This is a genomic window from Brevirhabdus sp. (genome assembly GCF_052826345.1).
Map to the genome: position 1 here is coordinate 1 of NZ_JBRBUA010000016.1, position 45,329 is coordinate 45,329.

The following is a 45,329-nucleotide window of genomic DNA, read 5'->3' on the forward strand; positions in this document are numbered from 1 at the left end:
AGATCGCCGAGACGCTGGGCGCGCGCGTGCTGAAAAAGGGCTGACCCGGCCTCTATAGCTCATGCGGCACGATCAGAACCCGCGCGAAAACGCGCGCGGGCTTCCCATGTCGCGCATTGAACCGCGTCCAAAGGCGCGCGGGGTTGTCCGCCTGTCCGCCTGACCGTTGCAGCGGCCGCGCTGCCGAGGCGATTCTGCCGTCGACACGCGCGCACCCTGCCTCTTGGACGGCCCGATCTGCGGCTCGGTGGAGGAGCGCCTCCCGGATCGTCTGTTTTCCCGCGCCCGCGCCGACGCTCTGCATCGAGGCGGGCGATTTTGCGGAGGGCGGCTTATCAGCCCGACATCAGCAGGTTGGCGGCGTAGGATGTCTTGCCTTGCGAACCGCTGGCGATCGGCGAAAGTTGATCGATCAACAGTCTGGTCCGGGCTTCCCTGAGCTGCCGTTCGGCAGCGGTCCGCGCATAGGCGCGGTCGGAGCCGATCGCATCGGCCTTGCCTTCGCCCTCGCGCGGCGCCGTCGGCACCACCGGGCGCGCGCTTGCAGCGGCCGCGGCCCTGCCGTCGTCTTGGTCAACGCTGCGACCCGGCGCAGATGCGGAACCCGAAGCCGAGGCCTCCCTGCTTCCGGACGGTTCGGATACGTCCTGCGAGGACTCCGCCTGCTGCGTGTTCTCGGTCGGCTGGGACGATTGTTCCTGAGGTGCAGGCTTTGGGGGAGGGGCATAGGGATTGCTCCCAATGATCGGGGAAATCAAAGTCATGGAATCACTTTCATCAATTGCGTTTCAGGTGGCCCGGTTGCTGACCGGAAATACGGGCAGCTTCATGGTTCCAAAATGGCATTACCGGGAAAGTGGCGATTGAGCCGAAGCGGTGCGGCCCCCACGCAGGGCTTAGACGGCGCGGCCAGACGTGGTCCGTCCAAAGGCAATCCGGCCAAAGGCGATCCGGCCGAGCGCACGGGGCGACAGGTCGCGGGTCTCAAAGCGTTTCGCGCGGTCTTATGTTGCCGATGAAGAAGCCGCCCTTCGGCAAGGCGGGCAGCGCCCGCATGTCCATGTCCCGGCCGGGGTTTGTCACGTCGTAGCTGATCTGCTGCGTCAGGAAGGCGGCAAGATGTTCGAGGATGCGGATCGTCAGCCATTCCCCGGGACAGCGGTGATTGATCGCGTGGTCTCCGCCGCCTTGCGGGATCATCCCGAAGGCGTCGAGCTTCCGATCCAGAAAGCGCCGCGGCGCAAAGATGTGCGGCTTGTCCCATACGGCCGCGTCGCGGCTGGTTCCCCACAGATCCAGGGCTACCCTGCATCCTTTCGCGATGCGCCGCCCCTCCAGCGTCATGTCATGGTTGGCAATGCCGACGATCAGCGGAAAGAACGGGTAGTGTCTGCGCACCTCCTGCACGAAGGCGCGCCGGGAGGCGCCGGGCGTAGCGGCCATCCCGGCCGCCTGCGGGTGGTGGTAGAGCGCATGTGCCAGCTGCACGCCAAAGACCGAAACCGCCACGATCGGACGGAGCAGGTTCAAAAGCTCCGCCGCGGCGATGGACGCGGGCAGGGGGCGGCCGCGCTCGTCGCGCCAAAGCGCCACGGCGGCGGCGGGGCTGTCGGCCGCAATGCCGCGCGGATCGCTGAACGTCGCGCCCCCGACGTTTCCGCCCGCGCCCGTTCCGGCGCCGCTGCCGACCGCGTCGCGCCGGATCTGGCGAATCACCACGATCATGCGCCGCTGCATCTTGCGCCGCGCCAGCAGGCCGCGCCAATGCGACGGCCCGATGCTTGCGGCCTTCTCGAACAGCGCGCTCAGCGGCGGGACGATCTCGCTGAGTTGCGCGTCGCTCAGGGGGATGCCGGCCCAGGCGAAGGCGGAGCGCGTCAACATGCGGCGCAAATGCAGATAAAGGTCCACCGGGGCGGTGTTGTTCGCGTTGTACCGGGCGAAATCGGTCGTCTCGCGGTCCAGGATGGCGATGAAATCATCCAGCCCGCGCGTGTTCATCAAGGCCAGGAACTGTGCCTTGCGCGCGCGGTGCGCGGCACCGTCCAGCCCCTGCACGACACCGGCCGGACCGAAGATCACCCGCCGTATCCGCGCGGGCGCGGCCTGATGGCGGTCGAAGGCGCCGGGGGTATAGAACAGCTGCGCCGCGTCATGTCCGGTCAGGCACAGCGTCGCGCGTCCCAGAAGCCGCGTCCTGAACCCCGGCGTACCCAGCGCATGGGCCGTCAGGTAGATGTACCTATAGGGATCGCGCAGCAGGGGGAGAGTGGAGTCGATCCATCCATCGCGTGGAAACTTCATATCGGTTCCTCGCCGTCAGCCGGGTATAGGGGCCAACGAGCGAGAAGCCGGTCGCGTTCCCCCGCCGCGGCCCGATGGCGGCGGGGCGGCGGTCGCGCGCTCAGATCGCGTGAAAATCCTTGCGCTCGGGCTCATAGGCGTAAAGCTCGCCTTCGGCGATGTCGGTCCAGAGCCCGTGCATCGACAGACGCTCCGCTTCGATCGCTTCGCGCACGAAGGGAAAGGTCATCAGGTTTTCCAGCGAGATCAGGACCGCCTGATGCTCAAGCGCGCGCGGGCGCTGGTCTTCGGGCAGCTCGTTCACCCGATCGTAGCCGGGTTGCAGCAGGTCCATCCAGCGGCCGATGAAGCTCGTCTTTTCCAGAAGTTCGGGCGCCGCGCCGGAACACATTTCATAGCAGCCGCGCACGCCGCCGCATTGCGAATGGCCCAGGATGATCAGATGCGCCACCTTCAGCACCGTGACCGCATATTCCACGGCAGCCGAGGTGCCGTGCAGATCGCCATCGGGATTATAGGGCGGCACCAGATTGGCGATGTTGCGGTGAATGAAAAGCTCGCCCTGTTCGGCACCGAACATCGACGTGACCTGAACGCGGCTGTCGCAGCAGGAAATCACCATCGCGCGCGGTCTTTGGCCATCTTCGGCCAGACGGCGATACCAACCCTTGTTCTCGGCGAAGGTGGTGGCCTTCCAGCCGTGATACCGCTGGACAAGGTTGGTGGGCAGGGGCTTGGCATGATGCATGACGGACCTCGTGACGGTTAAGCGTGGCCCCTGTCTAAGCACCGGCGCCGCCAAGTTCGAGCAGATTTTTGCACCGCGGCCCTCCTGCACCGGTCGCGGTTGGCCGCCGCGCTCAGCGTGGCAGGACCGAAAGCTCGCGCCGCGAGAGGCCCGCAAGATCGTCCATCACCTTGCGCTTGGCGAAGGGAATGCGATCGAGGCCCGTCAGCATCAGGTTGCGCAGCGTCCGGCCCGCGGGCGATGTCATTGTCGCCGCGCGCGTCATGCGGTCGGCGGTACGCATCACGCTGGCGGCGGCCGGGCGGCGCAGCCTTTCGTACAGGTCGATGTGCTCCGCCGGGCGGCGCTTCTTGAGGATGTCGCCCAGCAACTCGCCCAGCACACAGGCGTCGATCAGGCCGCAGTTCATGCCCTGACCGCCCGCGGGGCTGTGCACATGGGCGGCGTCGCCCATCAGCAGGAACGGGCCTTGCCGGTGTGTCTGGGCCAGCCGGTAATGGACGCGGAACCGGGAGCTCCATTTCAGTGCGCTGACGGAAAGGTCGTCCGTGCGCGGGCCGCGCGCGCGCAACACGGCCAGGATATCATCGGCGGCGGGCGTTTCCGGCGCCTCCGCCACGGTCGCGACGATGCGCACGGCGCCGTCCGGCAAGGGCGCGACCACGACCAGCCCCTCGGGCGACAGAAACAGCAGGCCCTGCGGTTCATGCAGCGGCCAGTCCAGGTGCACATCGGCCAGGATGAACGATTCGGCGTAGCTGCCCCCCGCAAACCCGATGCCCGCGGACTGGCGGACCTGCGAATGCATCCCGTCCGCGCCCACCACATGGCGCGCGGCGATCTGCGCGGGGCCGTCGGGCGTATCTACCTGCGCCAGCACGCCCGAGCGCGTCGCGGCGATCTCGGTCGCGGTGACCCCATGATGCACCTGCCCGTCCAGGCGCGTCAGCCGCTCGGACAGCACCGATTCGGTGACGTTCTGCGGGATCATCAGAAGATAGGGATAGCGGCTGTCGATGGAGGAGAAATCCATGCGGAAAAGCGTGGTGTCGCGTTCGCGCGCCGCGAAGATCGCGTTTTTCAAGCCGCGCTGCACCAGGGTTTGCGTCACGCCGATGCGTTCCAGAACCTCCAGCGTGTGGGCGTGGATCACCGCCGCCCTGGAGGTATTGGGCCGGTCCGTCCTGCGTTCTATCAGGACATGGTCGATGCCTTGCTGTTGCAGCATCACCGCCAGCGTCAGCCCGGTCGGCCCCGCGCCCACGATCAGAACGTCCGTTTCCCGAGGCAGCATGGCATTCCCTCCCGCGTGAACATGAGGGTCAGGGTAATCCGCGCGGAATAATTGTCAACACTTGTTGATTTTTGTGATCTGGTACAGGCAGTCGAGCGACAATCGAAAGGCGGCGGCAAGATGACGGACGGACTTCCCGATCAAGACAGCGGATCTAAATCCGCCCGTACCCGGCGCGCGATCCTGGCGGCGGCGCGGTCGGCGTTCGCGCGGCAAGGATATGACGCGGCCACGATCCGGGGCATCGCGGCAGGCTGCGGCGTCGACCCGGCGCTGGTGATACGGTACTTCGGCAACACGGCGGCGCTGTTCGCCGCCGCGACCGACATCGACCTGCACCTGCCGCAGTTGGACGCGCTGCCCGCCGACAAGGTGGGCGAGGCGCTGGTCCATCATTTCCTGAGCCTCTGGGACAACGCCCCGAGCGCCGTCGCGCTGATCACCTTGTTGCGGACCTCCACCTCGAACGCCGCTGTCGCCGCCCGGATCAGAGAGGTCTTCGCCGCGCAGGTCATGCCCGCCTTGCAGCTGCTCGACGCGGGGCGCGCCGTGCCCGCCCACGCTGCCGAGGCATCCTCGGGGTCCCCGTCCGGCGATCTGGCCAGACGCAGCGGCCTGCTGGCCAGCCAGTTACTGGGTCTGGCGCTGTGCCGCTATGTGCTGGAAATACCGCCCCTGGTAGCAATGTCGCGCGACGAGATCGTTCGCGCCTATGCGCCCACGCTGCAACGCTATGCCTCGGGCGCCATAGATTGACGCGCCCGCGTCCGGTCGCGGGCGGGGGCGGTCAGAGAAAAGGGGTGCCGATGTCCGGCACCGGCACCCCCGGGATGACGCGACGGGCGCGTGGTCAGCCGAAGGCGGCCCCGTCCTCGCGCCACACCGAGATGACCGAAGAGCGCGGCTTGCCCGTGCCATCCGGCCAGGACCCGCCGGGGTGCTGGATGCCGACAAAGGCCACCTTGCGGTCGGGCGACCAGGTCAGGCCGGTGACCTCGGACCCGTTGGGCGCGGTCAGAAAGCGGGCGATTTCGCCGCTCTCGGGGTTGCCGACCAGCATCTGGTTGTTGCCGTGGCCCACGAAGGCGCCCTCGTTGCTGAAATCGCCGTCGGTCTGGATCCACAGCATCCCGTCGGAGGAAAAGGCCATCCCGTCGGGCGAGTTGAACATGTTGCCCGCCGTCACGTTGTCGGACCCGGCGTAGGCATCGTCAAAGACATCCGGGTTGCCGGCCATGACATACAGATCCCAGGTGAAATCCTTGGCGCCGTGATCTTCGCCCTTGGGCCGCCAGCGCACGATCTGGCCGAAGTTGTTGGCCTCGCGCGGGTTGGGGCCGCCGACCGGGGTTTCATCGCCGCCCGCGTTCGGCTTGACGCCGCGGTTCTTGTTGTTGGTCAGGGCGCAATAGGCCTCGGCGCGCAGCGGGTTGGCGGCGATCCACTCGGGCCGGTCCATCGTGGTGGCGCCGACCTTGGACCCGGCCATGCGGGCGAAGATCAGCATTTCCTCGATCGGCATGCCGGTCGTCTCGGGCGTCAGGGCCAGCCATTCGCCCGTCTGGTCGTCGTTGAACCGCGCGACGTAAAGCGTGCCGTCCGACAGCAACCCGTCGGTGGGCTCGCCCTTTTTCCAGCTGGCGTTCGACACATAGCGATAGATGAACTCGCCGCGCTCGTCGTCGCCCATGTAGACCACGATGCGCCCGTCGGCGGCCTGCACCATCTCGGCGTTCTCATGTTTGAACCGGCCCATCGCGCTGTGCTTGACGGGGGTGCTTTTCGGGTCCTTCGGGTCGATCTCGGTCACCCAGCCGTGGCGGTTCGGCTCCTGCGGGTTTTTCGACAGATCGAAGCGCGCGTCGAATTTCTCATAGGCATAGCGGCCCTTGTCGCCGATGCCGTAGCGCTTGAACCCGGCGGTCTCGTCATAGCTGCCGGTGGCGCCGAAGTAACCGTTGAAGTTTTCCTCGCAGGTCAGATAGGTGCCCCACAGGGTCTTGCCCGACCCGCAGTTGTTCATCGTGCCGACGGGCGATCTGCCCTCGGGGTCGGCCTCGGTGCGCACCAGCGCGTGACCGGCGACGGGGCCGTCCATCGTCATCTGGGTCCGGTGCGTGATGCGGCGGTTGAACGGGCTGTCGAGCAGCACCGACCAGCCGTCGCCCTTGTCGGCGATCTCGACCACGGTGACGCCCTGCATGTTTTGCAGCAGGCGCACCTCTTCGGCGGTCTGCGGCACGCCCTGGGATGCGGCGGGCAGGTTGATCTTGGGGTTCACATATTCGGAATTGATCGCCAGCAGGACATGGCCGTCGGCCTCGAACGTCTCCATCCCGTCGGTGTTTTCGCCGAACACCTTGTCGGACATGTCCAGCGGCACGCCGGTCTCGGCGGAAAAGGCGCCGCGGGCCTCGGCGAACAGCGGATCGCCCCAGCGCACCAGCGGTTTCCAGGCATAGCCCTCGGGCACGTTGACCTCGAACCCGGTGGCAATGTCGATCGGGCTGAAATCGAAACCGGCGCCTTGCGCGCGGGCGAAGGGGGTGGTGGCGAACAGCCCGGTGCCAAAGGCCGCGGCCCCCGACCCAAAGGCCAGCGCCCCGCCCAGAAAGCCGCGGCGGCTGACCGCGCGTTCGACCACGGCGTCGAAATCGTTTTCCGCCGGGCGCGGGTCGCGCAGCTCGTCGAAGTCGTCCCACGAAAGGTCGACGGTTTTCTTGATGTCCATGAAGCAGTCCCTCGGGTTTTGGCGGTCACGATAAATCGGCCCGAACGGGGTCGGGCATGGGCAAGCGCTTCGCATGCGCGGGTAATGCTCAGGTGGCAGTTCGATGAAAGATTTATGTCAGGCCCGCCGGACCGCACGCCTCGATCCGCTTGCAGGGATCGGCGCAAGGCGTAGTGTAGCGGCGATCTCAACATGAGGAGAAGCCCGAATATGGAATTCGCACCCCCGCACAGCGCTGCAATCCCGATCTATCTGGGCTGCGCCGACCGCAAGGACGAATGGGTTTCCGGGCTTCCCGATGCGGTGGCCGCCTGGGCCGCGAACGCGGGGTATGAACCCGCGCTCGGCAGCCATCAGATCATGCGCGACGATCAGGGCAGGGCGGTGGCGGTGCTGGCGGGACTGGGCACCGAGGCCGCCCGCAGGCGCGGCCGTTTTCATCTGGCCGCCCTGGCCGATGCCCTGCCCGAAGGCACCTACCGGCTGGAAACCGACCTGACCGGCGACGCCCTGTCGGAGGCCGCGCTGGGCTGGCTGCTGGCGTCCTACAGGTTCGACCGCTACGCCGACCAGACCACCCCGCTCGCGCGGCTCATCGCGCCCGAGGGCGTCGATGCCCGCCGGCTGGAGATTATCGCCCGGGCCGAGGCGCTGACTCGCGATCTGGTGAACACGCCCGCCAATGACATGGGGCCGGACAATCTGGAAAAGGCCTTTGTGGCACTGGCCGAGGAATTCGGCGCCCGACACAGCGTCATCCGCGGCGCCGACCTGCTAGAACGGAACTTCCCGCTGATCCACACCGTCGGGCGCGCCGCCGATCAGGCGCCGCGGCTGCTGGACATGCGCTGGGGTGCCGAGGGGCCAAAGCTGACGCTGGTGGGCAAGGGCGTGTGTTTCGACACCGGCGGGTTGAACCTGAAACCGGGCAAGTCGATGGGCTTGATGAAAAAGGACATGGGCGGCGCGGCCAATGTCCTGGGGTTGGCGCGGATGGTCATGGCGCTGAAACTGCCGGTGCAGCTGCGCGTGCTGATCCCGGCGGTGGAAAATTCGGTGGCGGGCAATGCCTTTCGCCCCGGCGATATCCTGACCTCGCGCAAAGGGCTGAGCGTCGAGATCAACAACACCGATGCCGAAGGGCGGCTGGTGCTGGCCGACGCGCTGGCGCTGGCGGATGAGGAAACGCCGGATCTGCTGGTGTCGATGGCCACGCTGACGGGCGCCGCGCGCGTGGCGCTGGGGCCGGATCTGGCGCCCTTCTACGCGACCGAGGATGCCGTCGCGCAGGCACTGGAAACGGCCGCGGGGCCGGCCGCCGACCCAGTCTGGCGCATGCCCTACTGGGATCCCTATGAGCCGATGATAGAGCCGGGCATCGCCGATCTGGACAATGCACCTTCCGGCGGGTTCGCGGGCTCGATCACCGCGGCGCTGTTCCTGCGCCGCTTTGTCGAGGCGACGCCGCGCTACTGCCATTTCGACATCTACGCCTGGCGCCCCGCGGGCCGTCCCGGCCTTTCCAGGGGCGGGGTGGGGCAGGGGCCGCGCGCGATCCTGGGGGCGCTGCCGGACATCCTGGGTCTGTGACGGGGTAGAAACGGCATGACGGACAGACGGTTTCATTTCGCCAACGCGCGCGTGGCGCATGTCTCGCTGCGCAGGGGCGCGGGGGTAGACGCGGGGACGGGCGCGGGCGCTTCCGGGCCCGCCCATGCGCAGGCCCGCCCCATGCAGGTCATCGCGCCGCTGGCCGATCTGTGCCGCGCCCCGGACGAAGGTCGCGACCGGCAGATCCCCTTCGGCGCCGAAGTCGAGGTGCTGGAAACCCGCGGCGAACATGCTTTTCTGCGGCTGATCGACGACGGCTATGTCGGCTATATGCGCGCCGCGGCGCTGGGCGGCGCGGGGCCGCCCGCGACCCACCGCGTCATGGCGCGATCCAGCCAGATCTACACCGCGCCGGAGCTCAAGGCCCCGGACAGGATGCCGCTGCCCTTCGGCGCACGGCTGCGGGTGCGCGGCCACACCGGCAGCTTTGCCGAGCTGGCCGGGGGCGGATACGTGCCGTTGCAGCATATCGCCCCGCTGAACCGCACGGGGGACGATCCGGCCGCCGTGGCGCAGATGTTCTTGGGCAGCCCCTATCTCTGGGGCGGGGACAGTGCGGCAGGCGTGGATTGCAGCGGGCTGGTCCTGGCCGCCTGCGACGCCTGCGGTATCGCCTGCCCGCGCGACAGCGATCTTCAGGCGGCACGCCTTGGACAGGCACTGCCCGAAGACGCCCCAGCTCGGCGGGGCGATCTGATCTTCTGGAAGGGCCATGTCGCGATGATGCTGGACGACACGCATCTGATCCACGCCAACGCCCATCACATGGCGGTCGCGATCGAACCGGCGGCGGAGGCAATCGCGCGGATCGCCCGCAAGGAATTCGGCGCGGTCACGGTGCGGCGCCGACTGGGCTGAACATCCGCCGGAATGCGCCCCGTCCCGTTGCGCCTCAGTCGATCGCGCGGATCAGCTTGCGTTCCAGCACGCGCAATACCGTCTTCAGATCATGCCCGCGCTTGAGGATCTGCCCATCCATGCCGATCACCGCATACTGCCCCTGTTTCTGCGCCAGACGCGGCCGCTTTTCGATCCGGTAAAGGGGGTGTTCCGCAGTGCGGCGGAATATGGCGAAGACGGCGACGTCGCGCAGGCAGGAAATCCCGTAATCGCGCCATTCGCCCGCGGCGACCATACGCCCGTAAAGCCCGAGGATCAGCCCAAGCTCGATACGGTGGAACGCCACCTGTTCGGGGACACGGCCAGCGGGAAAAGGCGTCGGTGATTGCACGGTCATCCCCTGATGGTGGCGCGCGCAGGCCCCGAAATCAAGGCCCGGCACTTCGACGCCGACCGATGCCCCCTTTTTGCCGCGCCCAAGTTTCGCCCGGAAATGACCCGCTCGGCACCACGTGCCTTCCCTGCCTTCGCCGGCATTGTCCCCGATAACATCCTCATAGCGATGAAGCGCTATTCCCGGTGCCGTGGATTAATTGCCCCCACCCAGCCTGCGGCACCGGGGACTATCATAAGCAAGACGCACGGGGCCCCTGCCAGCAGGCGGGGGCCCCGTGTTTCTTCCGGTCTTGGATATCCTCGCGGGGCTTGCCCGCAGGGCAAGCGGGCCGAGGGCCCGCTGCGCCCGACCCGCTACTGCAAACGATGCAGGATATCGAGCGATACGTACCCATCGGGCACCATGCCCTGGGCGGTCTGGAACTCCCGCACGGCCTGGATGGTGTTCGGCCCGATGATCCCGTCTATTCCGTCGGTGTCGAACCCCTTGCCGGTCAGAAGGCGCTGCAATTCCTGCTTCTCGGAAAACCGCAGCCCCCTGTCGCCGCGCGGCCACCCCGCCCGGATCGCCGGTCGGCCCTTGATGCGGTCGCTCAGGTGCCCCACCGCTATCACATAGGCGTCGGCGGTGTTGTAGGTCTCGATCACGCTGAAGTTCTTGTAGATCACGAAGGCCGCGCCCTTCGCCCCCGCAGGCAAAAGGATCGAGGAGGGGCCATGTTCCGGCACCGGCGCGCCCTGCGCCGTGCGCACGCCCATGGCGTTCCAGGCGGCGGCGGGTTTCTTGATGCGCTCTCCCGACTGGGAATAGTCGAAATCCTCGGGCAGGGTCACTTCCATTCCCCAGGGCTGACCATGGACCCAGCCGGAATTCCGCAGGTAGGCCGCCGTCGACGCCAGCGCGTCGGCGGGATCGTCCGACCAGATGTCGCGCCGCCCGTCGCCGGTGAAATCGACCGCGAACCCCAGAAAACTGGTCGGGATGAACTGCGTATGGCCCATCGCGCCGGCCCAGCTGCCGGTCATGCTGCGGGCATCCGTGTCGCCGTCCTGCACGATCTGAAGCGCGGCGACCAGTTGATCGGCGAAGAATTCGCCGCGCCTGCCGTCAAAGGCCAGGGTCGACAGGGCGTCGACGATGGGAATGTTGCCGCGAAAGGTCCCATAGGCCGATTCCAGCCCCCAGATCGCGGCGACGACCTCGGCCTCGACCTTGTAACGCGCCTCGATCCTGGCGAAAAGATCCGCGTTGGCGGCCATCGCCCTGCGCCCGTTTTCCACGCGCGTTCGGGACACGGCGGTGTCCAGATATTCCCAGATCTGCTTGGTGAATTCGGACTGGTTGCGATCGCGGGCAATGACGTCCTCGCGGTATTTCACGTCGCTCAGCGCCGCATCCAGCGTGTCCGCCCGGATGCCCCGCTTTGCGGCGTCATCCCGAAACGCCTGCAACCAGGTGGCGAACCGTTCGGGAGTGGCGGCGACCTGCACGATATTTGTTTCCTTGCGCGGGATCGGCCGCGAGGAACTGTCAACGACAGTGGCCTGCGCGGGCATGACCATCGGAAGAAAAGCTAGTCCGAAGAGCCCGCAAAGGGCAATGAGCGATCGCATGAATGACCTGCCTTCAAGCTGCGTTGTGGCAGAAGTGTAGACCCGTTGCCCCGGCGCAGAAAGCGCCCTTGCGTGACGGGGCCGCCCCATCGGCAAGGCCCCGCCTTGTCCGCCTGCATTCCGCGCCCGGCCAAGGGTCCGCGTCCGCCCCCCGGAGGGTCCGCGCCCGTCCCCCGGACGCCTCCGCGACCTACTTGCCGCGCCGGACGATCTTTTTGCGCCTGGCCTTTCGCGCGGCCGATTTGCGTCCCGCCGACGCGCCCTTGCGCCGGCCCGCCCCGGCCCTGCTGCCCGATGGGCCGCGCGGCACAGGCTGATCCTCGATCTCCAGCAGCTCCAGGATCAGGCCGCCGGTGACCGGGACGGCCTCGGTCAGGCGTGCGGTCACGCGCTGTCCCAGTGATATCACGCGCCCGCTGTCGGCGCCCATGAGCGATTGCGTTTCGGCATCATGGTGAAAGAATTCGCGCCCCAGCGAGCGGATCGGCACCAGCCCGTCCGCGCCGGTCTCATCAAGCTTGACGAAGACGCCGAACCGCGTGACGCCGGAAATGCGCCCGGTCAGCTCGGTGCCGACCCTTTCCGACAGATAGGCGGCCAGATAGCGGTCGTTGGTGTCGCGCTCGGCCAGCATCGAGCGACGTTCGGTCTGGGAAATATGCTCGGCTGTCTGCTCCAGCGTTTCGATTTCCTGCGGGCTCAGCCCGTCGTCGCCCCAGCCATGCGCGCTGACCAGCGCGCGGTGCACGATCACATCGGCATAGCGCCGGATCGGCGAGGTGAAATGCGCATAATTGCGCAGCGCCAGGCCGAAATGGCCGAAATTGTCCTGCCCGTAATAGGCCTGCGTCATCGATCGCAGGGTCGAGATGTTGATCAGCTCGTCGAAATCGGTGCCCTGTGCCGCCGCGAGCAGCCGGTTGAGATGTTCGGTGCGCAACACCTGCCCCTTGGCCAACACCAGCCCCGAGGCCTGGGCGACCTCGCGCAGCGCGTCCAGCTTTTCGGGGCTGGGCTCTTCGTGCACCCGGAACAGCAGCGGCTGGCGCTTTTTCACCAGAACCTCGGCCGCCGCGACATTGGCGAGGATCATGAACTCCTCGATCAGCCGATGCGCGTCCAGCCGGTCGCGAAACGCGACCGAGGTGACCCGGCCGTCCTCGGACAGCACGATGCGCCGTTCGGGCAGATCCAGATCCAGCGGCTGACGTTGCGAACGCGCCGTCTGCGCGGCGGCATAGGCGGCGTAAAGCGGCGCGATCACCTCGTCCAGCAGGGGGGCGGTCGCGGCATCGGGGGCGCCGTCCTGCGCGGCCTGCACCTGCTCATAGCTCAGCGAGGCCCGCGACTGCATCAGCCCGCGATGAAAGCTGTGGGCGATCTTGCGCCCCTGGGCATCCAGCACCATGCGTACCGCGATGCAGGCGCGTGGCACGCCCTCATGCAGCGAACACAGATCGCCCGACAGCCGGTCCGGCAGCATCGGCACCACCCGGTCGGGAAAATAGGTGGAGTTGCCGCGCTTGCGGGCTTCGCGGTCCAGCGCGGTGCCGGGGCGCACGTAATGCGCCACATCCGCGATCGCCACCCAGACGATATGCCCGTCCGGGTTGGCCGGATCGGGATCGGCCTGGGCAAAGCAGGCGTCATCGTGATCGCGCGCGTCGGACGGGTCGATCGTGATCAGCGGCAGGTGGCGCAGATCCTCGCGCCCGGACAGGCCCGCGGGCTTCATCGCGTCGGCGGCGGCAACCACGTCATCGGGAAAGTCGTCGGGAATGCCGTGCTGATGGATGGCGATCAGCGACACCGCACGCGGGGCGGACGGATCGCCAAGCCGCGTGACGATGCGCGCGAGCGGCAGGCCCATGCGCGCGCGGGGGCCCGATTGCTCGGCTTCTACCAGCTCGCCGTCGCGGGCGCCGTGCACGGCCCCGGGGGGCACATGCCACTCACGGTCGGACTTCTTGTCGATGGGCAGGATGCGCCCGCCTTCGGCTGCCTTGCGGAACACGCCCAGAATGCGCAGCGGGTTGGTGCCGATACGCCGGATCAGGCGCCCTTCATAGTGGTGATCCTCGCCGCTGACCGCCTGCAAGCGTGCCAGGATCCGGTCGCCCGGCCCCATCGCCGGATCATTGGCGCGCGCGATCATCAAGACCCGCGGCTCCACTCCCTCGCCCTGCCATTCCAGGGGGTGGGCGAAGAGGTCCCCGTCGGGGGACGGCTCCTGGACCTGCAACACCGACACCGGCGGCAGCTTTTGCGGATCGCGGTAGCTCTTGCCGCGCTTTTCGAGATGCCCCTCCGATTCAAGCTCCTTCAGGATGCGCTTGAGGTCGATGCGCGCAGCCCCCTTGATGCCGAACGCCTTGGCGATATCGCGCTTGGAATTCAGAGTGGGATTTTCGGAAATCCAGTCGAGGATCTCGCTGCGGGAGGGAATGCGCATGGACATGCCCCCAGCTAACATGCCGCCCTGACAAGGTCATGCGGAAAGCGCGATGCCTTCGGCGAGGATATTTTGGCGACAATGAAAAACATGTGTCGCGGTGTGCCGGGCGGGCCTCATTGTCGCGCAAATATCCGCGCCGCAGGCAAGAAGTCCTGCCTAACGCCGGGTGAGCAGCCGCGCGTGCAGGGCATCGTGAAGCGCGGCGCCCGCGGCCAGCACCCCGGGGCATTGCGGATGCGGGTTGTTGAAGCGCAGGCCCGCGCCGCGCCGGTCGGTGACGCGCACGCCCGCTTCGGTGGCGATCAGATCGCCTGCCGCGATATCCCATTCCCAGCAGTCGCGCAGCGTGATCATCGCGTCGAAACGACCCTCGGCGACCAGGCACATGCGATAGGCGAGCGAAGCGCGGAAATGGCGCGTGCAGGGCAGGAGGCCGCCCTGCCAGTGGTCGCTGTCGAAGTTGGATTTGGCAGCCAGCACCGTGGCGCCGTCCAGCCGGTCCTTGCGGACGGGCCGCAGCGGCTGCGCGTTCAGCGTGGCGCCGCCGTCGCGGGTGGCGGCGAACAGCAGGTCGCGCTCCGGCAGGTAGACGACGCCCGCCGTCACGCGGCCGCCCTCGGCCACGGCCAGCGAATGGGCGAATATCGTCTCGCCGTTGATGAAGGATCTGGTGCCGTCGATCGGATCGACGATGAACACGCGCGCGTGGTCCCGCCGGGCCGCCGTGTCGTCGGATTCCTCCGATAGCCAGCCGTAATCGGGACGCGCGGCGGTCAGCTCCGCCGACAGCATCCTGTCGATTTCCAGATCGGCCTCGGTCACGGGACCGGCGTCGCCGGGTTTGTGCCAGACGCGCGGCGCCTTGCGGAAGTGGCGCGAGGCGATGCGCCCCGCGGCGTGTGCGGCGTCGATCAGCAGCGGCAGGTCACTCGCCGGCAAGTGTCAGCCCCTCGACCAGCAGGGAGGGCACGACGCGGCTGAGGTGCCTGCGCGCGTCATTCGCGGGAATCAGCGTCATCAGCATTTGCCGCAGGTTGCCCGCGATGGTGCATTCGTTGACGGCGTGGCTGATCTGCCCGCCTTCGACCCAGAACCCGGACGCGCCGCGGGAATAATCGCCCGTGGTGGGGTTGATCGACGATCCGATCAGCGATGTGACCAGCAGCCCCGTGCCCATGTCCCGGATCAGCTCTTCGCGGCTCTGCGCGCCCTGGGTGATCGCGATGTTTCCGACCGAGGGCGAGGGCGGCGCTGACGGTCCGCGCGCGGCATTCCCTGTGGAGGACATGCCCAGCTTGCGCGCGGTCGACAGGTCCAGCGTCCAGCCTTGCAGCACGCCGTCCTTCACGATGGCGCGGTCGCGGGTCGGCAACCCCTCGCCGTCGAAGGGGCGCGAGCCCGAGGCGCGCGGCCGGTGCGGCAGTTCGGTGACCGACAGCGCCGCGGGCAGGATCTGCTGACCCAGCCCGTCCGACAGCCAGCTTGACCCGCGCACGATGGCGCTGCCGTTTATGGCTTGCAGCAGATGGCCGATCAGGCTGGCCGCGACGCGCTCGTCGAAGAGCACCGGATAAGATCCCGTGCGCGGCTTGCGGGCGCCGCGTCGTGCCAATGTGCGTTCCGCCGCCAGGCGGCCGATCTCTTCGGGTGCGGGCAGATCCGCCTGGAAGATGCGCGCCTCGCCCGCGTAGTCGCGCTCCATGCCGCGCCCCTCGCCGGTGATGGCCACGCAGCTGATCGCGCGGTCGGTGCGGGCATATCCGCCCGAAAACCCGCCCGAGGTGGCCAGATGTATGCGGCGCGCGCCATAGCCCGCCGAGGCGGCGTCGATCCTGCTGATGCCCTCGACCTCCATCGCCGCGGCCTCCGCGCGGCGGGCGTCCTCTTCCAGCGCGGCGGGGTCGGGCTCGGCGCCGGGATCGCACAGTTGCAGCGCATCGACATCCCAGTCGCGCGCCAGATCTTCCGGTGCCGCCAGCCCGATGCTGGGATCCTCGGGCGCCAGCCGCGCCATAGTCACGGCGCGATCCGCCATTTCGGCGATCGTCGCGTCGCGGATGTCGGAGGCGGAGACGCAGGCCTGCCGCTGGCCGATCAGCACGCGCAGGCCGATGTCGATGCCCTCGGCGCGTTCGGCATGTTCCAGCGCGCCGCCGCGCACATCGATGGACAGCGACCGCCCCTCGATGGCCAGGGCGTCGGCACTGTCGGCCCCCGCCCTGCGCGCGGCATCCAGCAAAGAGGCGGTCAGCCTCGAAAGATCGTTCGCCATGAGGTCTCGTCCCGTGTCAATATGCACCCGACCTAGTGCCCTAGAGCAGGGCGTACAAGGCGGTGCCCGCCCCGCTGAGCGCAAGCGCCGTCAACGTCAGCGCCATTCCCGCCTGCCGGAAGGCCAGTGGGCCGTTGCAGAAAAAAGCGTGGAAATGCAGGATGCGCCCCAGCACCAGCAGCACCCCGAGCCCGTGAATCGCCAGGACAGGCGCGCCCATCAAGGCGGCGCTGAGCATCAGGATCAGCGCGAGCGGCACCGTCTCGGCGAAGTTCGACTGCCCGCGCATCGCACGCAGCAATTCCTTTTCGCCGCCGTCGCCATAGCTGATCTGCAAGCGGATGCGGATGCGGATGACCGCGACCACGATCCAGCACAGCAACAGGCCGAGCAGCCCGGCATAGATCGAAAAGGCCGTGATCTGGGGCGTCATTGCCGCCATTTCCCCTTGCTGCGGATACCGCGCGTCCGGCTCACTGCAATCGCTGCCCGTTGGCCATCAGCGCGCCGTCCTCGGTGATCTCGATACGCGATTGCAGCGTGTCGGGTCCGTCGCCCGGCTTGGCGAAAAGGCCCATCATCATCCGCGCGCCCATCGTCTGCTGCCGCGCCAGAACACCGATCTGCGTCAGCTTGTCCATCAGCGCATAGCCCCCCGTCAGCGTCAGATCCAGCGTGCCGACGGGCTTCGGCCCGCCGCCGAGCGGCGAGGGCTTGTCGTTCTCGAACCGAAATCCGCCCTCGCCGGTCAGCTCGGCACCGCCGACGGCCAGCGTCAGCCCGTTGATGTCGAGGCTGCGCAGGTCGGCCGCGGGTCGGGACGGGTCGGGCACCGCGGCGGGGTCGAAGATGTTTATCAGCCAGCGCGCCTTGCCGCTCAGATCCACGCTCAGCCTCGCGGGATCGCGGGGGATCACCTTGGTCGGATCGATGAAGCGCCACATCGCTTCGGAAACGCTCAGCCCCAGCAGGCTGACCGACAGCGCGAAGTCCTGGGGCACGTCGCTTTGCATGACGGGAAGGGCGATGCTGTAATCGGCCTCGTCGAGGGCCGCCGTCAGCTCGGGCACGGGAATGTCGGAGCCACTCAGCCGCAGGCTCAGCCCCTTCGAGGTGCCCCCGAAGCTGAGCGATCGGGGCGAAAGGTCCATGCGCATCGAGCCCGCGCTGCTGCTGGCAGAGGCCTGCGCATTCTGGGTCGGATCGTCGAAGGACATGCGCGTGTCGCTGCCGCTGTGCGAAAACGCGACGCTCGTATCCGCGCCGGTTGCGTCGAGCGCGGCATTCGGATCGCTTAGCCGGGACAGGCCGGCCAGATCGCCCGACCATTGCGCGGTGACGCCCTCGATCGTCGAGCGCAGGTTCAACCTGCCCTGATCGTCCGGCGCGCTAGCCTCGAACGACAGGCTGACCCGATCCGCGCCTGCGGTGCTGTCGATCCGGGTTTCGGCGCTGCGGCTCACGTCATAGCTGCCCTGATAGCCGCCCAGCATGATCTGCGCCTGCACCGGCCGTGCCGTGCCGTTGACCTTCCAGCTGGCGACCGACACGCCGATTTCGGACGCGCCATAGCTCATCGTCGTCTCCTGTGGCGTGCCGCCCAGGATGACCGCCAGATCCTTCTGGCTGATCCTCATCGCGATTTCCGCCACCGATCCATCCGGCGCGACATTGTTGAGCAACATGTCGTAGCCATCGCTCATCGTCAGGCGCACGTCGCCGCCGGTTTGCTCGACCAGCTCGATGCTGGGGATGGTGCCGGTCAGGCTGCCGGTGGCATTGTCCAGCCGATAGGTCACATCCGACAGGCGCAGCCTGCCCGCGCTGCCGTCCTGACGCGCGGCGTTGATCGAGGCGCCGTAGCTGTCGGTGACCTCCTTGATCAGGGTCCAGGCCTCCTCGCTGGTCAGCGCCATTGCCGGGGACTGGATCATCGCCAGGAGAATCGCGGTTGCTGTCATCCGGGACAAACGCGGGGTCAGAAGACTGTGCACGGGGGGACCTCAGTAAAAAACACGATGGCGTGCAGCTTCATCCGAACGATCGCGGCGGGTCAAGCCGGGAATCCTGTGGTCGGCGGCGGGCGGACACGCTAGGTTTTGCGAAAAAGAAGGACCTGACATGAACGATGTTTCCGGCAAGACCGTGATGATCACCGGCGCCAGCCGCGGCATAGGTGCCAGCGCGGCGCGCGCCTTTGCGCAGCAGGGTGCGAATGTCGCCCTGCTGGCCCGCAGCGAGGACGCGATCGCGGAGCTGGCGGGCGAGCTGGGCGCCCGCGCGCTTGCCATCCCCTGCGACATCACCCGCTACTGGGAGGTGGAGGCCGCCGTGACCGCCTGCGTTGACGCTTTCGGCGGACTCGACGTGTTGGTGAACAACGCGGGCCAGATCGAACCCATCGCGCATCTGGCCGCGTCCGAGCCCGAGGCCTGGGGGCAGGTCATCGATGTGAACCTCAAGGGCGTCTATCACGGAATGCGGGCCGCCTTGCCGGTCATGATCGCGGCGGGCGGCGGATCGATCCTGACGATTTCCTCGGGCGCCGCGCATCATCCCGTCGAGGCCTGGAGCCATTATTGCGCCTCCAAGGCGGCGGTGGCGATGCTGACGCGCTGCGTGCACGATGAAAACGCGGCGCAGGGCATCCGTGCCATCGGGCTGTCGCCGGGTACGGTCGCCACCCAGATGCAAAAGGAAATCAGGGCCAGCGGCGTCAATCCGGTCAGCAGGCTGGACTGGTCCGACCACATCCCGCCCGAATGGCCCGCCCGGGCGCTGGTCTGGATGGCGGGCAGCGATGCCGATGCCTTTCTCGGTCAGGAAATTTCGCTGCGCGACGCGGGGGTGCGCGCGCGCATCGGGCTGGAGGCTTGATCGCGCTCGACAAGGGCGCCCGGCGCTGGACGGTGACGCTGCGGCGGGCCGAAAAGGCCAACTCCCTGACCCGCGACATGCTGGCGGATCTGGCGCGGGTCGCGCGCGATGCCGCCCGCGCGGAGCTGGGCGCTTTTGTGCTGACCGGGGAGGGGCGCGTGTTCAGCGCGGGCGCCGATCTGGATCAGGCGCGGGCGGGTCTCGCCCTCGATCCGCTGTGGGAAGAGGTCTCGGGTGCGATCGCGGATCTGCCGTGCCTCAGCATCGCGGCGCTGAACGGCACGCTGGCGGGGGGCGCCTTCGGCATGGCGCTGGCCTGCGATCTGCGTATCGCGGTGCCGCAGGCGCGTTTTTTCTATCCGGTGATGAAGCTGGGATTCCTGCCGCAGCCGTCGGACCCGCGACGGATGGAGGCCCTCATGGGGCCTGCGCGCAGCAAGCTGATCCTGATGGGCGGCGCCCGCCTGAGCGCCGCCGAGGCGCTGCAATACGGGTTGATCGACCGCATCGTCGACGAGGGCGCCCTGTCGCAAGGCGTCGACGCCATCCTGGCCGACGCCGAAGCCGCCGCGCCCGCGCATGTGGCGGGGATCAAGGCGATGGTGCGGTGAGCGCGCCCGCGGTGGTGATCGGGGGCGGTCCCGCGGGCCTGATGGCGGCCGAGCAGCTGTCACGGGCCGGGCTGCCGGTCCTGCTTTGCGAGGCCATGCCCTCGGTCGGGCGCAAGTTCCTGATGGCGGGCAAGTCGGGGCTCAACCTGACCAAGGATGAGCCGACCGCGCAGCTGCGCGCGGCTTATGCCGAAGCCGCCCCGTGGCTGGCGCCCATGCTGGGCGCATTCGGTCCCGATGCGGTGCAGGACTGGGCGCGGGGGCTGGGGCAGGATCTGTTCACCGGCAGTTCCGGCAGGGTGTTTCCGACGGCGATGAAGGCATCGCCGCTATTGCGCGCGTGGCTGGGGCGGCTGCGCGACCGGGGGGTCGCGTTTCGCACCCGCTGGCGATGGCGCGGCTGGGATGGCGATGCGCTGGTCTTCGACACGCCCGAGGGCCGCGTGGTGCAGCCGATGCGGGTCGCGGTTCTGGCGCTGGGCGGGGCAAGCTGGCCGCGCCTGGGATCGGATGGCGGCTGGGCGCCGCTGCTGGCCGCGCGCGGCGTGGCGCTGGCGCCGTTTCGTGCCGCCAATGTGGGGCTGCGCGTCGCCTGGTCGGAGCGGATGGCGAAATACATCGGTCACCCCGTCAAGGGCGCGGCGCTGCGGGTTGCTGGCCGCCCCGTCAACGGGGAGTTTGTCATCACCGCCCGCGGGCTGGAGGGAGGCGGCATCTATGCGGCCAGCAAACCCGTGCGCGAAGGCGCGGCGCTGACCCTGGACCTGCGGCCGGGCTGGGACGCGGCGCGCCTGTCGGACCGCCTGGCGCAGCCGCGCGGGCGTGCCAGCCTGACCAACCATCTGCGCAAGGCAGCCAGGCTGGACCCGTTGCGCCTGACGCTGTTACGCGAATTCGCCCACCCCCTGCCCGAGGAGGCGCAGGCCCTCGCCGCGCTGCTCAAAAGCCTTCCCGTGCCCCATCTCGGGCCGAACCCGTTGCCGGAGGCCATTTCCACAGCGGGCGGCGTGGTCGCGGCGGCGCTGAGCCCGGAGCTGGAGCTGCGCGCGGTCCCGGGCGTGTTCGCCGCGGGCGAGATGCTGGACTGGGAGGCCCCCACCGGCGGCTATCTGTTGACCGCCTGTCTGGCGACCGGACGGCACGCGGGGCTGGCCGCCGCCACACGCGCGGGCTGAGCGCGCAGCCGGACGCCGCGCGACGAAAGCCCGGGGGGGCTGCGCGGTCGCGCCGGATCGGTCGAACCGGCGAGCGGCACGTGTCAATCGACCGAAGCCGCCGTCGCCCGGATCTGGTCGCCGGGTCCGGTTGGGGGCGAGGGCACCCCGCGCTGCGGGACGGGCAGCTGCCCCCGCGTGATCGCCGGTTCCTTCAGCGTCCCGAGAACCGGCGGGGAGGGGGCACACAGGCGTCGCTGTCTAGCGCGCACCCATCATCGCCAGGCGGATCAGCGCGCGTTCCATCAGCGCCATCGCAGGCGCGCTTTGCCCGGCGGAGCGCAGTTGCAGATCCGTGTCGATCAGCAGCCGGACGGCGTCTTCCAGCTTGTGCAGCCCCCAGGCCTGCGCCTGCCGCGCCATGCGGTCCCGGCGCGGGCCGAAAACCGGCGGCCTGACGCGCGCCAGACCGGCGGCCGGACCGCCCGGATCGGCGGCGGCGGCGTGCAGGGTGCGGAAATGCCGGGTTGCGGCAATGCACAGGCCCACGGGCTGTATCCCCTGTCCCTGCAGCCGGTCGAGCACCGGCCCGATTTCCGCCTGCCGCGATTCCGCGACGATGTGCAGGACATCGTCCAGCGCGGCCTCCTGGCTGGCGGGGGCGCAGGCCTCGACCTGGGCCGAGGTGACGGGGCTGTCGTCGCCGAACTTGAACAGCGACAGCTTTTCCAGCGTTTGGCGGAAATCGCCGGGGTCCAGTTCGCGCGCCAGCGCGGCGATGTCGGTGGCCGCGTCGCCGTCGATACGGGTCAGCCCCGCCGCGCGCAGCAGCGCGTCGATCTCATCGCGGCCCGGCGGGTCGTCATAGATGCCGACCGCATAGGCGTTGGGGTGCGATTCGAACAGCTTGCGCAGCGTCGAACGCGCGGGCAGCGCCCCCGCCGTCACGATCAGCTGCGCGTCGCCCATCTGCCAATCCGCAAGCGCCGTGCCGACAGCTTTGGCGATGCTGTCGGCGGCATCTTCCAGAAAGGCCACCCGCGCGCCGGGAAAGAACCCCTGCGCCTTGATCGCATCGTTCAGCAGCGCCGGGTCCTTGCGCAGATCGCCCGCCGACAGGCGCGTCAGGCGCATTTCCTCTTCGCCCGCGGGGCCGATCAGCGCGGCGATGAGCTGCTGGCGCTTCAGCGCGACCCGCATCGCGTCCGCTCCGTAGATCAGCAGGCCCGTGCGCTGGCTTTCGGGCTTGGCGAAATAGCGCGCCGCGTCGCGGGGAGAGAGCTTCATTGCCTTCGAAGCGGCTTTTGGGCGGCCGTGGGGCCGACCCCCGCGGGGGTTCCCCGGGCGGGCGCCCAGCCGGGGGCCGTCGCCAGAAGGCGCGTCACCAGCAGGTCGGCCAGCGAAATCATCAGCCGCGCATAGGCGTCGCGTTCCGCGGCCCGGGTGCCCACGGGCGATGCCGTTGTCGAATAGGAGGTGAAGTTTTCCACCCGACCCGTCGCGACCGCCGCCTTGCCGCCGCGTTCGGTCACGCTGTAGTCAAGCTGGCCGATGACGTTGTAGCGCTCGATGTTGTTCGACCCGCTGATCGCCAGCGCGCTGGTGTCCAGCGCGATGCGGTATCCCAGAAGATAGCGCGGCGCGCGCGGCTGGCCCAGGCGTTCCTCAAGGCGTCCGACCAGGTTGAAGCTGTTCAGATCGTCCGGTGCCTGAAATTCGAACTGGTTGCGCAACGCGCCGGCAGACCCGTCGGGGCCGTAGACCGGGCGAAACCCGCATCCCGCCAGCGGCAGCGCCACCAGCAGCGAAAGCATTTTCCGTCGATCAGATAACGACATTGACGATCCGCCCCGGCACGACGATCAACTTGCGGGGCTGCCCGCCGTCGAGCGCCCTGATCACAGCATCATTCGCGAGCGCCAGCTTTTCAACCTCTTCCTTCGGCAGATCCTTGGCGACCTGGATTTCCGACCGCCGCTTGCCGTTGATCTGGATCGGCAGCGTCACCTTGTCATCGACCAGCAGCGCGGGGTCGGGCTGCGGCCAGGGCGCTTGCGCCACCAGCCCCTCGCCGCCCAGCGTGTGCCAGATTTCTTCTGCCAGATGCGGGGTCATCGGCGACATCAGCTGCGCCATCACCCGCATCGCCCTCCGTTTGGCGGCGGCGGGAGCCGAGGATTTGGCGATCGCATTGGCAAAGCCGTAAAGCTTGGCCACGGAGACGTTGAAGGCGAACCCCTCGATTCCCTGGGTGACGTCGTGGATCGCGCGGTGCGTGATCTTTTCGAGATCCAGGTCCTGGGGCCCCTCGTCGGGCGCATCGGCCAGATCTGCGGTCATGCGCCACAGGCGGCTGAGGTGCTTGAACGCCGCGTCGGCGCCCGCGGCGGTCCATTCCACGTCACGCTCGGGCGGGCTGTCGGACATCACGAACCAGCGCGCGGTATCGGCGCCATAGGCCTCGATGATGCTGACCGGATCGACGACGTTCTTCTTGGATTTCGACATCTTGGCCGAGGGGATCACCTCCACTGCCTCGCCCGTGGCCTTCAGCTTGCGGGCCTCCGCGTCGACATCCTCGGGCAGGTGATAGACCGGCCGACCGGCCGCATCGCGCGTGAGGTAGATCTCATGCGTGACCATGCCTTGCGTGAAAAGCGCGTTGAACGGCTCCACCGCCTTTTCGGGCAGGTGGCCGGTCAGATGCATCGCGCGGGCGAAGAAGCGGGAGTAGAGCAGATGCAGGATCGCATGTTCGATGCCGCCGATATACTGGTCCACGTTCATCCAGTAATCGGCATCCTCGGGAACCGTCGGCGTTTCCGCGCGCGGCGCGGTGAAACGGGCGTAGTACCAGGAGGAATCGACGAAGGTATCCATCGTGTCGGTTTCGCGCCGCGCGGGCTTGCCGCAGGCGGGGCAGGGGGTGTCGCGCCAGGTCGGATGGCGGTCCAGCGGATTGCCCGGCTTGTCGAAGCTCACGTCGCGCGGCAGCTCGACCGGCAGATTTTCCTTTTTCTCGGGCACCACGCCGCAGGCGTCGCAATGCACCACCGGAATCGGGCAGCCCCAGTAGCGCTGGCGCGACAGGCCCCAGTCGCGCAGACGGTACTGGGTGACACCCGCGCCCCAGCCCTGCGCCTGGGCATAGTCGACGGTGGCGTCGATGGCCTCCTGCCCGGTGGCCACGTCGAGCCCGGCGAAGTGGTCGACCCATTTCACCGGCTCGGTCTTCGGCGGCACGAAGGCCTCGTCCTGCACCGGGCGCGGATCGTCCAGCGCGAAGAAGGTGTCACACACCGGCAGGTCGTACTTGCGGCAGAAGTCGAGATCGCGCTGGTCATGCGCCGGGCAGGCAAAGATCGCGCCGGTGCCGTAGTCCATCAGGATGAAATTCGCGACCCAGACCGGCAGCTCCCAGTCCGGGTTCAGCGGATGGCGCACGCGCAGCCCGGTGTCGAAGCCCTTCTTCTCGGCCTTTTCCATGTCGGCCTCGGACGTGCCCAGGCGGCGGCAGTCCGCGTTGAAGGCGGCAAGATCGGGGTTGTCGCGCTCCAGCGCGCGCGACAGCGGGTGATCGGGCGAGATGCCGACGAAGCTGGCGCCCATCAGCGTGTCGGGGCGGGTGGTGTAGACCTCGACCTGCTCGAACCCGGCGGCGGGCGTGACCAGATCGAAGCCGAAGCGCAGCCCGCGGCTCTTGCCGATCCAGTTGGCCTGCATCAGCTTGACCTTCTCGGGCCAGTTGTCCAGCCCGTCGAGCGCGTCCAGCAGCTCCTCCGAAAAGTCGGAGATCTTGAAGAACCACTGCGTCAGCTCGCGCCGTTCCACCGGCGCGTTCGAACGCCAGCCCCGGCCGTCGATCACCTGTTCGTTGGCCAGCACGGTCATGTCGACCGGGTCCCAGTTCACGACCGCATTCTTGCGATAGACCAGACCCTTTTCCAGCATGTCGATGAACATCGCCTGCTGCTGGCCGTAATATTCGGGATCGCAGGTGGCGAATTCACGGCTCCAGTCGATGCTGAGGCCGAGCGGCTTCATCTGCGCACGCATGTCGGCGATGTTGGAATAGGTCCATTCCGCCGGATGGCCGCCGCGCTCGATCGCGGCGTTCTCTGCCGGCATCCCGAAGGCGTCCCAGCCCATGGGGTGCAGCACATTGTGCCCGGTCGAGGATTTGTAGCGCGCCACCACGTCGCCCATCGTGTAGTTGCGCACATGCCCCATGTGAATCCGGCCCGAAGGGTAGGGGAACATCTCGAGCACATAGTATTTCGGCCTGGAGGCGTCGCGCCTGGCGGTGAAGACCCCGGCCTCGTCCCAGGCCTGTTGCCACTTGGGTTCAATCGCGCGGGTGTTCAGTCGGGACATGATCTTTCCTTCGGACATGCAAACGCCGGGCACGAGGGCCCGGCGCGTTGATAAGACAGCACGGGATCGAGTGCTAGAGCTTCGAATCGCGAATCCGCAGCTGGCGGGCGCGGGTCAGGATCGCGTTCTCGACCTCCCGCTGGACATCGGCGGAGGCGGGGCCCGACCGTGTGGCCAGCGCCACGTTGAGCGAGCGCGCGTCGAGCGCCGGGTCGCGCACGAAGACGGTCGCGCGATAGGCGCGCGACGATCCGGGGGCGGTGCCGTAGCCCATCACGATGGTCCCGGTGAAGGGGTCCGCGGATTCGATGGGCATGAAATCCAGCACATCCAGCGCCGCGGCCCAGATGTATTTGTTGACCTCGACGGTGGTATTCGGATCGGCCTTGTTGCCGAACAGGTCGAAGATTGAGGAGCGGTCTTCCTGGATGACGCCGTTGGCGGTCAGCTGCTGGCGCGCGCGTTCCTGGTTTTTCGCATAGGTTTCGCTGCGCTGGTTGGCATCGCCGGAACCGAAGGCTCCGCATCCGCTCAGCGTCATAGCCAGACCCGTCAGGATCAGAACTGTCTTTCCGATAGTCACACTCGGCCCTCCATCAGACTAGGCTTGGTGTAGCTGAGCGAATTTTGACCGACAAGGCTTTTCCTGAACGCATTCAGGCAAGCGGCGCGCGGCGAGCGGCCCGAGAGGTATCATAGCCCCTTCGAGGCGCCGCCGTGGCATCACTGTGGCAAAGCTGCACCAAGTCCGGGGACTCTGGGGCAAGGGTTTCGCGTATTCTTGCAATGATGGCGGGTTAGGGGGAAACAGCAGCATACTCAATTCGGAGTTCGCTGGATTGAGGTGCACCTTTTAACGAATGAGGGAAAACCATGAAAAAGGTTCTCTTTGCTTCCACGGCTCTCGTGGCTTCGGCAACTATCGCAGCCGCTGAAGTAAAAGTCACCGGTTCCGCCGAAATGGGTATCTTCGGTGGCGACAACGCTGCCGGTGTCTCCATCCAGGACCAGTTCTTCCAGGATATCGACGTCACCTTCACGATGTCCGGCACGACCGACAACGGCCTGACCTTCGGTGCGTCGGTTGACATGGACGAAGCTCAGGATTCCTGCACGATCACGGCGCTGCCGACGACCTGCACGAACAACGCGTTCGACAACCCGGCTGCTCACGGCGGCGTGGCGATCTTCGTATCCGGCGACTTCGGCACCCTGACGATGGGCGACACCGACGGCGCTCTGGACTGGGCTCTGACCGACGCCGGCAACATGGGTAACCCCGGTTCCATCGCCGACGACGAAACCTCCCACGCTGGCTACCTGGGTGCCTACCTCGACGGTCGCTACGACGGTCAGATCGTTCGCTACGACAACACCTTCGCTGGTTTCGGCGTTGCCCTGTCGGTCGAAATGGACGACACCGGCGCGCGTGACACCGGCTACGCCGTCGGTACCCGCTACAACTGGGCCCTGGGTTCGGGCAACGTCGCATTCGGCGCTGGCTACCAGTCCACTCAGGACGCCGGTGGTGCAGACCGCGACGCATACGGCGTCAGCGCTGTCTACACGATGGACGCAGGCCTGACCGCCGGTGTCGAGTACACCAAGTTCGACCTGCAGGCTGCAAACGCCGACTACAACCACGTCGGTGTCGGTGTTGGCTACAAGGTCGGCGCCCTGTCGATGCACGCCAACTACGGCAAGTTCGACTACGACAACGGCACCTCGGCTGACGGCTACGGCGTTGCCGTGGGCTACGACCTGGGTGGCGGCGCATCGCTGCTGGCCGGTTACGGCTCGGGCAACAACGTTGCCAACGTCGACCGCAACACCTACTCCTTCGGTCTGTCGATGGCCTTCTGATCCATCCCTGGATCCGAGTTTGAAAGAGCGGGCCTTCGGGTCCGCTCTTTTGCTTTTGGCGCCTTGCCTGACGTGATCGGCCTTGCATCCTTGCATCGCGCCGCCTCGAGCTGCCCATCTCGACCTGCCCGCCTCGACTGACCCTTCTGTCCGTGCTACGCCGCCCGCAGGTTTTTTCCTTGCCCGGAAATGGTGATGCAGCCCCTTACTCCCGCAGAGATCACCGCCCTTTACCAGCAGGCGGTCACGCTTCAGGCGCAGCGACAGCCCGCGCGTGCGCGTGAGCTCTATTCGCGTATATTGGCCGCGCGTCCGACAGTGCCCGAAGTGCATTTCCAGCTGGCCCGCATGGATCTGGCCGAAGGGCACGCGGCCGCCGCGCTGGCCCATCTGGAAAGCGCCCTCGCCGCGAAACCCGCAGAGCCCGCGTTGTGGATGCAGGCGGGCCAGACCCTTGCGGCACTGGGCGATACCACGGCGCGCGATGACTGGCTGGAGCGCGCCCGTGCCGCCCCGCTGGATGCGCAGACCCGCGCCGCCTTTCACAAGGCACTGGGCGGGACCCCCGATCAAACCGATGCCGATGTGCGGGATCTGCTGGTCGACGCCCGTTTCGCCGAGGCGGAAACGCGGTTGCGCCGCCATCTGAAGGCGAACCCCGGCGACGGTCCGGCCCATGCGCAGCTGGCGCTGGCGCTGGCGGGGCAGGGGCGCATCGAAAAGGCCCTGAAATCGGGCAAGACCGCCCTGCGCCTCGCGCCGAACGCGGCGCCGGTCCACGCGGCGATGGCGGATCTGTTGGCGCAGCACGGCCCGCGCAAACCGGCGCTGGATCACGCGCGCAGCGCGCTGCGGCTGCAACCGTCGCTGCCGGCCGCGTGGATCGCGCTGGCCCGCGTCTTGCGCCGGGGGCAGGATCATCCCGGTGCGTTGCGGGCGATCGACAAGGCGCTGCACCTGGCCCCGGACAACCGCGAGGCGCTGACCCTGCGCGCCGACCTGTTGCTGCGGGAAAAGGATTTCGCCGCCGCCGAGGCGCTGCTGGCCGACCTGATCGAGCGAACTGCCCCCTCGCTGGAGCTGCTGTTGCAACTGGCTGCGGCCCAGGAGGGACGCAACCGTACCGAGGCGGCGCTTCGGACCTATGAACGGGCGATCGCGCTCTATCCCGACGCGGCCGCGCCGCATGACCGCCGCGCGGATTGCTTGCAGGTAAGGGGCGATTTCGGCGCCGCCGCCGCGGATTTCCGCCGCGCGCTGGCGCTGGCCCCGCGCGACGGGGCACTTTACCGGCGTTTCGCGGCCGGGCTGAAACTCTCGCCCGACGATGCCCTGGTCGCGACGATGCAGGCGCTTCATGACGATCCGGCGACGCCCCGGCTGGACCGTGCGCAGCTCGGCTTCGCGCTGGCCAAGGTGATGGAGGACGCGGGGCAGTTCGATCACGTGTTCGGCTATCTGCACCGGGCCAACCGCGACATGCGCAAGCTGTTTCCCTATGACATCGCCGCCCGCCGGGCCGAGGTCGCGGCGCAGCAGGCCGCGTTCCGCGCGCTGGACCCGGATGCCCCGCTCCTGTCGGGCACCAGCGCCTTCGCGCCCGTCTTCGTCACCGGGCTGCCGCGGTCGGGCACCACGCTGATCGAACAGATCATCGCCGCGCATTCGCGCATGACCGGCATCGGCGAGGCCGGTTTCGCCACGAGAGAGGCGCATCGTTTGATGGCGCGCCCCGACGGGGCCGGTCTGCGCCCGATCGAAGAGGTTCCCGCCGCCGACATCGTGGCCTTCGGTCACCGCTATGAACGGCTGGCGCGTGCCCTCGCGCCGAACTCCCCGCAGCTGGTCGACAAATCGATCCAGACCTACGGGTTCCTGCCGTTGATCCGCCGCGCCCTGCCCAATGCGCGCATCATCGTGGTGCGCCGCGATCCGCGCGACACGCTGCTGTCGATCTACAAGAACGTGTTTCCCGCCGGCCTGCACGGCTATGCCTACGATCTGAAGGATCTGGCGGAATTCTACACCCTCTTCGACGGCATGATCGGCTTCTGGCGCGATCTGGTGCCCGACTGGTTCACCGAGATGCATTACGAGGATCTGATCGCCGACCCCGACGCCGCCAGCCGCCGCCTGATCGCGGCGGCGGGGCTGGCGTGGGAAGACGCCTGCCTGTCCTATCGCGACAACGCTCAGACGGTCCGCACGCTCAGCCTGTTCCAGGTGCGCCAGCCGATCTATAAATCGTCGCTGAAGGCCTGGCAGAGGTATGAGGACGAATTGCAGCCGATGTTGAAGGCACTGGAACGGAAAGGGCAGTGATGGGATTGCAGGAGATCAAGGACCGCATCCGCGCCGAGGAAGAGCGGACAGGCCGACCCGCGGGCGCCACCGAGTTGATTGCAGTGTCCAAGGTGCAGCCGCTGGAACGGGTCGTCGCGGTGCTGGAAGAGGGCCACAGGGTCTTCGGTGAAAACCGCGTGCAGGAGGCCGTGGGCAAATGGCCCGGCCTGCGCGACCGCTTCGACGGGGTGCAGCTGCATATGATCGGGCCGCTTCAGACGAACAAGGCGCGGCAGGCGATGGAACTGTTCGACGCGATCCATTCGCTGGACCGGCCCAAGCTGGCGAGCACGCTGGCCCGCCTGTCGCAGGAACGGGGCCGTTGCCCGGATCTCTTCGTGCAGGTCAACACCGGAGAGGAGTCGCAGAAGGCCGGCGTTCTCCCCGATCAGGCGGATGGCTTCATCGCGGAATGTCGCGCGCTCGACCTGCCGCTGCGCGGGCTGATGTGCATCCCCCCCGCGCAGGAAGAGCCCGCGCTGCATTTCGCGCTGCTGGCCAAGATCGCGGCGCGCAACGGGCTGGACGGTCTGTCGATGGGCATGAGCGGCGATTTCGAGCGCGCCATCGCCCAGGGCGCCACGCATGTGCGCGTCGGCTCGGCCATCTTTGGCGACCGCGACGCGGGCTAGGCGCCCCGCCGCGCCAGCGCGGGCGGCACGATCAGCCGGGTGCCGGGGGGGGCCGCGCGCGCGATTTGCAGCAGCGTCGCGGGGTCGAAGGCCACGCAGCCCTCTGTCGGGTGTCCCGGCTTGCGCCAGCGGTGCACGAAAATGGCCGACCCCAGACCGGGGCGGGCGAGGGGCCAGTTCCAATCCGTCAGCAGCACCAGATCGTAAAGCGGATCCGCCCGGCGAAGCCGTTCGTGGCCAAACCCATGTGGTGCGCGCACGGCGGTGTTATACTGCGGATCGGCGCTGTCGTCGGACCACAGATCGTACAAGCCGATGGGGCGCGCCCAGGGCGCGGGCTGGGCCATCCGGTCGGGGCGGTACAGCGTGCCGACGATGCGCAGCACGCCCGCGGGTGTCGCGCCATCGCCTTCGCGCTTTTGCGTCGTGACGCCGCCACGTCCGATCGCGCAGGGATGGCGCTGCCCGAGAAACCGGCAGCCCGTCGGCGTCAGGACGAGATCGCCGCTCCGCGCGGTCACAGCAGATGCCCGGACTTGTCGGCCTTGGTGCGCAGGTAGCCGCTGTTATGCGGGTTCAGCCCGACCTTCAACGGCACCCGCTCGGTCACCGTGATGCCCTGGCTTTCCATCATCGCGACCTTTGCGGGGTTGTTGGTCAGCAGCCGCACCGCGGAAAATCCCAATGCCGACAGGATCGCCGTGCCGATGCGGAAATCGCGCTCGTCATCCTCGAACCCCAGGCGGTGGTTGGCCTCGACCGTGTCGAAGCCCTGATCCTGCAGCGAATAGGCGCGCATCTTGTTGGCCAGCCCGATCCCGCGGCCCTCCTGGTTGAGGTAAAGCAGGATGCCGCTGCCCTCCGTGCCCATCTGCGCCAGCGCTCCGCGCAGCTGCGGGCCGCAGTCGCATTTCAGCGACCCCAGCAGATCGCCGGTGAAACAGGCCGAATGCAGGCGGCACAGCACCGGGCGGTCGCGATGCGGCGTGCCGATCTGGATGGCATAATGTTCCTCGCCGCCGTCGTCGGGGCGAAACACATGCAGCCGGCCGGCCTCGGACACCGCCAGCGGCAGGCGCGCGTCCACCACCTTGTTGAGCGGGCTGAAGGCCGTCAGCGCCGCCGCTGCGGCATCGGCGTCGAGCAGGGTCAGGTCGTGCTCCGCCGCGAACCCGGCCCCGTCCGGCAGCGCGACGACCAGCGCCGCGGGCAGGAGCCGCGCGGATTTGGCAAGCGTCAGCGCAATGCGGTGCAGCGTGGCCGAGCCATCCCGCAGGGTGCGGAACGGCCCCTTCATGGGGCTGCGAAGGTCGTCAGCGGGGTCGGTCACCGCCAGCAGCCAGCCAAGCGCCGCGTCGTCGGGCACCGCGATGCGGGCCAGATCGCCGTCGTAGGCCCGCGCCTTGAGCGTGGAGGCACGCCAGTTGGTGACCGCCAGGACCAGCGGCAGGCCCAGCCTGCGTAGCGCGGTATAACTGTCGGCATGCAGTGTCTCCGCCGCGGCGATCAGCACGCTGCCGTCGCGCCCGGAAAGCACCACGGGCACGCCCATGCGCAAATCGCCCCGCGCGCGGGCCAACATCTGGGTCATGTCCGGGCGCAGGCTCATGCCCGCGGTTCTGGGCGAAAACGCTTCCGAGATCCAGAGCCGAATTCCGCGGCCACGCCTTCAAACGTGAAACAAATCCCCCGAATTCGACACGAGCCCGTGAAATCATTGCAGTAAACCTTGCTGTGATCGGGCGGGGCGGACATCTCTGGTCGTGACACCGGAATTTGATGACGCCGGACGCGGGCGCGACTCCCGCGCGACGGCGCCGCAGCCAGGAGGGACCGAATGAACACGCTCAAACGCCTATTGCTGGTCGATGACGACGACGATCTGCGCGAGGCCCTGTCGGAGCAGCTTGTGATGACCGAGGACTTCGACGTGTTCGAGGCCGACAACGGCCATCACGCGATGGAAAAGGTCAAGGCCGGTCATTACGATCTGGTCATCCTGGATGTGGGCCTGCCCGACACCGACGGCCGCGAACTATGCCGCCTGATGCGAAAGCAGGGGGTGAAATGTCCGGTCTTGATGCTGACGGGCCATGACAGCGACAGCGACACGATCCTGGGCCTCGATTCGGGCGCCAACGACTACGTGACGAAGCCTTTCAAGTTTCCCGTCCTGCTGGCCCGCATCCGCGCGCAGCTGCGCCAGCACGAACAGTCCGAGGATGCGGTCTTTCAGCTTGGACCCTACACGTTCAAACCCGCGATGAAGATGTTGACCGACGCGTCCGACCGCAAGATCCGCCTGACCGAAAAGGAAACCAATATCCTGAAATTTCTCTACCGCGCCTCCGAAGGGGTCGTGGCGCGCGAGGTTCTGCTGCATGAGGTCTGGGGCTACAACGCGGGCGTCACCACCCATACGCTCGAGACCCATATCTACCGGCTGCGCCAGAAGATCGAGCCGGACCCCTCCAACGCGCGGCTGCTGGTCACCGAAAGCGGCGGCTATCGGCTGGTCGCGTGAAACCCCGGCCCCCGATTTTCCTCGATGCGCGACGCGCGCCCGCGGCTTTTCGCGCGCCTCGGACGCAGCCGCGCGCGAATTCAGCCGCGGGATGGAACCGATCGCGGAAACCTGCGTTGCATCTCCAGACCCGCGCGTGCCTGGGTTAAGCACGTTTCTCCCCGTTGGACTGGCCCGGCCTTGTGCCGGGCCTTTTTTTCATGTGATCAGGGGGAAAGGAGACTGCGAATGCCATTCACCCTCGCCACCTGGAACATCAACTCCGTCCGCCTGAGAGAGCCGATCGTCTGCCGCCTGCTGGAGCAGGAGGCCCCGGACGTGTTGTGCCTTCAGGAATGCAAGTCGCCGGTCGACAAGATCCCGCTCGAGCGGTTCCGCGAGCTGGGCTACCGCTACATGATCGCGCGCGGGCAGAAGGGCTACAACGGCGTGGCCATCCTGTCGCGCCTGCCGATGGAAGACGCGGGCGACCGGGATTATGCGTCGCTGGGCCATGCGCGCCATGTCGCGGGGCGCCTGGAAAACGGTGTGACGATTCACAATTTCTACGTGCCCGCCGGTGGCGATGTGCCCGACCGCGAGGTCAACGTGAAGTTCGGCCAGAAACTCGATTACCTGACCGAGATGCGCGACGCCTTTCACGCGGACCGGCCCGCGCGGTCGATCATGGTGGGCGATCTGAACATCGCCCCGCGCGAAGACGACGTCTGGGACCACAAGAAACTGCTCAAGGTCGTCAGCCACACCCCGGTGGAGGTCGAGCATCTGGCGCAGACGCAGGACGCGGGGCGCTGGGTCGACATCACCCGGCAGGATGTGCCCGAGGGGCAGCTTTACAGTTGGTGGTCGTATCGCGCGCGCGACTGGGACGCGGCCGACAAGGGGCGGCGGCTGGATCATGTCTGGGCGACGCCCGATATTTCCGCCGCGGCGCATGGCTCGCGCGTGCTGCGCGACGCGCGGGGCTGGGAAAAGCCGTCCGATCATGCGCCGGTCTTCGCCAGTTTCGACCTCTAGGGGCGCGCGGTCGCAGACGCCGCGCCTCCGATGCCCGCTTTCAAGGACAGGCGGCCGAAACCCGCCCCGGGCCGAATTTGTCGCGCGGGCGGGACACACGCTTTGACAAGCGCGGTGTCGCCTCACATATAAGGTCGGAAACCGGAAGGAAGAATGACATGCTGGAACTGGGCGGCGGAAACGGGGCCACGACCTCCGATAGCGATCTGATCAAGGACACCACCGAAGCGAGCTTCATGCAGGATGTGGTCGAGGCGAGCGACCAGGTCCCCGTGATCGTCGATTTCTGGGCACCCTGGTGCGGGCCATGCAAGACGCTGGGTCCGGCGCTGGAAAGCGCGGTCAAGCAAGCCAAGGGCCGGGTGAAGATGGTGAAGGTCGATGTGGACCAGAACCAGCAGATCGCGGCGCAGCTGCGCATCCAGTCCATCCCCACCGTCTATGCCTTTCACAAGGGGCAGCCTGTCGACGGCTTTCAGGGCGCTGTCGCCCAATCCGAGATCAAGGCTTTCGTCGACCGCGTCGCGGCGCTGGCCGGTGACGGCGAAGACGACGGGCTGGCCGAAGCCATCGCCGCGGCAGAGCAGATGCTGGAAGAGGGCGCCGCCGTCGACGCCGCCCAGACCTTCGCCGCCATTCTGGGCGAGGAGCCCGAAAACGCCGCAGCCTACGGCGGGCTGATCCGTGCGCATCTGGCGATGGATGAGGTGGATCATGCCGAAAGCCTGCTGAATGCCGCCCCCGCCGCCATCGCAAACGCCGCCGAGATCGAGGCCGCCCGCGCGCAGATCGCGCTGCTGCGGCAGGCGGCCGACGCGGGCCCGGTGGCCGATCTGAGCGCCAGGGTGGAGGCCGATCCCGACGATCACGCCGCCCGGCTGGAGCTGGCCACGGCGCTGCACGCCAGCGGACGTGTGCAGGAGGCGGTGGATCATTTGCTGGAACTGTTCCGCCGCGACCGCGAGTGGAACGACGGCGCCGCCAAGACGCAGCTTTTCACCATATTCGACGCGCTGAAACCGCAGGACCCCATCGTCCTGAACGGGCGTCGCAGGCTTTCGTCGATGATCTTTGCCTGACGCCGCCGCGAGGCTACATTGATGCCATGATGACGCACATTGATCTGCCAGACACCATCCCGGTGTTTCCCCTTCCCGGCGCATTGATGTTGCCGCGGGCGCGTCTGCCTCTGCATATCTTCGAGCCGAAGTATCTGGCGATGCTGGACGACACGATGAAGACGTCGCACCGGCTGATCGGAATGGTGCAGCCGATGGAAACCCCCGGCGGTTCGGGCGCGCGCCGCCTGCACCGCGTGGGATGCGCCGGTCGGCTGACCGGGTTTTCCGAAACCGAGGACGGGCGCTACATGATCACGCTCAGCGGCGTGTCGCGCTATCGCATCGAGGCCGAGCAGACGGGCTTCACGCCCTATATGCGCGCAGATGTGTGCTGGGATGGGTTCGAGCGTGACCTGGGCCCGGTCGAGGAAGATCCCGATTTCGACCGCGGCAGGTTTCTGGACCTGCTCAACCGCTATTTTTCGGCCAATGCGCTGTCCACCGACTGGGACAGCCTGAAGGAGGCCGAAGACGAGCTGCTCATCAACTCGCTGTCGATGCTCTGCCCCTTCGAGACCGAGGAAAAGCAGGCCCTGCTCGAGGCGCCTTGCCTGAGCACGCGGCGCAAGACACTGTCCACGCTGATCGATTTTTCGCTGCGCGGCGGCAAGGCCGAGGAGATTTTGCAATGAGCCAGGACTTCGACCGCAGGATGCTGGAGGCGCTGGTCTGCCCCGTCACCCAGGCGACGCTGAGCTATGATGCGGAGCGGCAGGAGCTGATCTCTCGCGCGGCGCATCTGGCGTTTCCGATCCGCGACGGAATTCCGATCATGCTGCCCGACGAGGCACGCGAAACCCGGTAGCCGCCCCGCGGCAGGCGGAGGGCGATGCGCCCTCCCCCTTGGCAGCGCGCTACAAAGCCCGTCCCTGCATCAGCCGCGGCAACTCGCCCGTCAGACCGGCGGCCTCGCGGATGAACCCGCGTCGCAGGCCGGGCAGGGCGTTGACCGCCCCCAACCCCAGATCGCGCAGCCCTCGCAGAAGGGGGTTGTCGTTGGAAAAGAGCCGGTTGAACCCATCCGTCGCCAGCGCCAGGGTCGTGGCGTCGAACCTGCGCCACTGCTGATAGCGCGCCAGGGTGAGCGGGCTGGCGAAATCCTCGCCCCGGCGGTGGGCGTCGATCAGAACCTCGGACAGGGCGGCGACATCGCGCAGCCCCTGGTTCAGGCCCTGACCCGCCAGCGGGTGCACCGCATGGGCGGCATCGCCCACCAGCGCAAGGCGATCGGCCACCATCGCATTGGCCAGCGACAGGCCCAGCGGATAGGAAAACCGCTGCCCGGCAAGATCGATCCGGCCCAGAAAATCCCCGAAGCGCGGCCGCAGCACCGCCAGGTAATTCTCCTGCGTAAGGGCGTTGATCCGTTCGGCGCGCCCGGCGCTTTCCGTCCAGACGATGGAGGAACGGTTGCCGCGCAGCGGCAGCACCGCCAACGGCCCCTGCGGCATGAAGAACTGATGCGCCGTCGCGGCGTGGTCGCGTTCATGCGCGATGGCGCAGACCAGCGCGGTCTGGCCGTAGGTCCAGCCGGTGCGCCGGATGCCCGCCCGCCGCGCGGTGCCGCTGTTGCGCCCGTCGCTGCCGATCAGCAACCGGGCGCGCAGCACCTCGCCATCCGCAAGGGTGATCTCGACCCCCGCGGCATCGACGGCCTGATCCACCACCTGTCGGCCGGTCAGATGCGTGATCCCCTTGCACCCGGCCACGGCGCGCAGCAGGGCAGGGCGCTGGTGGCGATCCTCGATCATGTGGCCCATCGGGCCTTCCTCGATCTCGGCATGATCGAAATGCAGCGACAGGGGGGAGGGGCCTTCGCCCGCGCGCCCGTCGCTCGCCGTGATCTTCAGGATCGGCTGGCTGTCCTCCTGCACGACCTGCCACAGCCCCAGCGCGCGCAACATGCGGGTGGTTGCCAGCGCCAGCGCATAGCTGCGCCCGTCGAAATCGGCGGCTCTCTTGCCATCGTCGTCCGGCGCGTCGTGCGGCGTGTCGTCCGGCGTGTCGTGCGGCGCGGGTTTCTGCGCGTCTATGAGCGTGACCGACAGCCCGCTGCCCGCCGTGGCAAGCGCCAGAACCATGCCGTTCAGGCCGCCGCCGACGATGGCGAGATCCGTCCGGTCGCGTGAGGTCGTATCGGCAATGCCGCGCGTGAGAATATCCATACCGACAAATATGACTTGCGGCACGGGATTGTCCATGCGTTGGCCAGCGTCTACCGTTCGGCGCAACATGTGGCAACGCAGCGAGGGGGCAACGGCATGTCGGACGCTTGGCTTTGGGACAGCGCATCGGATCTGGGGCGCGGCATCGACGCGGGCCGCATCGACCCGGTGGCGTTGACGGATGTTTATCTGGAGGCCGCGGCCGAGCACGCCGATCGCGACCGCATCTATGCCCGCCTTACCCCCGGGCGCGCCCGGGCGGAGGCCCGCGCCGCCCGGACCCGCGCGCGCGCGGGCCAGCGCCGGGGCCTGCTGGACGGGGTGCCCGTATCCTGGAAGGACCTGTTCGACACCGCGGGGGTCGCCACGGAGGCAGGCTCCGCGCTGCTGGCGGGCCGGGTGCCCGCGCATGATGCGGCCGCGCTGCGTCAGGCGACCTCGGCGGGGCTGGTCTGCCTCGGCAAGACGCATATGTCCGAGCTGGCGTTTTCCGGCCTCGGGCTGAACCCGGTGACCGGCACGCCGCCCAACCGCAACGATCCCGCCGCCGTGCCCGGCGGGTCGTCTTCGGGGGCTGCGGCCTCGGTCGCGTTCGGGGTGGCGGCGGCGGCGGTGGGGTCCGACACGGGCGGGTCCGTGCGCATCCCGGCCGCGTGGAACGACCTTGTCGGGTTGAAAACCGGACTTGGCCGCATCGACGCGACCGGCAGCGTCGCGCTGTGCGAGAAATTCGACACCATCGGGCCGCTTTGCCGCACCGTCGAGGATGCCGCCCACATGCTGGCCGCGCTGGAGGGCGGGCATGCCGCGGATCTGCGCGGCGCGACACTGTCGGGCGTGCGTCTGATGGTGCTGGAAACGGTCGCGATGGAGGATCTGCGCGACGCCCCCGCCGCAGGGTTCGAGCGCGCGGTGCAAGCCTTGCAGACGGCGGGCGCCACGGTCACGCGTCGCGCCATCCCGGAGATCGCCGAGGCGGTCGCGATGTCCGGCATCCTATTCACGAGCGAGGCCTACGCCATCTGGCGCGACGTGATCGAGGCCGCCCCCGAAAAGATGTTCCCGCGCATTCTCGAGCGCTTTCGCAGCGGCGGCGCATTCTCCGCCGCCGATTACGTGACCGCCTGGCGCAGGCTGGAGCAGATCCGCGCGATCTATCGCGCGCGGACCGCCGGGTTCGACGCGGTCATCATCCCGACCGCGCCCAACATGCCGCCCGAGGTCGCGCGGCTGACGTCCGACGCCGATTACTTCGTGGCGGAAAACCTGATGACCCTGCGCAACACCCGGATCGGCAACCTGATGGGCGGGGCCAGCCTGACGCTGCCCACAGGCCTGCCCTCGACCGGCATCCTGTTTCTCGGCGGGGCAGGGGAGGAGGAGCGGCTGCTGCGCCTCGGCGCCGCCGCCGAAGCCGCGCTGCGCTGATCGGGCCAAAAAAGCAACAGGGCCGCTGTGTGCCCCTCCTTCGGCCGGGGGTTTTTCTGGACCCCCCGCGGTTAGCTGGTTATCCTGTTGTCAAACGGGGCGAAATGATCCCGATACATGAGGCATAGATGGTTTTCCCTGAGCGGTTTTCTAACCTGCCGGCTTATGCATTTCCGCGCCTGCGGAGCCTGCTGGACGCCCATGCGCCCGGCGGCTCTGTCGTGCACATGACCATTGGCGAGCCGCGGCACGCGTTCCCCGACTGGGTTGGTCAGGTTGTTGCGGACAATGCGGCCGATTTCGCGAAATATCCCCCGAACGAGGGGAGCGACGGGTTGCGTGCGGCAATGTCCGGCTGGGTCGCGCGCCGCTATGGTGTCACGCTTGACCCGGACCGTCAGCTTGTGGCGCTGAACGGCACGCGCGAGGGGCTGTTCAACGCCTGCCTGGCGCTCTGTCCCGAGACCGTGGGCGGGCGCAAGCCCGTCGTGCTGACGCCCAACCCGTTCTATCAGGTCTATGCCGTCGCCGCGCTGGCGAGCGCGGCGGAGCCTGTCTTTGTGCCGGCCACCGCGCAGACCGGGTTTCTGCCGGATTACGCGGCGCTGCCCGCCGAGGTTCTGGACCGGACGGCGGTGGCCTATATCTGCTCTCCGTCCAATCCGCAGGGCGCGGTAGCGTCGCCGGGCTATTGGGCCGATCTGATCGCGCTGGCCGAAAAGCACGATTTCCGGATCTTCGCGGATGAGTGCTATTCCGAGGTCTACCGCGACACCCCGCCCATGGGCGCGTTGCAGGCCGCCGCACAGGCGGGCGCGGATCCCGAACGGGTCGTGATCTTTCATTCGCTGTCCAAACGTTCCAACCTGCCGGGGTTGCGGTCGGGATTCGCGGCGGGCGGCCCCCGGAGCATCGAGCGGATCAAGCAGCTGCGTGCCTATTCCGGCGCGCCGCTGCCCCTGCCGCTTCAGGCCGTGGCCGAACGCGCCTGGCAGGACGAGGCGCATGTCGAGCAGAGCCGCGCGCGCTATCGTGCGAAATACCGGATCGCGGATGAGGTCCTCGGCGGGGTTGCGGGCTATTCCGCGCCGCAGGCGGGTTTTTTCCTGTGGTTGCCGGTGCGCGACGGCGAGGAGGCCGCGCTGCGCCTGTGGCGGCAGACCGGCGTGCGGGTGCTGCCCGGCGCCTATCTGAGCCGGGACGTCGACGGTGAAAATCCGGGCGCGGGCTACATCCGCGTGGCGATGGTGGCGGAAGAACAAGAAATGCAGCGCGGACTGATTGCGATCCGCGACTGCCTCTACGATTGAGGAAAAGGAACATGGCATCTTATCAGGCACGTCCGCGCGACCCGCTGCTGGACCGCAACACCCAGGCCGCGCTGGAGCGGCGCGGCAAGGAATTGCTGGGTCTGGGGCTGGTTGCGGTCGGCGTCTTCGTGGCCCTGATCCTTGCCACCTATGTGCCCGAAGATCCAAGCTGGCTGTCGGCCACCGACGCGCCGGCGCAGAATATCTTTGGCCGTTTCGGGGCTTCGATCGCCTCGCCGTTGTTCGTGATCGTCGGCTGGGGCGGCTGGGCGATCGCGCTGACCTTTTTCGTCTGGGGCATCCGCTTCGTGCTGCACAAGGGCGAGCAGCGCGCGCTGAGCCGCGCCATCTTTGCACCGATCGCCATAGCCCTGGCGTCGATCTACGCCTCGACCCATGTTCCCGATGCGGGCTGGACGCATTCGTTCGGATTGGGGGGGCTTTTTGGCGACACGGTGCTGGGCGCCGTGCTGGGCGTCACGCCGATCAGCGCCACCTTCGGGCTGAAGATGCTGTCGCTGCTGTTCGGCGCGGCAATGATCGCGATGGCTTTTTTCGTGCTGGGCTTCACCTGGGAAGAGCTGCGGCGTCTGGGCCGCTGGATGCTGGTCGGGTTCATCCTGACCTATGCCAATTTGCTGAGCCTTTTCGCGCGGCTGGGCGGTGGGGCTGCGTCGGCGGCAACGCAGATGAATGCACGCCGCAACGAGCGGCGCGCCGCGCGGGTCAGCCATGACTACGACGATTACGACGATTGCGATGAGGACGAGCTGATCGAGGATGAGGCGCAGGGCTACCCCGGCGAGGCGGAGCGCAAGCCCGGCCTGCTGTCGCGCCTGCCGTCGCTGGTGCGCCGCAGCGCCGCGCCGACCGAACCCGCGCTGGAACCCGAACTGGTAGAGCCGCCGGTCAGCCGGGCCGCGCAGTCGGTCGATCAGCCGAGCGATGACCGCATCAAGGAAAAGATCGCCAGCGTCATCAAAAGCCGTGTTCGGCGGTCGTCGGGCGGCGGCGCCCTGCGGGCCGAGCCGCCCGTGGTCAGCGCCACGCGCCACCGCCAGGGCCGTGCGCCCTTGATCGCCGGCAGGCCTGCCGCCGATGCGGCCGCGGCCGTGTCGGGACCGCAGGACATGGCGTTTTCGCCCGAGCATTCCGACGAGTGGCGCGCCTGGAACGACGATGAGGCCGAGATCCTGCGCGACCGGGAGGAAGACGCCTCCGCCGAGGGCTACGGGAGCTTCGGCACCTTTGACGAGGGTGCGGCCTATGACGGGGACCATGATGAGGGTCGCGGTGCCCGTTACCAGGACGGTCTGAGCGACGACCGCCCCGACGCGGGCGCCGGTTCCGGCCGCCGGTTCTCGGGCAAGGTCGAACGCGGCCCGCTGCCCGAGGGCGTGTCGCCGACCGCCGCCGCGTCGGCGGCCCCGCCGGCGCCGCAGATGGCGCGCCCCCCCTCCCCTGCCGCGGCGCGCAGTGTCGTTCAACATGCGCCCAGGCGTCGGGCCCAGCCCAGCCGCCGCGCGACGGCCGAGGCCCAGCCCGATCTGCGCTTCGACGAGGCCGAAAGCACCGCCTATGAGCATCCCCCCCTGTCGCTGCTGACCAGCCCCGATGAGATCGAGCGGCTGCACCTTTCCGACGAGGCGCTGGAAGAAAACGCGCGGATGCTGGAATCGGTGCTGGACGACTATGGCGTGAAGGGCGAGATCGTGTCGGTCCGGCCCGGCCCCGTCGTCACCATGTACGAACTGGAACCCGCGCCGGGCCTCAAGGCCAGCCGCGTGATCGGCCTGGCCGACGATATTGCCCGGTCCATGTCGGCGCTGTCGGCGCGCGTGTCGACCGTGCCGGGCCGGTCGGTCATCGGCATCGAGCTGCCCAATGCGCAGCGCGAAAAGGTCATGCTGCGGGAAATCCTGTCGCACCGCGACTTCGGCGACGGCAAGCAAAGCCTGCCGCTGGCGCTGGGCAAGGACATCGGCGGCGCGCCGGTGGTGGTCAACCTGGCAAAGATGCCGCACCTGCTGATCGCGGGGACGACCGGATCGGGCAAATCGGTGGCGATCAACACGATGATCCTGTCGCTGCTCTACAAGCTGACGCCCGATGAATGCCGCCTGATCATGATCGATCCCAAGATGCTGGAACTGTCGGTCTATGACGGCATCCCGCATCTGCTGAGCCCTGTCGTCACCGACCCGAAAAAGGCGGTCGTCGCCCTGAAATGGGTGGTGGGCGAGATGGAGGATCGTTACCGCAAGATGTCCAAGATGGGCGTGCGCAACATCGAGGGCTACAACGGCCGTGTGCGCGACGCGCTGGCCAAGGACGAGATGTTCAGCCGCACCGTGCAGACCGGGTTCGACGACGACACCGGCGAGCCGGTGTTCGAGACCGAGGAATTCCAGCCCGAGGTGCTGCCCTTCATCGTGGTCGTCGTCGATGAGATGGCCGATCTGATGATGGTCGCCGGCAAGGAGATCGAGGCCTGCATCCAGCGCCTGGCGCAGATGGCGCGGGCGAGCGGTATCCACCTGATCATGGCCACGCAGCGGCCTTCGGTCGATGTGATCACCGGCACGATCAAGGCGAACTTTCCCACCCGGATCAGCTTTCAGGTGACCTCGAAGATCGACAGCCGCACCATTCTGGGCGAGCAGGGCGCCGAGCAGCTGCTGGGCATGGGCGATATGCTCTACATGGCGGGCGGCTCGCGGATCGTGCGTGTGCACGGGCCTTTCTGTTCCGACGAGGAGGTCGAGGAGATCGTCAATTACCTCAAGGATTTCGGCCCGCCGGAATATGTGGGCGGTGTCGTGGACGGTCCCGACGACGACAAGGAAAGCGATATCGACCTCGTGCTGGGGCTTGGCGGGAACACCGACGGCGAGGATGCGTTGTACGACACTGCTGTCGCCATCGTCATCAAGGATCGCAAATGTTCCACGTCCTACATCCAGCGCAAGCTGGCCATCGGCTACAACAAGGCCGCGCGGCTGGTCGAGCAGATGGAGGAGGAGGGCCTCGTGAGCGCCGCCAACCATGTCGGCAAGCGGGAGATCCTGGTGCCCGAGCAGTCCTGAGCCTATCTCGCGTTTGTGAGACGGGCGAAGGTGACACGGCCCGCAAGCAAACTTAGGTAGGGTGTATGACAACACGACGCGCATTGATGATCGGGGCCCTCGGCGTAATCGCCGCCGGTCCCGCTTTCGCCGCCAAGATCCCGCTCGGGACCTTGTCGCAGTACCTCAACGGCATGACGACCGTGCAGGGCAAGTTCACCCAGATCAACGGGGACGGCACGATCAGCACCGGGCAGCTGTACCTTCAGCGGCCGGGGCGCATCCGCTTCGACTATGACGCGCCCAACAAGAGCCTGGTGATGGCGGGCGGCGGTCAGGTGGCGGTGTTCGATCCGAAATCGAATGTGCCGCCCGATCAGTTCCCGCTGTCGCGCACGCCGCTCAGCATCATCCTGGCGCCCAATGTGGACCTGTCGCGTTCCGGCATGGTGGTGGCGCATTCTTCCTCCGGCGCCAAGACCACGGTAACCGCGCAGGATCCCGCGCATCCCGAATACGGCAACATCCAGCTGGTCTTCACCAACGATCCCGTCGAGCTGCGGCAATGGGTGGTGACCGACAATACCGGGTCGAAGACCACGGTGGTGCTGGGCGACATGAAGCGCGGCGGCTCGATCGGCGCCAGCAAGTTCAACATCCCGCAGGAGATCAACGCCCGTATGGGCGGCTGACGGCAATCCGGCAATGCATGGCATCGGTGCGAAAGGGACGAGAGATTCCTCGTCCCTTTTTCATCTGCTCCGCGCAGCTGGTCGCGTTGCGCACTGAGCCCCGGTCAGACGCGTCCGCAGGCCCGAAGCTGGGCGTCGTAGGTCGCCGCGCGCACCGCCAGCCCGTCGGCCACCCGCATGAGCCAGGGTTTGGCGTTGTAGCTGCCGCGGGAATAGCCGGTCCGGCCCTCGTGGTAGGCGAGGTACTGGTTGCGCGTGTCATATTTCGGAATGCCGATGCGCGCCGCCGACTGGTTCATGTACCAGCCGATGAAATCCGTCGCGTCGTCGATGTCGTGGCGTTTGGCCCGGCGATTGCCGGTTTCTTCCCTGTACTCATCCCATGTCGCATCCAGCGCCTGCGCATAACCATAGGCCGAGGATTGCCGCCCCATCGGAATGACGCCGAGCGAATAGCGCAGCGGCGTTCGCGCGTCGCCGATGAACTTGGATTCCTGATAGATCGTCGCCATCTGTACGGCGACGGGGATGCCCCATTTTCGTTCCGTGCGTTTCATCGCCCTCAGATAGACGGGGCGCTCACGAACGATCGAACAGGCATTTTCCAGATTGGACGGCGGGGAATAGCTGGGCGAGGAACATGCCGCCAACACCAATAAAACCGCCAGCCGGTAAACTCTTCTCATAGCCTCAACCACATTTTTTGTTTTGTGACAGACTAACCCAAGTTCGATCTTAACGAAAACAGAATCCGTGGAGGGAACACTTTCGTGTCAGATCGCGGCTTCGGCGTGGCGGCCCCGCACGAGGGCGGTGGCGCGGCCGGACCCTTCACTGTCGGCCCCGCCTTCACAGACTGTTTCCTTGAGTTCCCGGCTGATGTAATGGACAGCGAACGTCAAATCGGGCTAAATTATGTTCTGTGGGAGTGTGTCGTGAATGCTTAAGTCGAACGCGAAATACCATCTTGGTCAAATCGTCCGACACCGCAAACATCCGTTTCGCGGCGTGGTTTTCGATGTCGACCCGCGGTTTTCCAACACAGAGGAATGGTATGACGCCATCCCCGAAGACAGCCGACCCCGCCGGGATCAGCCGTTTTACCATCTTCTGGCCGAGAATGAGCAAAGCTATTATGTCGCCTACGTGTCAGAGCAGAACCTTTTGCCCGACACCACGGGCGAACCTGTCACCCACCCGGACCTGGAAGATCTGTTCGGCGATTTTCAGGACGGTCGGTATCCGCTTCACTTCCAGCTGAATTAGGCTTTCTCGACCGGGGCGCCCTGATCGCGCCACGCGTTGAAGCCGCCTTCGATCTCGGCCACGTTTTCCACGCCCATGCCGCGCAGCGTGTCGGCCGCCAGCGCGGAACGCCAGCTTGACGCGCAGAACAGCACCAGACGCTTGCCGTCCGCCAGCAGGGCGGGCTTGTGGTAGGGGCTTTCGGGGTCGATCCAGAATTCCAGCATGCCGCGTGGGGCGTGATAGGCGCCGGGCACCCGGCCTTCGCGGTCAAGCTCGCGGATGTCGCGAATGTCCAGCAGCAGGGCCTCGCCCGCCTCGGCCTGTTTGCGGGCCTCTTCCACGGAAAGCGACGTGATGCGTGATTTCGCATCTCGGACCATGGTTTTTACAGGTGTTATCGTCATGTTCAGTACCCCAATGCGCAGCCGTCCTTGCGCGGGTCGGATGCCCCGTGCAACGTGCCTGTTTCCCTGTCGATGCGGATCGCCTGAGCCCCTCCAATGGGGGCGTCGGGAACCTCGATCCGGTGGCCCATCTCGGCCAGTTTGCTGTGAACCTCGGGGGCATAGCCCCGCTCGATCTTCAATACGCCATTGTCGGAGAAACAGCGCGGTGCATCAAGCGCCGCCTGCGGTTCCAA

41 protein-coding genes are annotated in these 45,329 nt (G+C 67.4%); 19 read left to right on the forward strand and 22 right to left on the reverse strand.

The window, feature by feature from the left end; genetic code table 11:
* Nucleotides 1-335: 335 nt before the first annotated feature.
* From ACU0BR_RS02290 to ACU0BR_RS02305, 4 genes are all read right to left on the reverse strand, one after another.
* Nucleotides 336-764: a hypothetical protein gene (locus ACU0BR_RS02290; RefSeq protein ID WP_446155224.1), complete on the reverse strand. Its 429-nt coding sequence runs from the start codon at nt 762-764 to the stop codon at nt 336-338.
* A gap of 220 nt (nt 765-984) precedes the next feature.
* Nucleotides 985-2,304, reverse strand: coding sequence for a cytochrome P450 (locus ACU0BR_RS02295; RefSeq protein WP_446155225.1), 1,320 nt, complete (start codon nt 2,302-2,304; stop codon nt 985-987).
* Nucleotides 2,305-2,404: 100 nt separating this feature from the next.
* On the reverse strand, nt 2,405-3,052 hold the full coding sequence (locus ACU0BR_RS02300; RefSeq protein WP_446155226.1) for a carbonic anhydrase: 648 nt from the start codon (nt 3,050-3,052) through the stop codon (nt 2,405-2,407).
* Nucleotides 3,053-3,164: 112 nt separating this feature from the next.
* Entirely contained in the window at nt 3,165-4,346 is a 1,182-nt protein-coding gene (locus ACU0BR_RS02305; RefSeq protein WP_446155227.1) for an FAD-dependent oxidoreductase, read from the reverse strand.
* A gap of 120 nt (nt 4,347-4,466) precedes the next feature.
* Between ACU0BR_RS02305 and ACU0BR_RS02310 the strand changes: the two genes are divergently transcribed.
* Nucleotides 4,467-5,102, forward strand: coding sequence for a TetR/AcrR family transcriptional regulator (locus ACU0BR_RS02310; RefSeq protein ID WP_446155228.1), 636 nt, complete (start codon nt 4,467-4,469; stop codon nt 5,100-5,102).
* A gap of 94 nt (nt 5,103-5,196) precedes the next feature.
* On the opposite strand, the gene ACU0BR_RS02315 is transcribed toward ACU0BR_RS02310, so the two are convergent.
* Nucleotides 5,197-7,077 (reverse strand): PhoX family protein, encoded by a 1,881-nt coding sequence (locus tag ACU0BR_RS02315; protein WP_446155229.1) that lies wholly within the window; start codon nt 7,075-7,077, stop codon nt 5,197-5,199.
* A gap of 210 nt (nt 7,078-7,287) precedes the next feature.
* On the opposite strand from ACU0BR_RS02315, the gene ACU0BR_RS02320 reads away from it, so the two are divergent.
* Both ACU0BR_RS02320 and ACU0BR_RS02325 read left to right on the forward strand, forming a co-directional pair.
* A complete protein-coding gene (locus ACU0BR_RS02320; RefSeq protein ID WP_446155230.1) occupies nt 7,288-8,667 on the forward strand; it encodes a leucyl aminopeptidase family protein in 1,380 nt (459 codons plus the stop codon).
* A gap of 15 nt (nt 8,668-8,682) precedes the next feature.
* Nucleotides 8,683-9,546: a C40 family peptidase gene (locus ACU0BR_RS02325; RefSeq protein ID WP_446155231.1), complete on the forward strand. Its 864-nt coding sequence runs from the start codon at nt 8,683-8,685 to the stop codon at nt 9,544-9,546.
* A 34-nt stretch (nt 9,547-9,580) separates the two neighbouring features.
* Here the strand turns inward: ACU0BR_RS02325 and ACU0BR_RS02330 are convergent, their stop codons facing one another.
* The 7 genes from ACU0BR_RS02330 to ACU0BR_RS02360 form a co-directional block, all read right to left on the reverse strand.
* On the reverse strand, nt 9,581-9,925 hold the full coding sequence (locus tag ACU0BR_RS02330) for a DUF2794 domain-containing protein (protein WP_446155232.1): 345 nt from the start codon (nt 9,923-9,925) through the stop codon (nt 9,581-9,583).
* A gap of 353 nt (nt 9,926-10,278) precedes the next feature.
* Nucleotides 10,279-11,538 carry a lytic murein transglycosylase gene (locus tag ACU0BR_RS02335; RefSeq protein WP_446155233.1) on the reverse strand — a complete coding sequence of 420 codons (1,260 nt, stop codon included), beginning with the start codon at nt 11,536-11,538 and terminating at the stop codon, nt 10,279-10,281.
* Between the two features lie 190 nt (nt 11,539-11,728).
* A complete protein-coding gene (gene rnr, locus ACU0BR_RS02340; RefSeq protein ID WP_446155234.1) occupies nt 11,729-13,990 on the reverse strand; it encodes a ribonuclease R in 2,262 nt (753 codons plus the stop codon).
* 159 nt (nt 13,991-14,149) lie between these two features.
* Nucleotides 14,150-14,932 (reverse strand): inositol monophosphatase family protein, encoded by a 783-nt coding sequence (locus ACU0BR_RS02345; RefSeq protein ID WP_446155235.1) that lies wholly within the window; start codon nt 14,930-14,932, stop codon nt 14,150-14,152.
* Nucleotides 14,919-16,265, reverse strand: a complete 1,347-nt coding sequence (locus ACU0BR_RS02350) for a TldD/PmbA family protein (protein WP_446155236.1) — start codon at nt 16,263-16,265, stop codon at nt 14,919-14,921. Before ACU0BR_RS02350 ends, ACU0BR_RS02345 begins: the two co-directional genes overlap by 14 nt.
* Nucleotides 16,266-16,305: 40 nt before the next feature.
* Nucleotides 16,306-16,698, reverse strand: coding sequence for an MAPEG family protein (locus ACU0BR_RS02355; RefSeq protein ID WP_446155237.1), 393 nt, complete (start codon nt 16,696-16,698; stop codon nt 16,306-16,308).
* A gap of 40 nt (nt 16,699-16,738) precedes the next feature.
* Nucleotides 16,739-18,181 carry a DUF2125 domain-containing protein gene (locus ACU0BR_RS02360; RefSeq protein ID WP_446155238.1) on the reverse strand — a complete coding sequence of 481 codons (1,443 nt, stop codon included), beginning with the start codon at nt 18,179-18,181 and terminating at the stop codon, nt 16,739-16,741.
* A gap of 205 nt (nt 18,182-18,386) precedes the next feature.
* Between ACU0BR_RS02360 and ACU0BR_RS02365 the strand changes: the two genes are divergently transcribed.
* The 3 genes from ACU0BR_RS02365 to ACU0BR_RS02375 are packed head-to-tail and all read left to right on the forward strand — an operon-like array spanning nt 18,387 to nt 20,928.
* The gene (locus tag ACU0BR_RS02365; protein ID WP_446155239.1) at nt 18,387-19,142 is read left to right on the forward strand and encodes an SDR family oxidoreductase; all 756 of its coding nucleotides are present in this window, start codon (nt 18,387-18,389) and stop codon (nt 19,140-19,142) included.
* Complete coding sequence (locus tag ACU0BR_RS02370) at nt 19,139-19,753, forward strand: enoyl-CoA hydratase/isomerase family protein (RefSeq protein ID WP_446155240.1); 615 nt, start codon at nt 19,139-19,141, stop codon at nt 19,751-19,753. The genes ACU0BR_RS02365 and ACU0BR_RS02370 overlap by 4 nt, the downstream gene beginning before the upstream one ends.
* Entirely contained in the window at nt 19,750-20,928 is a 1,179-nt protein-coding gene (locus tag ACU0BR_RS02375; RefSeq protein ID WP_446155241.1) for a TIGR03862 family flavoprotein, read from the forward strand. The genes ACU0BR_RS02370 and ACU0BR_RS02375 overlap by 4 nt, the downstream gene beginning before the upstream one ends.
* Nucleotides 20,929-21,168: 240 nt before the next feature.
* Here the strand turns inward: ACU0BR_RS02375 and holA are convergent, their stop codons facing one another.
* From holA to ACU0BR_RS02395, 4 genes are all read right to left on the reverse strand, one after another.
* On the reverse strand, nt 21,169-22,194 hold the full coding sequence (gene holA / locus ACU0BR_RS02380) for a DNA polymerase III subunit delta (RefSeq protein WP_446155242.1): 1,026 nt from the start codon (nt 22,192-22,194) through the stop codon (nt 21,169-21,171).
* Nucleotides 22,191-22,721, reverse strand: coding sequence for an LPS assembly lipoprotein LptE (gene lptE, locus ACU0BR_RS02385; RefSeq protein ID WP_446155243.1), 531 nt, complete (start codon nt 22,719-22,721; stop codon nt 22,191-22,193). Before lptE ends, holA begins: the two co-directional genes overlap by 4 nt.
* Before the next feature lie 10 nt (nt 22,722-22,731).
* A complete protein-coding gene (gene leuS, locus ACU0BR_RS02390; RefSeq protein WP_446155244.1) occupies nt 22,732-25,281 on the reverse strand; it encodes a leucine--tRNA ligase in 2,550 nt (849 codons plus the stop codon).
* Nucleotides 25,282-25,354: 73 nt separating this feature from the next.
* A complete protein-coding gene (locus tag ACU0BR_RS02395) occupies nt 25,355-25,864 on the reverse strand; it encodes a DUF3576 domain-containing protein (RefSeq protein WP_446155245.1) in 510 nt (169 codons plus the stop codon).
* 290 nt (nt 25,865-26,154) lie between these two features.
* Here ACU0BR_RS02395 and ACU0BR_RS02400 point away from each other — a divergent pair, with 290 nt between their 5' ends.
* The 3 genes from ACU0BR_RS02400 (at nt 26,155) to ACU0BR_RS02410 (ending at nt 30,119) form a co-directional block, all read left to right on the forward strand.
* Nucleotides 26,155-27,144 (forward strand): porin, encoded by a 990-nt coding sequence (locus tag ACU0BR_RS02400; RefSeq protein ID WP_446155246.1) that lies wholly within the window; start codon nt 26,155-26,157, stop codon nt 27,142-27,144.
* Nucleotides 27,145-27,339: 195 nt separating this feature from the next.
* The gene (locus ACU0BR_RS02405) at nt 27,340-29,466 is read left to right on the forward strand and encodes a sulfotransferase (RefSeq protein WP_446155247.1); all 2,127 of its coding nucleotides are present in this window, start codon (nt 27,340-27,342) and stop codon (nt 29,464-29,466) included.
* Nucleotides 29,466-30,119 carry a YggS family pyridoxal phosphate-dependent enzyme gene (locus ACU0BR_RS02410; RefSeq protein ID WP_446155248.1) on the forward strand — a complete coding sequence of 218 codons (654 nt, stop codon included), beginning with the start codon at nt 29,466-29,468 and terminating at the stop codon, nt 30,117-30,119. The genes ACU0BR_RS02405 and ACU0BR_RS02410 overlap by 1 nt, the downstream gene beginning before the upstream one ends.
* On the opposite strand, the gene ACU0BR_RS02415 is transcribed toward ACU0BR_RS02410, so the two are convergent.
* Nucleotides 30,116-30,640, reverse strand: coding sequence for a L,D-transpeptidase family protein (locus ACU0BR_RS02415; protein ID WP_446155249.1), 525 nt, complete (start codon nt 30,638-30,640; stop codon nt 30,116-30,118). The two genes, ACU0BR_RS02410 and ACU0BR_RS02415, sit on opposite strands and share 4 nt — an antisense overlap.
* Nucleotides 30,637-31,728, reverse strand: a complete 1,092-nt coding sequence (gene ribA, locus ACU0BR_RS02420) for a GTP cyclohydrolase II (protein WP_446155250.1) — start codon at nt 31,726-31,728, stop codon at nt 30,637-30,639. The genes ACU0BR_RS02415 and ribA overlap by 4 nt, the downstream gene beginning before the upstream one ends.
* Before the next feature lie 228 nt (nt 31,729-31,956).
* Here ribA and ACU0BR_RS02425 point away from each other — a divergent pair, with 228 nt between their 5' ends.
* The 5 genes from ACU0BR_RS02425 to ACU0BR_RS02445 all read left to right on the forward strand — a co-directional run bounded on the left by ACU0BR_RS02425 (nt 31,957) and on the right by ACU0BR_RS02445 (nt 35,586).
* Nucleotides 31,957-32,643: a response regulator transcription factor gene (locus ACU0BR_RS02425; protein ID WP_446155251.1), complete on the forward strand. Its 687-nt coding sequence runs from the start codon at nt 31,957-31,959 to the stop codon at nt 32,641-32,643.
* 228 nt (nt 32,644-32,871) lie between these two features.
* Complete coding sequence (locus ACU0BR_RS02430; RefSeq protein WP_446155252.1) at nt 32,872-33,660, forward strand: exodeoxyribonuclease III; 789 nt, start codon at nt 32,872-32,874, stop codon at nt 33,658-33,660.
* Nucleotides 33,661-33,818: 158 nt separating this feature from the next.
* Complete coding sequence (trxA, locus tag ACU0BR_RS02435) at nt 33,819-34,739, forward strand: thioredoxin (protein ID WP_446155253.1); 921 nt, start codon at nt 33,819-33,821, stop codon at nt 34,737-34,739.
* Nucleotides 34,740-34,765: 26 nt separating this feature from the next.
* Complete coding sequence (locus ACU0BR_RS02440) at nt 34,766-35,413, forward strand: LON peptidase substrate-binding domain-containing protein (protein WP_446155254.1); 648 nt, start codon at nt 34,766-34,768, stop codon at nt 35,411-35,413.
* Nucleotides 35,410-35,586: a Trm112 family protein gene (locus ACU0BR_RS02445; RefSeq protein ID WP_446155255.1), complete on the forward strand. Its 177-nt coding sequence runs from the start codon at nt 35,410-35,412 to the stop codon at nt 35,584-35,586. The genes ACU0BR_RS02440 and ACU0BR_RS02445 overlap by 4 nt, the downstream gene beginning before the upstream one ends.
* A gap of 49 nt (nt 35,587-35,635) precedes the next feature.
* Here the strand turns inward: ACU0BR_RS02445 and ACU0BR_RS02450 are convergent, their stop codons facing one another.
* A complete protein-coding gene (locus ACU0BR_RS02450) occupies nt 35,636-36,946 on the reverse strand; it encodes a UbiH/UbiF/VisC/COQ6 family ubiquinone biosynthesis hydroxylase (protein ID WP_446155256.1) in 1,311 nt (436 codons plus the stop codon).
* 96 nt (nt 36,947-37,042) lie between these two features.
* Here ACU0BR_RS02450 and ACU0BR_RS02455 point away from each other — a divergent pair, with 96 nt between their 5' ends.
* The 4 genes from ACU0BR_RS02455 to ACU0BR_RS02470 all read left to right on the forward strand — a co-directional run bounded on the left by ACU0BR_RS02455 (nt 37,043) and on the right by ACU0BR_RS02470 (nt 43,441).
* A complete protein-coding gene (locus tag ACU0BR_RS02455) occupies nt 37,043-38,374 on the forward strand; it encodes an amidase (protein WP_446155257.1) in 1,332 nt (443 codons plus the stop codon).
* A gap of 128 nt (nt 38,375-38,502) precedes the next feature.
* On the forward strand, nt 38,503-39,684 hold the full coding sequence (locus ACU0BR_RS02460; RefSeq protein WP_446155258.1) for an aminotransferase class I/II-fold pyridoxal phosphate-dependent enzyme: 1,182 nt from the start codon (nt 38,503-38,505) through the stop codon (nt 39,682-39,684).
* 11 nt (nt 39,685-39,695) lie between these two features.
* Nucleotides 39,696-42,770, forward strand: coding sequence for a DNA translocase FtsK (locus ACU0BR_RS02465; RefSeq protein ID WP_446155259.1), 3,075 nt, complete (start codon nt 39,696-39,698; stop codon nt 42,768-42,770).
* 65 nt (nt 42,771-42,835) lie between these two features.
* Nucleotides 42,836-43,441, forward strand: a complete 606-nt coding sequence (locus ACU0BR_RS02470; RefSeq protein WP_446155260.1) for a LolA family protein — start codon at nt 42,836-42,838, stop codon at nt 43,439-43,441.
* A 104-nt stretch (nt 43,442-43,545) separates the two neighbouring features.
* On the opposite strand, the gene ACU0BR_RS02475 is transcribed toward ACU0BR_RS02470, so the two are convergent.
* Complete coding sequence (locus tag ACU0BR_RS02475; protein ID WP_446155261.1) at nt 43,546-44,127, reverse strand: transglycosylase SLT domain-containing protein; 582 nt, start codon at nt 44,125-44,127, stop codon at nt 43,546-43,548.
* A 253-nt stretch (nt 44,128-44,380) separates the two neighbouring features.
* On the opposite strand from ACU0BR_RS02475, the gene hspQ reads away from it, so the two are divergent.
* Entirely contained in the window at nt 44,381-44,707 is a 327-nt protein-coding gene (gene hspQ / locus ACU0BR_RS02480; protein WP_446155262.1) for a heat shock protein HspQ, read from the forward strand.
* On the opposite strand, the gene ACU0BR_RS02485 is transcribed toward hspQ, so the two are convergent.
* On the reverse strand, nt 44,704-45,093 hold the full coding sequence (locus tag ACU0BR_RS02485; protein ID WP_446155263.1) for a rhodanese-like domain-containing protein: 390 nt from the start codon (nt 45,091-45,093) through the stop codon (nt 44,704-44,706). The two genes, hspQ and ACU0BR_RS02485, sit on opposite strands and share 4 nt — an antisense overlap.
* Nucleotides 45,094-45,095: 2 nt before the next feature.
* On the reverse strand, nt 45,096-45,329 hold a 234-nt coding region (locus ACU0BR_RS02490), incomplete at its 5' end, for a gamma-glutamyltransferase (protein ID WP_446155264.1).

Bases quoted from the DNA above. Each gene is read 5' to 3' on its own strand.
- ACU0BR_RS02290 (WP_446155224.1), bottom strand. From the start codon at position 764: ATGACTTTGATTTCCCCGATCATTGGGAGCAATCCCTATGCCCCTCCC.
- ACU0BR_RS02295 (WP_446155225.1), bottom strand. From the start codon at position 2,304: ATGAAGTTTCCACGCGATGGATGGATCGACTCCACTCTCCCCCTGCTG.
- ACU0BR_RS02300 (WP_446155226.1), bottom strand. From the start codon at position 3,052: ATGCATCATGCCAAGCCCCTGCCCACCAACCTTGTCCAGCGGTATCAC.
- ACU0BR_RS02305 (WP_446155227.1), bottom strand. From the start codon at position 4,346: ATGCTGCCTCGGGAAACGGACGTTCTGATCGTGGGCGCGGGGCCGACC.
- ACU0BR_RS02310 (WP_446155228.1), top strand. From the start codon at position 4,467: ATGACGGACGGACTTCCCGATCAAGACAGCGGATCTAAATCCGCCCGT.
- ACU0BR_RS02315 (WP_446155229.1), bottom strand. From the start codon at position 7,077: ATGGACATCAAGAAAACCGTCGACCTTTCGTGGGACGACTTCGACGAG.
- ACU0BR_RS02320 (WP_446155230.1), top strand. From the start codon at position 7,288: ATGGAATTCGCACCCCCGCACAGCGCTGCAATCCCGATCTATCTGGGC.
- ACU0BR_RS02325 (WP_446155231.1), top strand. From the start codon at position 8,683: ATGACGGACAGACGGTTTCATTTCGCCAACGCGCGCGTGGCGCATGTC.
- ACU0BR_RS02330 (WP_446155232.1), bottom strand. From the start codon at position 9,925: ATGACCGTGCAATCACCGACGCCTTTTCCCGCTGGCCGTGTCCCCGAA.
- ACU0BR_RS02335 (WP_446155233.1), bottom strand. From the start codon at position 11,538: ATGCGATCGCTCATTGCCCTTTGCGGGCTCTTCGGACTAGCTTTTCTT.
- rnr (WP_446155234.1), bottom strand. From the start codon at position 13,990: ATGCGCATTCCCTCCCGCAGCGAGATCCTCGACTGGATTTCCGAAAAT.
- ACU0BR_RS02350 (WP_446155236.1), bottom strand. From the start codon at position 16,265: ATGGCGAACGATCTTTCGAGGCTGACCGCCTCTTTGCTGGATGCCGCG.
- ACU0BR_RS02355 (WP_446155237.1), bottom strand. From the start codon at position 16,698: ATGACGCCCCAGATCACGGCCTTTTCGATCTATGCCGGGCTGCTCGGC.
- ACU0BR_RS02360 (WP_446155238.1), bottom strand. From the start codon at position 18,181: ATGGCGCTGACCAGCGAGGAGGCCTGGACCCTGATCAAGGAGGTCACC.
- ACU0BR_RS02365 (WP_446155239.1), top strand. From the start codon at position 18,387: ATGAACGATGTTTCCGGCAAGACCGTGATGATCACCGGCGCCAGCCGC.
- holA (WP_446155242.1), bottom strand. From the start codon at position 22,194: ATGAAGCTCTCTCCCCGCGACGCGGCGCGCTATTTCGCCAAGCCCGAA.
- lptE (WP_446155243.1), bottom strand. From the start codon at position 22,721: ATGCTTTCGCTGCTGGTGGCGCTGCCGCTGGCGGGATGCGGGTTTCGC.
- leuS (WP_446155244.1), bottom strand. From the start codon at position 25,281: ATGTCCCGACTGAACACCCGCGCGATTGAACCCAAGTGGCAACAGGCC.
- ACU0BR_RS02400 (WP_446155246.1), top strand. From the start codon at position 26,155: ATGAAAAAGGTTCTCTTTGCTTCCACGGCTCTCGTGGCTTCGGCAACT.
- ACU0BR_RS02405 (WP_446155247.1), top strand. From the start codon at position 27,340: ATGCAGCCCCTTACTCCCGCAGAGATCACCGCCCTTTACCAGCAGGCG.
- ACU0BR_RS02410 (WP_446155248.1), top strand. From the start codon at position 29,466: ATGGGATTGCAGGAGATCAAGGACCGCATCCGCGCCGAGGAAGAGCGG.
- ribA (WP_446155250.1), bottom strand. From the start codon at position 31,728: ATGAGCCTGCGCCCGGACATGACCCAGATGTTGGCCCGCGCGCGGGGC.
- ACU0BR_RS02425 (WP_446155251.1), top strand. From the start codon at position 31,957: ATGAACACGCTCAAACGCCTATTGCTGGTCGATGACGACGACGATCTG.
- ACU0BR_RS02430 (WP_446155252.1), top strand. From the start codon at position 32,872: ATGCCATTCACCCTCGCCACCTGGAACATCAACTCCGTCCGCCTGAGA.
- trxA (WP_446155253.1), top strand. From the start codon at position 33,819: ATGCTGGAACTGGGCGGCGGAAACGGGGCCACGACCTCCGATAGCGAT.
- ACU0BR_RS02440 (WP_446155254.1), top strand. From the start codon at position 34,766: ATGATGACGCACATTGATCTGCCAGACACCATCCCGGTGTTTCCCCTT.
- ACU0BR_RS02445 (WP_446155255.1), top strand. From the start codon at position 35,410: ATGAGCCAGGACTTCGACCGCAGGATGCTGGAGGCGCTGGTCTGCCCC.
- ACU0BR_RS02450 (WP_446155256.1), bottom strand. From the start codon at position 36,946: ATGGATATTCTCACGCGCGGCATTGCCGATACGACCTCACGCGACCGG.
- ACU0BR_RS02455 (WP_446155257.1), top strand. From the start codon at position 37,043: ATGTCGGACGCTTGGCTTTGGGACAGCGCATCGGATCTGGGGCGCGGC.
- ACU0BR_RS02460 (WP_446155258.1), top strand. From the start codon at position 38,503: ATGGTTTTCCCTGAGCGGTTTTCTAACCTGCCGGCTTATGCATTTCCG.
- ACU0BR_RS02465 (WP_446155259.1), top strand. From the start codon at position 39,696: ATGGCATCTTATCAGGCACGTCCGCGCGACCCGCTGCTGGACCGCAAC.
- ACU0BR_RS02470 (WP_446155260.1), top strand. From the start codon at position 42,836: ATGACAACACGACGCGCATTGATGATCGGGGCCCTCGGCGTAATCGCC.
- ACU0BR_RS02475 (WP_446155261.1), bottom strand. From the start codon at position 44,127: ATGAGAAGAGTTTACCGGCTGGCGGTTTTATTGGTGTTGGCGGCATGT.
- hspQ (WP_446155262.1), top strand. From the start codon at position 44,381: ATGCTTAAGTCGAACGCGAAATACCATCTTGGTCAAATCGTCCGACAC.
- ACU0BR_RS02485 (WP_446155263.1), bottom strand. From the start codon at position 45,093: ATGACGATAACACCTGTAAAAACCATGGTCCGAGATGCGAAATCACGC.